General features: G+C 68.0%; 49 protein-coding genes (1 of these 49 running past the window's edge). 22 read left to right on the forward strand and 27 right to left on the reverse strand.

Features of this window, described 5'->3' with window-relative positions:
• From ftsZ to PGB34_RS16105, 3 genes are all read left to right on the forward strand, one after another.
• Positions 1-151 carry the 3' end of a cell division protein FtsZ gene (ftsZ, locus tag PGB34_RS16095; protein ID WP_271429120.1) on the forward strand. It extends 1,043 nt beyond the left edge of the window, so only the last 151 of its 1,194 coding nucleotides appear in the window; the start codon falls outside the window, past its left edge; the stop codon is at positions 149-151.
• A gap of 224 nt (positions 152-375) precedes the next feature.
• Positions 376-1,299: a UDP-3-O-acyl-N-acetylglucosamine deacetylase gene (gene lpxC / locus PGB34_RS16100; protein WP_271429121.1), complete on the forward strand. Its 924-nt coding sequence runs from the start codon at positions 376-378 to the stop codon at positions 1,297-1,299.
• 32 nt (positions 1,300-1,331) lie between these two features.
• Positions 1,332-1,508 (forward strand): hypothetical protein, encoded by a 177-nt coding sequence (locus tag PGB34_RS16105; RefSeq protein ID WP_271429122.1) that lies wholly within the window; start codon positions 1,332-1,334, stop codon positions 1,506-1,508.
• Here PGB34_RS16105 and PGB34_RS16110 read toward each other — a convergent pair.
• The 8 genes from PGB34_RS16110 to PGB34_RS16145 all read right to left on the reverse strand — a co-directional run bounded on the left by PGB34_RS16110 (position 1,505) and on the right by PGB34_RS16145 (position 9,101).
• Positions 1,505-1,981, reverse strand: a complete 477-nt coding sequence (locus PGB34_RS16110) for a GNAT family N-acetyltransferase (protein ID WP_271429123.1) — start codon at positions 1,979-1,981, stop codon at positions 1,505-1,507. The two genes, PGB34_RS16105 and PGB34_RS16110, sit on opposite strands and share 4 nt — an antisense overlap.
• 62 nt (positions 1,982-2,043) lie before the next feature.
• Positions 2,044-2,592 (reverse strand): crossover junction endodeoxyribonuclease RuvC, encoded by a 549-nt coding sequence (ruvC, locus tag PGB34_RS16115; protein ID WP_271429124.1) that lies wholly within the window; start codon positions 2,590-2,592, stop codon positions 2,044-2,046.
• 16 nt (positions 2,593-2,608) lie between these two features.
• Positions 2,609-3,340, reverse strand: coding sequence for a monofunctional biosynthetic peptidoglycan transglycosylase (gene mtgA / locus PGB34_RS16120; RefSeq protein WP_271429178.1), 732 nt, complete (start codon positions 3,338-3,340; stop codon positions 2,609-2,611).
• Positions 3,340-4,209, reverse strand: coding sequence for a shikimate dehydrogenase (gene aroE, locus PGB34_RS16125; protein WP_271429125.1), 870 nt, complete (start codon positions 4,207-4,209; stop codon positions 3,340-3,342). The genes mtgA and aroE overlap by 1 nt, the downstream gene beginning before the upstream one ends.
• Before the next feature lie 38 nt (positions 4,210-4,247).
• Complete coding sequence (locus PGB34_RS16130) at positions 4,248-5,129, reverse strand: energy transducer TonB (RefSeq protein WP_271429126.1); 882 nt, start codon at positions 5,127-5,129, stop codon at positions 4,248-4,250.
• A gap of 46 nt (positions 5,130-5,175) precedes the next feature.
• A complete protein-coding gene (locus tag PGB34_RS16135) occupies positions 5,176-7,245 on the reverse strand; it encodes a ribonuclease catalytic domain-containing protein (protein ID WP_271429127.1) in 2,070 nt (689 codons plus the stop codon).
• Between the two features lie 57 nt (positions 7,246-7,302).
• Complete coding sequence (locus PGB34_RS16140; RefSeq protein WP_271429128.1) at positions 7,303-7,890, reverse strand: YqiA/YcfP family alpha/beta fold hydrolase; 588 nt, start codon at positions 7,888-7,890, stop codon at positions 7,303-7,305.
• 86 nt (positions 7,891-7,976) lie between these two features.
• Positions 7,977-9,101, reverse strand: a complete 1,125-nt coding sequence (locus PGB34_RS16145) for a hypothetical protein (protein WP_271429129.1) — start codon at positions 9,099-9,101, stop codon at positions 7,977-7,979.
• A 277-nt stretch (positions 9,102-9,378) separates the two neighbouring features.
• Here PGB34_RS16145 and rodA point away from each other — a divergent pair, with 277 nt between their 5' ends.
• The 4 genes from rodA to PGB34_RS16165 all read left to right on the forward strand — a co-directional run bounded on the left by rodA (position 9,379) and on the right by PGB34_RS16165 (position 14,900).
• Positions 9,379-10,533 carry a rod shape-determining protein RodA gene (gene rodA, locus PGB34_RS16150; RefSeq protein WP_271429130.1) on the forward strand — a complete coding sequence of 385 codons (1,155 nt, stop codon included), beginning with the start codon at positions 9,379-9,381 and terminating at the stop codon, positions 10,531-10,533.
• 108 nt (positions 10,534-10,641) lie between these two features.
• The gene (locus PGB34_RS16155; RefSeq protein WP_271429131.1) at positions 10,642-11,982 is read left to right on the forward strand and encodes a serine hydrolase domain-containing protein; all 1,341 of its coding nucleotides are present in this window, start codon (positions 10,642-10,644) and stop codon (positions 11,980-11,982) included.
• Between the two features lie 82 nt (positions 11,983-12,064).
• On the forward strand, positions 12,065-13,525 hold the full coding sequence (gene tldD / locus PGB34_RS16160; RefSeq protein WP_271429132.1) for a metalloprotease TldD: 1,461 nt from the start codon (positions 12,065-12,067) through the stop codon (positions 13,523-13,525).
• Positions 13,526-13,778: 253 nt separating this feature from the next.
• Positions 13,779-14,900 (forward strand): 3-deoxy-7-phosphoheptulonate synthase, encoded by a 1,122-nt coding sequence (locus PGB34_RS16165; protein WP_271429133.1) that lies wholly within the window; start codon positions 13,779-13,781, stop codon positions 14,898-14,900.
• Between the two features lie 28 nt (positions 14,901-14,928).
• Here the strand turns inward: PGB34_RS16165 and mpl are convergent, their stop codons facing one another.
• A complete protein-coding gene (gene mpl, locus PGB34_RS16170; protein ID WP_271429134.1) occupies positions 14,929-16,365 on the reverse strand; it encodes a UDP-N-acetylmuramate:L-alanyl-gamma-D-glutamyl-meso-diaminopimelate ligase in 1,437 nt (478 codons plus the stop codon).
• A 106-nt stretch (positions 16,366-16,471) separates the two neighbouring features.
• Here mpl and PGB34_RS16175 point away from each other — a divergent pair, with 106 nt between their 5' ends.
• The 7 genes from PGB34_RS16175 to PGB34_RS16205 all read left to right on the forward strand — a co-directional run bounded on the left by PGB34_RS16175 (position 16,472) and on the right by PGB34_RS16205 (position 23,399).
• Positions 16,472-17,086 (forward strand): hypothetical protein, encoded by a 615-nt coding sequence (locus PGB34_RS16175; protein ID WP_271429135.1) that lies wholly within the window; start codon positions 16,472-16,474, stop codon positions 17,084-17,086.
• 8 nt (positions 17,087-17,094) lie between these two features.
• Positions 17,095-17,652, forward strand: coding sequence for a TlpA family protein disulfide reductase (locus PGB34_RS16180; protein WP_271429136.1), 558 nt, complete (start codon positions 17,095-17,097; stop codon positions 17,650-17,652).
• 101 nt (positions 17,653-17,753) lie between these two features.
• Positions 17,754-18,227: an acetyl-CoA carboxylase biotin carboxyl carrier protein gene (gene accB, locus PGB34_RS16185; protein ID WP_271429137.1), complete on the forward strand. Its 474-nt coding sequence runs from the start codon at positions 17,754-17,756 to the stop codon at positions 18,225-18,227.
• 309 nt (positions 18,228-18,536) lie between these two features.
• Entirely contained in the window at positions 18,537-19,886 is a 1,350-nt protein-coding gene (gene accC / locus PGB34_RS16190) for an acetyl-CoA carboxylase biotin carboxylase subunit (RefSeq protein WP_271429138.1), read from the forward strand.
• A 138-nt stretch (positions 19,887-20,024) separates the two neighbouring features.
• Positions 20,025-20,912, forward strand: coding sequence for a 50S ribosomal protein L11 methyltransferase (gene prmA, locus PGB34_RS16195; RefSeq protein ID WP_271429139.1), 888 nt, complete (start codon positions 20,025-20,027; stop codon positions 20,910-20,912).
• A gap of 44 nt (positions 20,913-20,956) precedes the next feature.
• On the forward strand, positions 20,957-22,429 hold the full coding sequence (locus tag PGB34_RS16200) for a DUF3426 domain-containing protein (protein ID WP_271429140.1): 1,473 nt from the start codon (positions 20,957-20,959) through the stop codon (positions 22,427-22,429).
• Positions 22,430-22,496: 67 nt separating this feature from the next.
• On the forward strand, positions 22,497-23,399 hold the full coding sequence (locus PGB34_RS16205; protein WP_271429141.1) for a carbohydrate kinase family protein: 903 nt from the start codon (positions 22,497-22,499) through the stop codon (positions 23,397-23,399).
• A 122-nt stretch (positions 23,400-23,521) separates the two neighbouring features.
• On the opposite strand, the gene PGB34_RS16210 is transcribed toward PGB34_RS16205, so the two are convergent.
• From PGB34_RS16210 to PGB34_RS16245, 8 genes are all read right to left on the reverse strand, one after another.
• Positions 23,522-24,070: a hypothetical protein gene (locus PGB34_RS16210; protein ID WP_271429142.1), complete on the reverse strand. Its 549-nt coding sequence runs from the start codon at positions 24,068-24,070 to the stop codon at positions 23,522-23,524.
• 183 nt (positions 24,071-24,253) lie between these two features.
• Positions 24,254-25,405 (reverse strand): ribonucleotide-diphosphate reductase subunit beta, encoded by a 1,152-nt coding sequence (locus tag PGB34_RS16215; protein WP_271429143.1) that lies wholly within the window; start codon positions 25,403-25,405, stop codon positions 24,254-24,256.
• A 213-nt stretch (positions 25,406-25,618) separates the two neighbouring features.
• Positions 25,619-28,570: a ribonucleoside-diphosphate reductase subunit alpha gene (locus PGB34_RS16220; RefSeq protein WP_271429144.1), complete on the reverse strand. Its 2,952-nt coding sequence runs from the start codon at positions 28,568-28,570 to the stop codon at positions 25,619-25,621.
• A 355-nt stretch (positions 28,571-28,925) separates the two neighbouring features.
• A complete protein-coding gene (ampD, locus tag PGB34_RS16225) occupies positions 28,926-29,540 on the reverse strand; it encodes a 1,6-anhydro-N-acetylmuramyl-L-alanine amidase AmpD (protein WP_271429145.1) in 615 nt (204 codons plus the stop codon).
• Positions 29,524-31,086 carry a sigma-54-dependent transcriptional regulator gene (locus tag PGB34_RS16230; protein ID WP_271429146.1) on the reverse strand — a complete coding sequence of 521 codons (1,563 nt, stop codon included), beginning with the start codon at positions 31,084-31,086 and terminating at the stop codon, positions 29,524-29,526. Before PGB34_RS16230 ends, ampD begins: the two co-directional genes overlap by 17 nt.
• A gap of 6 nt (positions 31,087-31,092) precedes the next feature.
• Complete coding sequence (locus PGB34_RS16235; protein WP_271429147.1) at positions 31,093-32,772, reverse strand: sensor histidine kinase; 1,680 nt, start codon at positions 32,770-32,772, stop codon at positions 31,093-31,095.
• Between the two features lie 12 nt (positions 32,773-32,784).
• Positions 32,785-33,021, reverse strand: coding sequence for a PP0621 family protein (locus PGB34_RS16240; RefSeq protein WP_271429148.1), 237 nt, complete (start codon positions 33,019-33,021; stop codon positions 32,785-32,787).
• The gene (locus PGB34_RS16245) at positions 33,018-33,836 is read right to left on the reverse strand and encodes a cytochrome C assembly family protein (RefSeq protein WP_271429149.1); all 819 of its coding nucleotides are present in this window, start codon (positions 33,834-33,836) and stop codon (positions 33,018-33,020) included. The genes PGB34_RS16240 and PGB34_RS16245 overlap by 4 nt, the downstream gene beginning before the upstream one ends.
• Before the next feature lie 120 nt (positions 33,837-33,956).
• On the opposite strand from PGB34_RS16245, the gene ffh reads away from it, so the two are divergent.
• Positions 33,957-35,345 carry a signal recognition particle protein gene (gene ffh / locus PGB34_RS16250; RefSeq protein ID WP_271429150.1) on the forward strand — a complete coding sequence of 463 codons (1,389 nt, stop codon included), beginning with the start codon at positions 33,957-33,959 and terminating at the stop codon, positions 35,343-35,345.
• 28 nt (positions 35,346-35,373) lie between these two features.
• Here the strand turns inward: ffh and lspA are convergent, their stop codons facing one another.
• From lspA to PGB34_RS16265, 3 genes are all read right to left on the reverse strand, one after another.
• Complete coding sequence (gene lspA / locus PGB34_RS16255; RefSeq protein ID WP_408647910.1) at positions 35,374-35,871, reverse strand: signal peptidase II; 498 nt, start codon at positions 35,869-35,871, stop codon at positions 35,374-35,376.
• Between the two features lie 26 nt (positions 35,872-35,897).
• Positions 35,898-38,747, reverse strand: coding sequence for an isoleucine--tRNA ligase (ileS, locus tag PGB34_RS16260; RefSeq protein ID WP_271429152.1), 2,850 nt, complete (start codon positions 38,745-38,747; stop codon positions 35,898-35,900).
• Positions 38,748-38,907: 160 nt separating this feature from the next.
• Complete coding sequence (locus PGB34_RS16265; RefSeq protein ID WP_271429153.1) at positions 38,908-39,957, reverse strand: bifunctional riboflavin kinase/FAD synthetase; 1,050 nt, start codon at positions 39,955-39,957, stop codon at positions 38,908-38,910.
• A gap of 196 nt (positions 39,958-40,153) precedes the next feature.
• Here PGB34_RS16265 and PGB34_RS16270 point away from each other — a divergent pair, with 196 nt between their 5' ends.
• On the forward strand, positions 40,154-40,714 hold the full coding sequence (locus PGB34_RS16270; protein WP_271429154.1) for an HNH endonuclease: 561 nt from the start codon (positions 40,154-40,156) through the stop codon (positions 40,712-40,714).
• A gap of 228 nt (positions 40,715-40,942) precedes the next feature.
• On the opposite strand, the gene PGB34_RS16275 is transcribed toward PGB34_RS16270, so the two are convergent.
• From PGB34_RS16275 to PGB34_RS16285, 3 genes are all read right to left on the reverse strand, one after another.
• The gene (locus PGB34_RS16275) at positions 40,943-42,328 is read right to left on the reverse strand and encodes an alpha/beta fold hydrolase (RefSeq protein ID WP_271429155.1); all 1,386 of its coding nucleotides are present in this window, start codon (positions 42,326-42,328) and stop codon (positions 40,943-40,945) included.
• An 87-nt stretch (positions 42,329-42,415) separates the two neighbouring features.
• The gene (locus tag PGB34_RS16280) at positions 42,416-43,531 is read right to left on the reverse strand and encodes an acyl-CoA dehydrogenase family protein (RefSeq protein WP_271429156.1); all 1,116 of its coding nucleotides are present in this window, start codon (positions 43,529-43,531) and stop codon (positions 42,416-42,418) included.
• 11 nt (positions 43,532-43,542) lie between these two features.
• The gene (locus PGB34_RS16285) at positions 43,543-44,724 is read right to left on the reverse strand and encodes an acyl-CoA dehydrogenase family protein (RefSeq protein ID WP_271429157.1); all 1,182 of its coding nucleotides are present in this window, start codon (positions 44,722-44,724) and stop codon (positions 43,543-43,545) included.
• A gap of 156 nt (positions 44,725-44,880) precedes the next feature.
• Between PGB34_RS16285 and purN the strand changes: the two genes are divergently transcribed.
• Positions 44,881-45,489 carry a phosphoribosylglycinamide formyltransferase gene (purN, locus tag PGB34_RS16290; RefSeq protein WP_271429158.1) on the forward strand — a complete coding sequence of 203 codons (609 nt, stop codon included), beginning with the start codon at positions 44,881-44,883 and terminating at the stop codon, positions 45,487-45,489.
• A gap of 66 nt (positions 45,490-45,555) precedes the next feature.
• Here purN and PGB34_RS16295 read toward each other — a convergent pair whose 3' ends face one another.
• Complete coding sequence (locus PGB34_RS16295) at positions 45,556-45,810, reverse strand: DUF1653 domain-containing protein (protein WP_271429159.1); 255 nt, start codon at positions 45,808-45,810, stop codon at positions 45,556-45,558.
• 62 nt (positions 45,811-45,872) lie between these two features.
• Between PGB34_RS16295 and PGB34_RS16300 the strand changes: the two genes are divergently transcribed.
• The 3 genes from PGB34_RS16300 to PGB34_RS16310 all read left to right on the forward strand — a co-directional run bounded on the left by PGB34_RS16300 (position 45,873) and on the right by PGB34_RS16310 (position 50,428).
• Complete coding sequence (locus tag PGB34_RS16300) at positions 45,873-47,735, forward strand: M48 family metallopeptidase (protein ID WP_271429160.1); 1,863 nt, start codon at positions 45,873-45,875, stop codon at positions 47,733-47,735.
• 40 nt (positions 47,736-47,775) lie between these two features.
• Complete coding sequence (locus PGB34_RS16305; RefSeq protein WP_271429161.1) at positions 47,776-49,047, forward strand: RsmB/NOP family class I SAM-dependent RNA methyltransferase; 1,272 nt, start codon at positions 47,776-47,778, stop codon at positions 49,045-49,047.
• 169 nt (positions 49,048-49,216) lie between these two features.
• Positions 49,217-50,428 (forward strand): DesA family fatty acid desaturase, encoded by a 1,212-nt coding sequence (locus PGB34_RS16310; RefSeq protein ID WP_408647907.1) that lies wholly within the window; start codon positions 49,217-49,219, stop codon positions 50,426-50,428.
• Between the two features lie 124 nt (positions 50,429-50,552).
• Here PGB34_RS16310 and rpmG read toward each other — a convergent pair whose 3' ends face one another.
• The 3 genes from rpmG to trxB form a co-directional block, all read right to left on the reverse strand.
• Positions 50,553-50,726: a 50S ribosomal protein L33 gene (gene rpmG, locus PGB34_RS16315; RefSeq protein ID WP_007830291.1), complete on the reverse strand. Its 174-nt coding sequence runs from the start codon at positions 50,724-50,726 to the stop codon at positions 50,553-50,555.
• A gap of 26 nt (positions 50,727-50,752) precedes the next feature.
• Complete coding sequence (gene rpmB / locus PGB34_RS16320; protein WP_225781026.1) at positions 50,753-50,986, reverse strand: 50S ribosomal protein L28; 234 nt, start codon at positions 50,984-50,986, stop codon at positions 50,753-50,755.
• A gap of 277 nt (positions 50,987-51,263) precedes the next feature.
• Positions 51,264-52,220 carry a thioredoxin-disulfide reductase gene (trxB, locus tag PGB34_RS16325; RefSeq protein WP_271429163.1) on the reverse strand — a complete coding sequence of 319 codons (957 nt, stop codon included), beginning with the start codon at positions 52,218-52,220 and terminating at the stop codon, positions 51,264-51,266.
• A gap of 166 nt (positions 52,221-52,386) precedes the next feature.
• On the opposite strand from trxB, the gene PGB34_RS16330 reads away from it, so the two are divergent.
• The gene (locus tag PGB34_RS16330; protein ID WP_271429164.1) at positions 52,387-53,061 is read left to right on the forward strand and encodes a Crp/Fnr family transcriptional regulator; all 675 of its coding nucleotides are present in this window, start codon (positions 52,387-52,389) and stop codon (positions 53,059-53,061) included.
• A gap of 135 nt (positions 53,062-53,196) precedes the next feature.
• On the forward strand, positions 53,197-55,626 hold the full coding sequence (locus tag PGB34_RS16335; protein WP_271429165.1) for a DNA translocase FtsK: 2,430 nt from the start codon (positions 53,197-53,199) through the stop codon (positions 55,624-55,626).
• The last annotated feature ends 209 nt before the right edge of the window (positions 55,627-55,835 follow it).

The following is a 55,835-nucleotide window of genomic DNA, read 5'->3' on the forward strand; positions in this document are numbered from 1 at the left end:
CACGGGCGCCCAGCCCAGCTACGACAGCGTGGCCGTGCCCAGTGTGTGGCGCACCAACCGCACCATGGCCGCGGCCAAGGTGGATGCGCTGTCGTCGGGGGGGATGGACGATTTCGAGATCCCCGCATTCCTCCGCCGCCAAGCCGATTGATGCCTCATACGGCTACTGCGCGCCCCGATCTTGCGCCTGCGGTCCTCGCCGTACGAGAGTACGGCTGCGGTCCTCGACGCAACCTCGGGGCGCTCGCTACGCCGTCTGAGGCATCAATCTCGAGGGTGGGATCCGTCGGGTTGCATCTGCCTCCCCTTCCGGCTATCGCGGTCATAGGCTGAATGGCGGTACGGAAGGGCGGGTTGCAAAATTACAATGCCGCGGTGCTGCAACAACGAACTCTCAAGTCCATCTCCCGCGCCGTGGGCGTGGGGCTGCACAGCGGGCAGCGGGTGGAGCTGACGCTGCGGCCCGCACCGGCCGACACGGGCATCGTGTTCCGGCGCGTGGACCTGCCCGAGCCCGTGGACATCCCCATGCGCGCCGATTCGGTGACGGACACGCGGCTGGCTTCCACGGTGTCCAGGGGCGGCGCCAAGGTGCAGACCGTCGAACACATCATGTCGGCCTGCGCCGGGCTGGGCATCGACAACCTCTACATCGACATCACGGCCGACGAGGTGCCCATCCTCGACGGCTCGGCATCCTCTTTCGTCTTCCTGCTGCAAAGCGCGGGCATCGAGTTCCAGAAGGCGCCGCGGCGCTTCCTGAAGGTGCTGCGCCCGGTGGAAGTGCGCGAAGGCGAGGGCGACGACCTCAAGTGGGCGCGGCTGGAGCCCTACCACGGCTACAAGCTCAGCTTCGAGATCGACTTCGACCACCGCGTGGTCAGCGCCACGGGCCAGCGCTTCGAGTTTGACCTGGGCAGCGGCCAGTACAACCGCGACATCGCGCGGGCCCGCACCTTTGGCTTCACCAAGGAAGTTGAGTACATGCGCAGCAAGGGCCTGGCCCTGGGCGGCGGGCTGGACAACGCCATCGTGATGGACGACACCAAGGTGCTCAATGCCGGCGGGCTGCGCTACGACGACGAGTTCGTCAAGCACAAGATCCTCGACGCGATGGGCGACCTCTACATCGTGGGCCATCCGCTGCTGGCGGCCTACAGCGCCTTTCGCTCGGGCCACGCACTGAACAACAAGCTGCTGCGCGAGCTGCAGAGCCAGCCCGGCGCCTGCGAACTCGTGACCTTCGAGAGCGAGCGCGCCGCCCCGCGCGGCTTCAACGACATCGCGCGCGCCTGGTAGGCGGCCGCTGCGCGCACATCCCGGTTCTTTTCATGCTGCTGTTCCGCTGGGCCATCCTGATGCTGCTGCTGGTGGCCGGCGTCTGCTTCATCTTCTATGCCGCCACGGGCCGCCCGCACTACCGCCGCATCGGCTGGATCGTGCTCAAGTGGACCCTGCTGGCCGCGCTGGGCTTCTTTGCAGTGCTGATTGCGGAGCGCGTGGCTTAGGGCGCGTTGCTGCTGCGGCCCAGTTGCAAAGACATGAACACGCTGTGCGCGTTCTCCTGGTAGCTGCCAAAGGGCCCGCAATAAGAAAAGCCAAAGCTTTGGTAGAGCCTTTGCGCCGGTAGAAAGTCCGGATGGGCGCCGGTCTCCAGGCTCAGCGTCTCATAACCGCGCTGCCGGGCCACCTCCACGATGTGCGCCAGCACCGCGCGCCCGGCCCCTCGGCCGCGCAAGGCCTTGGGCGTGCGCATGGACTTCACCTCGCCCTGCGTCGCGCTCAGTTCACGCAGCGCACCGCAGCCCAGCAAGGTTTCACCGTCCCACACCGTCCAGAAGCTGATCCCGGGCGCGCGCAGCTTCGTCACATCCAGCGCAAACACCTGCTCGGGCGGTGACAGCTCGAACATATTGGCCAGATGCTCGTTCAGCAGCGCGAGCACCTGGGGGTGGGTGAGGTCGTCGGGTTTGATTTGCATGAAGCAGGGCGGACCTTGGTGGGTGGAACGAGCAGCCGGCGCGCGAACCCAATAGGCGCGCTTCAGCGCGTGCGCCCACCCCGGTACTGCCCCGTGACCCTTCCGGCCAGCGTGGTGGCCTGGCCCAGCCGTGCGAGTGTGCGGCCCACCTGGGCATGGGTGATGGCCAGGCCCAGTGCGTCGGCGGCGTCGCTGCCGGGCGGGCCGGGCAGTTGCAGCAGGCGCTGCACCATGGCCTGCACCTGGGCCTTGGCGGCGCCGCCGTGGCCGGCCACGGCCTGCTTCATCTGCAGGGCCGTGTATTCGGCCACCGTCAGCTCGCGGCTGACCAGGGCCGCGATGCAGGCGCCGCGCGCCTGGCCCAGGCGCAGGGTGGACTGCGGGTTGACGTTGACGAACACGATCTCGACGGCCGCGCTGTCGGGCTGGTAGCGCGCCACCAGTTCGCAGATGCCGTCGAACAGCACCTTCAGCCGCGCGGGCAGCTCGTCGGTGCCCATGTGCCGCGTGCTGATCGTGCCACTGGCCACATAGTGCTGCTGCGAGCCATCGGTGTCGATCACGCCGAAGCCAGTGACCTGCAGGCCGGGGTCGATGCCGAGGATGCGCATGCGTCGCGCCTGTTCTTCAGGGCAGGGCCACGCCGCCCATGCGGGCCGCGATGGTGGCCGTGCGGCCGTTGAGGTAGGGCGAGCGCGGACGCTTTTCGTAGAACTTCGGGCTGGGCAGCATCACGGCCAGGCGCGCGGCTTCGTGCGCGCTGAGCCGGTCGGCGCTCTTGCGGAAGTAGTGCTGCGCGGCGGCTTCGGCGCCGAACACGCCTTCGCCCCATTCGACGTTGTTGAGGTAGATCTCGAGGATGCGCTGCTTGCTCAGCAGGGCCTCCAGCACCAGCGAAAGCATCAGTTCCTGGCCCTTGCGCAGCAGGGTGCGCTCGCCCGACAGCAGCAGGTTCTTGGCCAGTTGCTGCGTGATGGTGGAGCCGCCGCGCAGGCGCGGCTCGCGCGCGGTGCGGCCCTGGGCCTCGGCGCGCGCGGCGCGGGCTTCGGCCTTGGCGTTGCGCTCGCGCGCTCGCTCGATGGCCTCCCATTCCACGCCGCCATGCTCGCCGAAGCCGGCGTCCTCGCTGGCGATCACGGCGCGCTTGAGCTGGTCGCTGATCTGCGCATAGGGCACCCATTGCTGGCGCCAGCCGGCTTCGGCGCCATCGCGGCTGGCGATCTGCCACATCTCGGAGCGCTGGAAGGTGGTGGACTGCGGATCGATCAGCAGCATGGCCGCGATGCGCAGCACGAAGAAGAGCTGCAGTGCCACGCCGGCCAGCAGCAGGCAGCCGATCCAGCGCAGCAGCGGCCGGATCATGATGCGTTCTGGTTCTGCTGCTGCAGGTGGGCGCGCAGCTCCTGCAGCACCTGCGCGGCCGGCGGGCGCACGCCGCGCCACAGCGCGAAGGCCTCGGCCGCCTGCTCCACCAGCATGCCCAGCCCGTCGCGCGCCTGCGCGCCATGGGCCTGCGCCCAGGCCATGAAGCCGGCGGCGGCGGGGCCGTACATCATGTCGACGGCCAGTGCGCCGGGGCGCAGCACGCTGGCTGCCACCGGCACTTCGCCGCCGGCCAGGCTGGAAGCGGTGGCGTTGATGACCACGTCGTAGTCGCCCGGCACTTCGGCCAGTCCGCAGGCCTGCAGCGTCACGCCATGCGTGGCTGCCAGCGCGGCATGGCGCTGCACCAGCGCATGGGCCTTGTCGGCGCTGCGGTTGCACAGCACCAGCCGGCGCAGGCCCGCGCCCAGCAGCGGGCCCAGCACGCCGGCCGAGGCGCCGCCTGCGCCCACCAGCAGCAGATCGGCACCCGCGAGCGGCCGCCCGGCGTTGTGCAGGATGTCGTTGACCAGGCCCGCGCCGTCGGTGTTGTCGCCCAGGATGCGGCCGTCCGCCTCGAAGCGCAGCGTGTTGACGGCCTGCGCCAGCTCGGCGCGCGGCGTGCGTTCGGTGGCCAGCGCGGCGGCGTCGAACTTGAAGGGAACGGTGACGTTGCAGCCGCCTGCGCGGTCGCCAGCGGCATGCGCCTCGTCGCGAAAGGCCTGCACGCTGGCGGCAAAACCGTCCACCGGCGCCAGGCGGCGTGCGTAGTCCAGCGACTGGCCCGCGAGTGTGGCGAAGCGGGCGTGGATCCAGGGCGAGCGGCTGTGCTCGACGGGGTTGCCGATGACGCAGTAGCGATCCATGAATGCGAAAAGAAGAAGAAAAAAGCCGTGTGGGCGGTTCAGTTGGCGGGCGTGCCGCCCAGGCTGCTGTTGCTGACCTGCGTTTCGAGTGCACCTTCGCGCGTGAACTTGAAGCGCGAGGGCATGAGCAACTGGTCGGTCTGGCGGCGCATGGCGTCGGTGAAGCGGCCGAAGTTGCCGATGCTGGCCACGATGGCCTGGGCGCGCCGGTCCAGCTCGCGGTTGCCCGAGCTTTCGACGATCTCGGTGCCCAGCAGGCGGCCGTCGTGGTTGACGTGCACGATCATGGTCAGCTCGCCATAGAGCTTGCGGCCGCCCACTTCGGGAAAGCGCTCGGTGCCGCGCGCCTCGATGCGCCGGCGCAGCGTGTCCACGTACACGGCGTAGGCGGCCTCGCGCGTGGCCGGGCTCACGTAGCGGCGCTTGGGCCGGGCGTTCTCTTCGTTCACACGCCGCTCGATGGCGGCCAGCAGCTCCAGCAGCTGGCGCCGCTTTTCCTCCTGCGCCGCCTCGTCCGAAGGCTGGCTGGCCTGCCGCTGGTCGGGTCGCGGCAGCGCGGCCAGCTGATCGCGCACCTGCGCCAGCAGCATCATCTGCTGCTCCTGCAGCGCGTCGATGCGCCGCTGCGCCTCTTCGGCCGAGTCGCCCACGGTGGTGAAGACCGAAGGCGGCAGCGGGCTGGTGGCGATGCCCTTGGCCAGGTCACCGCCGCCGGCCAGCGAGGTCTGCGCCACGGCCTGCGCCTTCTCGGGCACTTCGCCGCGGCCCTTGGCATTGACCAGAATGACCTCCAGCGGCGATTCCTCGAACACGCGGTTGAAGGTCTCGGGGGCCGCGAAGCGCACGGCCAGCAAGGCCGCATGGGCCAGCACGGACAGCGCCAGGGCGATCTGCAGGGTGCTGAACTTGCGAGGCTTCATGGCGCTGGGCGCAAAGGGCGGGGTGGGTGGAGTGGGTGGGCCGTGATCAGGACGCGGTGCTGGCCACAGGGCTGTCGGCGTCGGCTTCGGACACGTCCACGGCGATGGCCAGCGGCCCGGCCGCGGCCATCTCGTCGTCGGCCTCGGTGTCGTCCAGGGTTTGCGGCGCGGAGTTCGGGTCGAGGTGATCGACCACCGTGGCGCTGACGGCCAGGCCGATCAGGTCGATGTCGCCCAGCCGCACGCGCACGCGGCTGCCGCGCGGCAGGCCCTGGGCGCCCAGCACGGGCAGCACCAGCGGCAGCGCGTCGGCACGCACCAGGGTGTCTCCGGCGCCGCCGTCCTTGATGAGGGCGGCGTCCAGCTCCTGGATGTTCTGCTGCTGCAGGTACTTGAGCGTCCAGAAGCGCTCCATGCCGCCCTGGTAGGCGTTGTAGCTGCTGTAGGCGGCGTCGAAGCCCGAGAGGATGGAGAACAGCTCCGAATCCTTGGGCTTGAAGGGCGCGGCCAGCGCGGCGGTGCGGCCATGGCGCGCGGCGGCAATGATCTGCCACTGGTTGACCAGGTCGGTGTAGCGGCGCAGCGGCGATGTGCTCCAGGCGTAGCTCTTCACGCCCAGGCCCGCATGCGGCAGCGACTTGGTGCCCATGCGCACCTTGATGCCGGGCGCCAGGCTGGCCTGGCTGCGGTACAGGCCGGGCACGCCCAGCTCGCCCAGCCAGGCGCCCCAGGTGCTGTTGGCCAGGATCATGGCCTCGGCCACGATCAGGTCCAGCGGCGCGCCGCGGCGGCGGGTGCTGATCTGCACCTGCTCGGCGCCGGTGGGCTCCTCGCCCGTCACGCCGAGCAGGCGGAAGTTGTAGTCGGGCCGGCTGAAGGTCTCGGGCTTGCCGCGCATGGCTTCGCGGCCGGCCTTGAGGTGGCGGGCCAGCCGGAACAGGAAGGACAGCGGCACGCGCAGCGCTTCCACCTCGGCGGGTGCGGGGCTGCCGTCGGGCCGGGTCAGCCAGGCTTCGTCGATCACGCTGTCGAGCTGGTCATGGCGCAGGTTCAGCGCGATGTTCACGCGCTCGAGCCGCGTTTCGGTGCCCAGCACGTCCAGCGTCTGCTCGTTGAAGCGCACGTACAGCGACAGCGCGGGCCGCTCGCCGCCATCGAGCAGCGTGTAGGTCTGCACCACGGCGTCGGGCAGCATCGTGATCTTGTGGCCCGGCATGTAGACCGTGGACATGCGCGCGCGCGCCACCTGGTCCAGGGGGCTGCCGGGCGCGATGGCCAGCGCTGGCGCCGCGATGTGGATGCCCACCGTCACGGTGCCGCTGCCGATGCCCTGCACCGACAGCGCGTCGTCGATCTCGGTGGTCTGCGAATCGTCGATGGAGAAGGCGTTGACGCCTTCGGCCAGCGGCAGGTCGTCGGCGATGGGGGGCGCCTCCAGCGCGCCGAAGCCCGTGCCCTTGGGGAAGTTCTCGAACAGGAAGCGCTTCCAGTGGAATTCGTAGGGCGAGTCGATGGCGCCCGCGCGTTCCAGCAGCTCCAGCGGTGCGCGCTGCGCGCTGCGCGAGGCCTCGACCACGGCCTTGTATTCGGGCGCGTTCTTGTCGGGCTTGAACAGGATCTTGTAGAGCTGCTCGCGAATGGCGGGCGGGCACTGGCCCTGCGCCAGCGCAGCCGCCCACTCGGTGATCTGCGCCTGCTGGGCCTTTTTCTTCTCGATGGCGGCCAGGGCCTGCTGCACGATCTCGGCCGGTGCCTTCTTGAACCGGCCCTTGCCGGCGCGACGGAAGTAATGCGGCGCCTCGAACAGCGCGAACAGCGATGCGGCCTGCTGCGCCAGCGTGGGCTTGTCGCTGAAGTAATCGGCGGCCAGGTCGGCGAAGCCGAATTCCTCGTCGGAGGCGAACTCCCAGGCCAGGTCCAGGTCCATGCCGGCGGCCAGCGCGCGGGCTTGCGCCATCAGCTCGGCCGGGGCGGGTTTCTCGAAACGCAGCAGGATATTGGCTGCCTTGACCTTGACGCGCTTGCCGCTGTCAAGCTCGACCTGGGCCGAGCTCTCGGCTTCGGACAACACGCGGCCCCCCAGGAATTTGCCGGCTTCATCGAACAGAACATACATCCGGCAATTGTCACATGCGTGCCTGGCGGCGCCCGGTGCCAGGCCGGGGACCAGGTCTCAGCGAAGGCCGATGAATTCCATCACCGCATCGAGGTGCGCGGCCTCGAAATCGGACAGCGCATGGTCGCTGCCCGGCACCACGCGCTGCGGGCTGCCGGGGTAGCGCGCGCTCATCTCGCGCCAGTCCAGCACCTCGTCGCCCTGCGCGATCACGGCCAGCACGCGCGCGGGGTCCGGCAAGGGCCCCACTTTCAACGCCCGCAGTTCGGCGATGAAGCCGGGCTGGAAGAAAAAGCGCTGCTGCGGGTCGTGCCAGGCCTGTTGCTCGCCGATGTGGCGCGCCAGGTCGCGGGCCGGATCGACCGCGGGGTTCAGCAGCACGGCGCGGCAGCCCAGCCGGGCCGCGAGGTGCGTGGCATAGAAGCCGCCCAGCGAGGAGCCGATCACGGCCATCCGCGCATGCGGCCAGCCGGCGATGCCGGCCAGCACGCCTGCCATGGCCTCGCGCGGGGAGGGCGGCAGCTGCGGGCACCACCAGTGCAGCTGTGGATGGTGCGCGGCCACCCACTGCGCCACCCGCTGCGCCTTGAAGGATTGCGGGGAGGAGCGGAAGCCGTGCAGGTAGAGAAGGTGGGTCGTGGGCATGGCGCGACTTTAGGCCTTCGCCGCAGGCTCGCCGAAAAAGAAGAACCCGCCGAAGCGGGTTCGCGAGGACGGCTGCCGCAGGCCGCTCAGTTGGCGGGCTTGTTCAGGCTCAGGTTGAGGAAGCCGTTGGCATTGGTGCCGCCCAGGCGGGCGACCGCCGTCAGGCCGCCGCCCAGCGGCAGCTGGATCACCGGCGAGATGTTCTCGGCGCCGTCGCGCTTGCGATAGCCCGGCAGCGGGGCGTTGTAGCGCAGCGTCTGCACGACGCTGGTGTTCGAGCCCGGCTGGCGCGTCACCACGCCGGTGCTGCTGTCGACCGAGAGGATGGTGTTGTAGTCCGCCGAAATATCGGTCTCGGCCTCGAAGAGGGTGTCGATGGTGAACTGCCAGTACGGGTTGACCTGGCCGACGACCGGCAGGCTGGAGCTGCGCTGGTTGGTGAAGAACTGGACGCTGCCGTTGTCCTTGTTGTAGGCGATCAGCGTGATCACCTCGCCGAACCTGAAGCCGTAGGCATGGGTGTTCGCCAACCCTCCCGTGCCTGAGAAGCCGCCGGCCGCGCTGTCGGCCACCAGGCCGGTGTTGGCCGGGATGTCGCCCGGCACGGTCAGCGGCGTGCAACCTTCGGCGATGCTGGCCGTGGTGGGGCATTCCAGCGCGCTTGCGATCACGCCGTTGTTGAAGCCGACGGCCCCGTAGTTCAGCGAGAAGTAGTCCTCGGTGCTCTCGCGCTCCCAGCCCAGGCGGTTGAACATGCCGTTCAGGGAGGCCGCCGTCACGCCGTCACTGCCGGTCTGCTCGGGGAACAGCAGCGTGACGACATAACCGAAGGAAGCCGGATCGCTCACCAGCCCCAGCCCGTTGGGGCCGATCACCACCTTGCTGCCTTCCAGCGTGAACTCGCAGGCGCTGCCATCCACCGGCACCAGCGTGACGCCTTCGCCACCGCTGCCGTCAGTGATTCGCGTGGTGCGCGTCGAACCGTCCGAGCCCAGCAGGCCGGCCTGGATCTGCACCAGCCCCGTCGTATCGTTCGCATCGTTCGACGAGAGGTAGCGGTAGGTGCCGCTGGTCAGGCTCGCGCAGGTCGCGGCCACGCCGGAGTCGACGGGTGCTGGCGCGGGTGCCGGTGCGGGCGCCGGGGCAGGGGCCGGCGCGGGCGCGGGTGCGGGTGCGGGCGCAGGAGCCGGCGGGGCGATCGGAAGGATCATGCCGCCGCCACCCCCGCCGCCGCCGCATGCGAACAGTGAGAGAACAAGTGCGGTCGTGGCCGACCACCGGAAGGAAGGATGGAGGTGAGGCATGTTCATTTGTGAAAAGTTGTGACTTGCGGCGCGAGTATTGAGGGCCGTCCGGAGCGCGGATATCCCCCGAAGAAGGGACAGCCTCCTCTTGCGAGGCGCCCTTTCCTTCCCTATGTGCTTGTCCCCTCGCGCCGGGCCCCGATACCGGCATCCGGCGTCCGGCCGCGCCGATAATCTGCGCCCCATGTCTGCCGTCTTCCAGCAACCCTCCCTGGCGCGCCGTGTGGCGCCCATCTTCCAGGGCTTCGACGGCCTGCTGCTGGCCGCCATCGCGCTGCTGGCGGCCACCGGCCTGTTCGCCATGTACTCGGCCGGTTTCGACAACGGCGAGCGCTTCGGCCACCACGCACGCAACATGCTGCTGGCCGGCGGCATCCTCTTCGTGGTGGCGCAGGTGCCGCCGCAGCGCATCATGAGCCTGGCCGTGCCGCTCTATGTGCTGGGGGTGGTGCTGCTGATCCTGGTGGAGCTGTTCGGCATCACCCGCAAGGGCGCCACACGCTGGATCAATCTGGGCATCGTGATCCAGCCGAGCGAACTCATGAAGATCGCCATGCCGCTGATGCTGGCCTGGTGGTTCCAGCACCGCGAGGGCCAGCTGCGCACGCTGGACTTCGTGGCGGCCACGCTGTTGCTGGCGCTGCCCGTGGGGTTGATCATGAAGCAGCCCGACCTGGGGACTTCGCTGCTGGTGCTGGCGGCGGGGCTGTCGGTGATCTTCTTTGCCGGCCTGTCGTGGAAGCTGGTGATCCCGCCGGTGGTGATCGGCGTCATCGCCATCGTGCTGATCGTGAGCTTCGAGCCCACCTTGTGCGCCGACGGGATGGATTGGCGCGTGCTGCACGAATACCAGCGCCAGCGCGTGTGCACCCTGTTGGACCCGACCAAGGACCCGCTGGGCAAGGGCTTCCACATCATCCAGGGCATGATCGCCATCGGCTCGGGCGGCCTGTCGGGCAAGGGCTTCATGCAGGGCACGCAGACCCACCTGGAGTTCATCCCCGAGCGCACCACCGACTTCATCTTCGCCGCCTATTCGGAAGAGTTCGGCCTCTTCGGCAATCTGTTCCTGATCGCGGGCTTCCTGTTCCTGATCTTCCGCGGCCTGGCCATCGCGATGGACGCGCCCACGCTCTTCTCGCGCCTGATGGCCGGGGCCGTGGCCATGATCTTCTTCACCTATGCCTTCGTGAACATGGGCATGGTCAGCGGCATCCTGCCCGTGGTGGGCGTGCCGCTGCCCTTCATCAGCTACGGCGGCACGGCCATGGTCACGCTGGGGCTGGCGCTGGGCGTGCTGATGTCCATCGCGCGGGCGCGCAAGCTGGCTGAAAAATAGGGCCGGCACGGGTGCTGACGACGGGTTGCCGCAAGGGGGACACCGGGTGCGGGGCCGGCGCGAGCCCCATGCGAACATGGCTGTCTCACAACAAGATGGAGACATGCGATGGCAACCCGCCCCTTTCTTTCGGGCCGCGCGCTGGCCTGCGCGCTGGGCAGCGCCGGCCTGCTGCTGAGTGCCTTGCCCGCCGCCATGGCACAGACCGCCGCCGCCCGGGCGCCGCTGTCGGCCATGGACAGTGATCCCGTCAAGCTGGGGCTGATGGTGGGCTCGCCGCCGCCGGCCGACAAGCAGATCACCTTCCAGAACGCGGGCCAGTTCCCCAACCTTCGCTGGTCCTTGCAGCACATGCGCGAACTGGTGCCCAGCCGCAACGTGTGGCGTGGCACGGGCGCTGCCACGGAGCTGCCGCGCAGCGAACGCGACTGGTCGGCTTTCGCCTTCGACGACGGCGCGGGCGCACGGCTGGGCATCGACGCCTACGCGCAGCGCAGCTACACCGACGCCATCGTGGTGCTGCACAAGGGCCGCGTGGTGCTGGAGCGCTACTGGAGCGGCATGACGCCCAACACCCTGCACAGCGTCTTTTCGGTCACCAAGTCGCTCACGGGCGTGCTGGCCTCGCAGCTGATCGCCGAAGGCAGGCTGGACCCGAATGCGCGGGTTTCGCAGTACCTGCCGGAGCTGGCCGGCACCGCCTGGGAAGACGCCACCGTGCAGCAGACGCTGGACATGACGGCGGGCGTGCGTTTTCGCGAGGACTATGCCGATCCCACTTCGGAGGTGATCCAGTACGCCATCGCCTCCGGCCTGGTGCCCATGCCGCCGACCTGGGCCGGCCCGCGCGACACGCTGAGCTTTCTGAAGACGCTCAAGAAAGAAGGCCAGCACGGCGCCGGCTTCGTCTACAAGACTGTCCATTCCGAAGTGGTGGGCTGGCTGGTGCACCGCGTGACGGGCAAGCCCTTCTCGCAGAACCTCAGCGAGCGCATCTGGTCGCGGATGGGGGCCGAGAACGATGCCTCGATCAACATCGACCGCCTGGGTTTCGAGTCCATGGGCTCGGGCTTCAACGCCACGGCGCGCGACTTGGCGCGCCTGGGCGAGCTGCTGCGCAACGACGGCGCCGTGGGCGGCCTGTTCAGCCGCCAGGCGCTGCTGGACAAGGCGGCGGTGGACGCCATCCGCACGGGCGGCGACCGAGAGAAGTTCAAGGCCGGCGGCCAGGCAGCGCGGCCGGGCTATTCCTATCGCAACCAGTGGTGGATCACGCACAACGCCGACGGCGCGTGGGAGGCCTCGGGCATCCATGGCCAGTACATCCACATCAACCCCGCGGCGCAGATGGTGATCGTGCGGCTGGGCTCCTCGCCCGTGGCCGCCAACGGCCCTGCGCACCCGCTGCACATGCGGGCCTTCCAGGCCCTGGCAGACACGCTGCGCTGAGGTTCGCGCGCACCCCTGGGGCGCGGGCGGGAAACACGCGGCCTTCGCGCGGGTGGATTGGGTGCGCGCAATAATCTGCCTCATGATTTCCCGCGAACCCACCCTCGAGCGCCTGGCCACGGCGCAGCAGCTTCTTCTGACGCCCTTCGGGCTCGACGAGACGCACCTGTCCAAGGCGCTGGCGGAGATCAAGGCCCACAAGGTCGATGACGCCGACCTGTACTTCCAGTACACGCGCAGCGAAGGCTGGAGCCTGGAAGAAGGCATCGTCAAGACCGGCAGCTTCAGCATCGACCAGGGCGTGGGCGTGCGCGCCGTCAGCGGCGAGAAAACCGCTTTCGCCTATTCCGACGACATCTCCGAAGCCTCGCTGCTCGACGCCGCGCGCACCGTGCGCACCATCGCATCGGCCGGCCGCAACGCGCGCACCCAGGTGCCGGCGCGCAAGGTGGCGGGCAGCCGCTCGCTCTATGGCGGTGTGGACCCGATCGCCTCGCTGGACAGCACGGCCAAGGTGCAACTGCTCGAGAAGGTGGAGCAGCTTGCGCGTGCGCGCGACCCCCGCGTGTCGCAGGTGATGGCCGGCCTGGCCAGCGAGTACGACGTGGTGCTGGTGGCGCGCGCCGACGGCACCCTGGCGGCCGACGTGCGGCCCCTGGTGCGCCTGTCGGTCACCGTGATCGCCGAGCAGAACGGCCGGCGCGAAGTGGGCTCGGGCGGCGGTGGCGGCCGCTTCGGCCTGGCCTATTTCACCGACGCGCAGATCAGCGAATACGTGGAGCAGGCCGTGAGCTCGGCCCTCACCAATCTCGACTCGCGTCCGGCCCCGGCCGGCGAGATGACCGTGGTGCTGGGCCCGGGCTGGCCCGGCATCCTGCTGCACGAAGCCATCGGCCACGGGCTCGAAGGCGACTTCAACCGCAAGGGCTCGAGCGCCTTCAGCGGCCGCATCGGCCAGCGCGTCGCAGCCAAGGGCGTCACGGTGCTGGACGACGGCACGCTGGCGGATCGCCGCGGCTCGCTCAATGTGGACGACGAGGGCAACGCCAGCCAGCGCAACGTGCTGATCGAGGACGGCATCCTCAAGGGCTACATCCAGGACGCGATGAACGCGCGCCTCATGAAGGTCAAGCCCACGGGCAACGGCCGCCGCGAAAGCTACGCCCATGTGCCCATGCCGCGCATGACCAACACCTACATGCTGGGTGGCGACAGGGATCCGCAGGAGATCGTGGCCAGCATCAAGAAGGGCCTGTACGCCACCAACTTCGGCGGCGGCCAGGTCGACATCACGAGCGGCAAGTTCGTGTTCTCGGCCAGCGAGGCCTACTGGGTGGAAAACGGCAAGATCCAGTACCCCGTCAAGGGCGCCACCATCGTGGGCAACGGCCCCGATGCGCTCACCCGCGTGAAGATGATCGGCAACGACATGGCGCTGGATTCGGGCGTGGGCACCTGCGGCAAGGAAGGCCAGAGCGTGCCCGTGGGCGTGGGCCAGCCCACCCTGCGCATCGATGGCCTGACCGTCGGCGGCACGGCATAAGTCCACATCGGCGCCCAAAAACAACAGTCGCCAAAACAACACAGCCTGCATGTGCCTGTGCTAGAGTCGCTCCCCATGTCCGCAGCTCGCGCTTTTTACTTTGCCTACTTTTGGTTCCCGGAATCCGGCGGACGAGTGGCGCGCGCATAAACAGCAGACAAGCCGAACCCCTCGAGAACCGCCGGTGCGAAAGCCCCGGCGGTTTTTTCTTGGCCGCACCTTTTTTCAGTACCCACCCTAGCGAGGAAGCATCATGAGCCCCAAGAGCAGCAGCACCGCCAGCGAGTCCTGGTATCCGTCGGTCGAAAAAACCAGCCAGACCGACGACAAACGCATCCAGGACATCACCGTGCTGCCTCCTCCAGAGCATCTGATCCGCTTCTTCCCCATCCGCGGGACGGCCATCGAAACACTGATCGCCGACACACGCCGCCGCATCCAGCAGATCATGGCCGGCAAGGACGACCGGCTGCTGGTGGTGATCGGCCCCTGCTCCATCCATGACCCGGCCGCGGCGCTCGAATACGCCAAGCGCCTGAAGGTGGTGCGCGACAAGTACGCCGATTCGCTGGAGATCGTGATGCGCGTGTACTTCGAGAAGCCGCGCACGACGGTGGGCTGGAAGGGCCTGATCAACGACCCCTACCTCGACGAGAGCTACCGCATCGACGAGGGCCTGCGCATCGCGCGGCAACTGCTCATCGACATCAACCGCCTGGGCCTGCCGGCCGGCAGCGAGTTCCTGGACGTGATCTCGCCGCAATACATCGGCGACCTGATCTCCTGGGGCGCGATCGGTGCGCGCACCACCGAGAGCCAGGTCCACCGCGAGCTGGCCTCGGGCATCAGCGCGCCCATTGGCTTCAAGAACGGCACCGACGGCAACATCCGCATCGCGACCGACGCCATTCAGGCGGCGGCGCGCGGCCACCACTTCCTTTCCGTGCACAAGAACGGCCAGGTCGCCATCGTCCACACCAAGGGCAACAAGGACTGCCACGTCATCCTGCGCGGCGGCAAGGCACCCAACTACGACGCGGCCAGCGTGCAGGCAGCCTGCCAGGAGCTGGAAGCGTGCAAGCTGCCCGCCACGCTGATGGTGGATTGCAGCCATGCCAACAGCAGCAAGCAGCACCAAAAGCAGATCGACGTGGCGCAGGACATCGCGAAGCAGATCGCGGGCGGCTCGCGCTGCGTGTTCGGCGTGATGGTGGAAAGCCACCTGCAGGCCGGCGCCCAGAAGTTCACGCCTGGCAAGGATGTCGTCGGCGCGCTCGAATACGGCAAGAGCATCACCGATGCCTGCCTGGGCTGGGACGACTCGGTGGCCGTGCTGGACACCCTGTCGCAGGCCGTGAAGGCACGACGGGGCTGAGCGGCCCCGCTGTGGCGACGGCGGCGCTTCAGGCTGCCGTCGCCAGCGCCTGCAGCAGCTTGCCGTGCACGCCGCCGAAGCCGCCGTTGCTCATGCACACCAGGTGGTCGCCGGGCATGGCGGCGGCGCGCACCTGGGCCACCAGCGTATCGATGTCACCGGCCGTCTGCGCGCGAGCGCCCAGCGGGGCCAGTGCGGCTGCGGCATCCCATTCCAGTCCGGCCGTGTGGCAGAAGGCCAGATCGGCATCTTCCAGGCTGTCGGGCAACAGGGCCGCCATGGTGCCCAGCTTCATGGTGTTGCTGCGCGGCTCGAAGATGGCCAGGATGCGCTCGCTCGTGCGGCCCTGGCGGTCGAGCTGGCGCCGCAGGCCCTGCAGGGTGGTGTGGATGGCCGTGGGGTGGTGGGCGAAGTCGTCGTAGACCGTGATGGGTTGGCCGGCCGTCTTCACCTGGCCACGCGTTTCCATGCGTCGGCGCACATTGCGGAAAGCGCTCAGCGCCTGCGCGGCTTGCGCAGGAGGGACGCCCACATGGTCGGCGGCGGCAATGGCCGCCAGCGCATTGCATTGGTTGTGGGCACCGCTGAGGGCCCAGTCCACACGACCGACGGCCTCGCCATTGCGCATCACCTCGAAATTGCCGTGATCGCCGTGTGCCTGCCAATGGCTGCCTTCGGCGCCGAAAAAGGCGACATCGGACCAGCATCCGCGTTCAAGAACACGTTGCAGGCTGGGTTCTGCGCCTTGCACCACCAGCCGGCCCTGGGCAGGCACGGTGCGCACCAGGTGATGGAATTGCTGTTCGATGGCTGCGAGATCATCAAAGATGTCTGCATGATCGAATTCCAGGTTGTTCAGGATGGCCGTGCGCGGGCGGTAGTGAACGAACTTGCTGCGCTTGTCGAAGAAAGCCGTGTCGTATTCGTCAGCCTCGATCACGAAAGGCGCGCGCCCGGCCAGCGCAGGTGCCGCGGCGCTGGCCGTAGCAGCGCCCAGGCGCGCCGACACGCCAAAGTCCAGCGGCACCCCGCCCACCAGGAAGCCCGGTTGCAGCCCGGCCTGCTCCAGGATCCAGGCCAGCATGGAGGTCGTGGTCGTTTTGCCGTGCGTGCCGGCCACCGCCAGCACATGCCGCCCCTGCAGCACATGCTCGGCCAGCCATTGGGGGCCGCTGGTATAGGCGGCGCCCGCATCAAGAATGGCTTCCATCAGGGGGAACTTGGGCGCGCCGTCGGGAAGGCGTGCGCGTGAGACCACGTTGCCTACCACGAACATGTCGGGCTTGAGGGCCAGCTGGTCGGCGCCATAGCCTTCGATCAATTCAATGCCCAGTGCGCGCAGCTGGTCGCTCATGGGCGGATAAACGCCGGCGTCGCAGCCGGTCACGCGGTGCCCGGCCTCGCGTGCCAGGGCGGCCAGCCCGCCCATGAAAGTGCCGCAAATGCCCAGGATGTGAATATGCATGGGGGCGAATTCTAGAGAGCGCAACACCCGGCCTGCCCGGCCGGGTGTCCGGGTGCATCGAAGGCTTTGACACGTGCGGGCTGCCTTGCGGGCGCACAATGCCGCCATGGAAAGCAGCAAGCGTGAGATTGCCGCCGCCGCCGCCCGCCTGGTGGTGGAGGAGGGGCTGGAGTACGGGCCGGCCAAGCGTCGGGCCGTGCGCGACCTGCGACTGCCCGCGCGCACGGCGCTGCCCGGCAACGACGAGATCGAAGCCGAGGTGCGCGACTACATTCAGATCTTCTGCGCCGATACGCAGCCAGCCGAATTGCGGGCGCTGCGTGAACTGGCTGTCGAATGGATGCAGCACATGGCCCAGTTCCGTCCGCACCTGGGGGGTGCCGTGTGGCATGGCACGGCCACCCGCCTGTCCGACATCTACATCCAACTGTTCTGTGATGACTCCAAATCCGCCGAGATTGCGCTCATCGACCATCACGTCGATTACGAGCCGCGCACCGTCAGCGGCTTTCATGGGGAATCGGTCGAGGCGCTCAGCGTGCATGCGCCGAGCCGGGCCCTGGGCACAGAGGTCGGGGTGCATCTGATGGTGTATGACCTCGATGACATGCGCGGCGCCCTGCGGCTCGATGCGCAGGGACGTGTGCCGCGCGGCGATCTCGCCGCCGTTCGCCGCCTGCTCGACGAAGTGGATGGCACGCCGGACGGAGCCGGCGCGTGAGTGCGGTGATGGCGCAGGGCTCGCAAAGGCGGCGATGGCTGTTTGCAGGGGTGGCCACTGCAGCCGCGGCGGCTGGCCTGGGGGGCGCATGGTGGCAGCAAGGTCGCCAGGGCGAGCCGGGTGCCTCCGGCGGCGAGAGGCTCGGGCCGGAGTTCTGGGCCCAGCGTTTCGACCGGCCCGAGGGCGGGGAACTGGCGCTGGCTTCGCTGCAGGGTCGGCCGCTGCTCATCAACTTCTGGGCCACCTGGTGTCCGCCCTGTGTGGAAGAGCTGCCCATGCTGGATCGCTTCTTTGTGGCGCAGGGTGAGCGCGGGGTGCAGGTGATCGGCCTCGCGGTGGATCAGCCCAGCGCCGTGCGCAAGTTCCTGGCGCGCGCGCCCGTGGCATTTGCCAACGGCATGGCCGGCATGCAGGGCACCGATCTGGCCAGGCAACTTGGCAATGCGGCTGGGGGACTGCCCTTCACACTGATGATTCATCGCTCCGGCCAGGTGCTGGCTCGTAAAATGGGCAAGCTCGAGGCGGCCGATCTGCAGGCTTGGGGGCGTGCGGAATTTCACGGCTAGAATCCGCGGCCCGTTGGCGATTGGTCCGAAGATGGATGTAATACGCCGACGTTTGGGCTAGTTAGGCCTAGTTGTTCGGCGAATGCCGGCGTTGGAGGACCATGGATCTGCGCAAACTGAAGACACTGATCGATTTGGTGTCTGAATCGAATATTTCCGAACTCGAGATCACCGAGGCCGAAGGCAAGGTGCGCATCGTCAAAGGCGGCGAAGCAGCGCCGGTGCAATACGTGCAGGCCATGCCCGCTGCGACGGTGGCGGCGCCCGCTGTTGCTGTGGCCGCCCCTGCGGCTGCTGCGCCCGCGGCGGCAGCCGCGCCCGCGCCCGCTGCCGAACCCACGGGCCATACGGTGAAGTCGCCCATGGTCGGCACCTTCTACCGTTCGGCCAGCCCCGGCGCGCCGGCCTTCGTGGAAGTGGGCAAGCAGGTCAAGGAAGGCGACACGCTTTGCATCATCGAGGCCATGAAGATCCTCAACGAGATCGAGGCCGACAAGTCCGGCACGGTCACCAAGATCCTGGGCGAGAACGGCCAGGCGGTTGAATACGGCCAGCCGCTGTTCATCATCGAGTAAGCCTTTGACGGGCTGCTTCACGCTGGCGTCCCTGGCAGTGCCCGCATCGTTGCGCGCACGTCCGGGCAAGGCCATGTTCAAGAAGATCCTGGACGCGAATTGCGGCGCTGCGCCACGGCGCCGGCGGCCGACGGCGGGCGCGTCGCACGGGCCCACGCGGCGGGCGGGCGATACAAGCCGCGGAGAAAACCATGTTTAAAAAGATCCTGGTCGCCAATCGCGGCGCGTGCGCCTTGGCGCAGACGGCCGGAGGCCGGCAAATTGCGCGTGGCCGCGCAGCGGGCGGGCGATTGAGCCGCGGAGGGCGTAATGTTTAAAAAGATTCTGGTCGCCAATCGCGGCGAAATCGCGCTGCGCATTCAGCGGGCCTGCGCCGAAATGGGCGTGAAGGCGGTGATGGTCTATTCCGAGGCCGACCGCGATGCCAAGTATGTGAAGCTGGCCGAAGAGGCCGTGTGCATCGGCCCCGCGCCTTCGGGCCAGAGCTACCTCAACATGCCGGCCATCATTTCGGCGGCCGAGGTGACCGACGCCGAAGCCATCCACCCGGGTTACGGCTTCCTGTCGGAAAACGCGAACTTCGCCGAGCGCGTGGAGCAAAGCGGCTTCCAGTTCATCGGCCCCACGCCAGAGTCGATCCGCATCATGGGCGACAAGGTTTCCGCCAAGCAGGCCATGATCAAGGCCGGCGTGCCTTGCGTGCCGGGCTCCGACGGCGAACTCTCCGATGATGCGGCGGCCAACAAGCGCATCGCGCGCGCCATCGGCTATCCCGTGATCATCAAGGCGGCCGGCGGTGGCGGCGGCCGCGGCATGCGGGTGGTGCACACCGAGGCTGCGCTGATCAACGCGATCCAGATGACCAAGGCCGAGGCGGCCGCGGCCTTCAACAATCCGGCCGTGTACATGGAGAAGTTCCTCCAGAACCCGCGCCACATCGAGATCCAGGTCCTGGCCGACAAGCACAAGAACGCCGTCTACCTGGGCGAGCGCGACTGCTCCATGCAGCGGCGCCACCAGAAGGTGATCGAGGAGTCGCCTGCACCGGGCATCCCGCGCAAGCTGATCGAGAAGATCGGCGACCGCTGTGCAGCGGCCTGCAAGAAGATCGGCTACCGCGGCGCGGGCACCTTCGAGTTCCTGTACGAGAACGGCGAGTTCTACTTCATCGAGATGAACACCCGCGTGCAGGTCGAGCATCCGGTGACCGAGCTGGTCACGGGCATCGACATCGTCAAGACGCAGATCATGGTGGCGGCCGGCGAAAGGCTGCCCTTCACCCAGCGCCAGATCCAGCTGCGTGGCCACGCCATCGAGTGCCGCATCAACGCCGAGGACCCGTACAAGTTCACGCCTTCGCCGGGGCGGATCAGCATGTGGCACCCGCCGGGCGGCCCGGGCGTGCGCGTGGATTCGCACATCTACACGAACTACTTCGTGCCGCCGAACTACGACTCGATGATCGGCAAGCTGATCGTCTACGGCGACACGCGCGAGCAGGCCATGGCCCGCATGCGCACCGCGCTCAACGAGACCGTGGTCGAAGGCATCCAGACCAACATCCCGCTGCATCGCGAATTGATGGTGGATGCCAAGTTCATGGATGGCGGCACCAACATCCACTACCTGGAAGAGTGGCTGGCCGCGCACAAGCGCTGAGTTGCTTTTCTTCTCGAAGCGCATCACGCGGGCCGCGGCGGCCCGTGCGCTTCACGCACCACCAACACACAATGGGGCTTCGGCCCCTTGGTCGCTTGTGCGGCCTTGCCAAAGCTCAAAGGATCAAAAGGCTGCCCTATGTTCGAGTTGCGTCTGATGGTTCCCGAGGACCGTGTCGAGCTGATGGGCGAGGCCCTTGAGGAGCTCGATGCGCTGAGCGTGTCGGTGGAAGATGCCGACGCCCACACCGATGCCGAGCAGGCGCTGTTCGGCGAGCCGGGCATGCCGCCGCCGCGCGAAGGCTGGCAGCGTTCGCGGCTGGTCGCGCTGTTCCAGGATGAAGCTGCTGCGCGCCATGCGGGGCAGGTGCTGGCGGCGCAGGACTTCTTCGAGGGCTGCGAGCTGCTGGGCGTGAACGTGCTGCCCGAGCAGGACTGGGTGCGCCTGACGCAGTCGCAGTTCTCGCCCGTGGAGATCACCTCCGATTTCTGGATCGTGCCGAGCTGGCATGAGCCCCCCGAGGCGGCGCGCCATGTGATCCGCCTGGACCCGGGCCTGGCCTTTGGCACCGGCACGCACCCCACCACGCGCATGTGCCTGCGCTGGATTGCCACGCGCGCTGAAGGTGAACTGGGGGCGCGCGTGCTCGACTATGGCTGCGGCTCGGGCATCCTGGCCATCGGCGCTGCCAAGTTTGGCGCTTCGGACATCGACGCCGTCGACATCGACCCGGCCGCCGTGCAGTCCACGCAGTTCAACGCCCAGGCCAACCATGTGCAGCTGAACGCGGCCCTGCCCGAAGGTGCGAAGGGCGCCTACGACACCGTGCTGGCCAACATCCTGGCCACGCCGCTGAAGGTGCTCGCCCCCTTGCTCTGCGCGCATGTGCGCGAAGGCGGGGCCCTGGTGCTGGCGGGCATTCTGGAGCGCCAGGCCGACGAGCTGAAGCAGGCCTATGCGCCCTGGCTGCAGCTGACAGTCAGCGACAGCGAGGACGGCTGGATTCTCATGACCGCACGCCGTTGAGGCCGGCGCGACCCGTGCAGGGCCGACCCTACAATTAGAGACACATGAGTCTCGTCACGCGATGCCCGGCCTGTGCCACCACTTTCAAGGTGGTGCGCGACCAGCTCCGTATTTCGGACGGTTGGGTGCGCTGCGGTCGTTGCAGCGAGGTGTTCGACGCCACCCAGGCGCTGCACGACACCGACTCGGGCCAGGCTGTGGATGCACAGGCCTTCGCGACGCCCAAGGCGCCTCCGCTCGAAGCTTCGCCGCCGCTGGCCGCCGAAGCGCCTGAGCAGAGGCAGCCGGATCCGGACAGCCTTCCGCAGCAGGACAAGGCACTTGCTGCGCCGGCCGATGCGGCTCCACGCCCAGCGCCGGCATCGGGCACGCCCTTTGTGCCTCAGGCCATGGCCTGGCCGGCGTCGGGCGTTCTGGACCTGCCGGTCTCTGCCGCGCCCGAAGTGCCTGATGCGTCTGATGTGCCCGGCGGGTCCCGTGCGCCCGGCGCACTCTTCTCGCTCAAGCAGCCTGCGCGCGAGTCCGCGCCAGCAGCCGAGCCGGCATGGCGTCGCATCCAGATCGCGCAGCCGCAGCAGTCCCAGCCGCCTGCGGCACCTGCGCCTGGAGGACTGCTGGCCGATGAGCCCTGGCCCATGCGCCATGCCTCGGCCTCGGCCTCGGCCGAGCCTGCGTCTGATGATGCGCAGGTGGCGGCATCGGCGATCGATGCGGCGGTGGATGCGCAGTTGCAGAAGGCCCTGCGCCAGGCGCGCATCCAGGCCCGGCGCAAAGAACGCAAACAGCAGGCGCTGAGCCGCCTGGATGCTGCTGCGGCCACGCCGGCTTTCGCAGCGGAGCGCCCGGCGCCGGCAGGCGTGCGCCAGACGGTTGCCCAAGCAACGGCAAAGGCTCCGGCGCCCGTCAGCAAGCCTCCGATGCGCAGCGTCGCGGCGGGGGCCGGAGGCCCGTCCGCCGACACCCTGCTCGATTCCACGCTCTATGGCGCGGAGTTCATGGAGTCCAGGCCCAGCGCGCTGGACGCGGTCGGCCGCGCGCGCGGCAAGCCCTGGGTCTGGGGCCTGCTGGCGCTGCTTGCGGTCGCCCTGCTGGTGCTGCAGTGGATGCGCCACGAACGCGATGGCCTCGCCGCCTCACAGCCCGCACTGCGCCCGGCCATCGAAGCCTTGTGCCGGTTCAGCGGCTGCACGCTCGCTGCGCCGCGCCGCATCGCCGCGGTGCGCATCGACGGCTCCTCCTTCACGCCCGCGCGCGAGGCCGGGCAGTTCGAGCTGCTGTTCACGCTGCGCAATGCCGACTCCGCCGTGGTGGCCATGCCGTCCATCGAGCTGTCGCTGCTCGACGGCAACGAGCGGGCCGTCATGCGCCGGGTCTTTCATCCCGCTGATTTCGGCGCGCCGGCGCAGCTGGCGCCGCGGGCCGAGCAGCGCGCCGAACTGCGTCTGCTGTTGCAGCCGCCGCCGGAGCAGCGCGTGTCTGCGGTGGTGGGCTACAGCATGCTGGCTTTCTATCCCTGACGGCCGGCACGCCCTCTGCCGACGAGGGCGTCTCCTTCATCTTCCCCTTCTTGCGAGTGCACTTTCCATGGCAGCAGTGATTTGTGGTTCCCTGGCCTTCGACACGATCATGACCTTTGACGGTCGGTTCGCGGACCAGATCCTTCCCGACCAGTTGCACATCCTCAATGTGTCCTTCCTGGTGCCCGGCCTGCGGCGCGACTTCGGCGGCTGCGCTGGCAACATCGCCTATGCCCTCAATGCCCTGGGCGGGCAGGCACTGCCCATGGCAACGGTGGGCACCGACGGCGCCGACTACGTCGCGCGGCTGCAGGCGCTGGGCATCGGCACCGACTTCGTGCGCGTGCTGGAAGACAGCTACACGGCCCAGTGCTACATCACGACGGACATGGCCAACAACCAGATCACGGCCTTCCATCCGGGTGCGATGCAGCAGGCGCACCTGACGCCCGTGGTGGCGCGCGAGGACATCCGGCTGGGCATCGTCGCGCCGGACGGCCGCGAAGCCATGGTTCAGCACGCGGCGCAGTTCAAGGCTGCCGGCATCCCTTTCGTCTTCGACCCCGGCCAGGGCCTGCCGATGTTCGACGGCGAGGAACTGCGCCGTTTCGTCGAACAGGCCGACTGGGTGGTGGTGAACGACTACGAGGCGCGCATGCTCAGCGATCGCACAGGCTGGAGCTTCGATGCGATCTCAGGCCATGTGCAGGGCCTGGTCGTGACCCTGGGTGAACAGGGCTGCGAACTGTGGATCGATGGCCGCAGGAGCGTGGTGCCTGCGTTCACGCCCGAGGCCGTGGTGGACCCCACGGGCTGCGGCGATGCCTGGCGCGGCGCGCTGCTCTATGGCCTGGAGCGTGGCTGGCCGCTGCAGCGCTGTGCCGAGCTTGGCAACCGGCTGGGCGCCCTCAAGGTGGCGCAGCGCGGGCCGCAGAACTACACGGTGGATCGCACGCAGTTCGACCTTTGATGCCCCCGGCGCTTGCGGCTTTGCATGTGCGGGCCGCGGCACACCGGATGTGAGCGGAAGCTGAAAGGGCGCAAAAAAAGCCCGGCACCGCAAGGCGCCGGGCTTGGACGGCCGGATGACCGTCAGGGCTTGGTGCTGGGGAAGGGCCAGGCCACCGGATTGATGGTGGTCTGAGGCGCAGGTGCAGCGGCGGCAGGCGCAGCGGCTTCCTTCTTGGCAGCAGCCTTCTTGGCAGGTGCAGCCTTCTTGGCGGCAGCCTTCTTCGCAGGCGCCTTCTTGGCAGCAGCCTTCTTCGCAGGCGCGGCCTTCTTGGCAGCAGCCTTCTTCGCAGGCGCAGCCTTCTTGGCAGCGGCCTTCTTCGCAGGCGCAGCCTTCTTGGCAGCGGCCTTCTTCGCCGGTGCGGCCTTCTTGGCAGCAGCCTTCTTCGCCGGTGCGGCCTTCTTGGCAGCGACCTTCTTCGCCGGCGCGGCCTTCTTGGCAGCGACCTTCTTCGCCGGTGCGGCCTTCTTGGCAGCGACCTTCTTCGCCGGTGCGGCCTTCTTGGCAGCAGCCTTCTTCGCCGGTGCAGCCTTCTTCGCCGGTGCGGCCTTCTTCGCCGGTGCAGCCTTCTTTGCAGCGACCTTCTTAGCGGCCGGCGCCTTCTTGGCCGGAGCCTTCTTTGCAGTTGCCATTTCTTTCTCCTTGATCAAGTTGACAAACAACTTATGAAAGCGCCTGGTGCTCAGCGTGCCGCACCAGACGATTCATGGCGCCGGAGCTAAGCCCCGGCGCCATGAACACGGAAACCCCAGCCGCTGCACTCTGAGGTGCATGTTGCGGCCGGGGCGATTCTTGAAAGCATTCGACTGCGGAATTCAATCCCAGGACAACGCCCCACCCGACTGGTACTCGATCACCCGGGTCTCGAAGAAATTGCGTTCCTTCTTCAGGTCGATCATCTCGCTCATCCAGGGGAAGGGGTTCTCTTCGTTGGGGAACAAGGCTTCCAGGCCGATCTGCGTGGCGCGGCGATTCGCGATGTAGCGCAGGTAGCCCTTGAACATGGAGGCATTCATGCCGAGCACGCCGCGCGGCATCGTGTCTTCGGCGTAGCGGTATTCGAGCTCGACGGCCTTGAGGAACAGCGCCTTGATCTCGGCCTTGAACTCGGCCGTCCACAGGTGCGGGTTCTCGAGCTTGAGCTGGTTGATCAGGTCGATGCCGAAGTTGCAGTGCATCGACTCGTCGCGCAGGATGTACTGGTACTGCTCCGCCGCGCCGGTCATCTTGTTCTGGCGGCCCAGCGCCAGGATCTGCGTGAAGCCGACGTAGAAGAACAGGCCTTCCATCAGGCAGGCGAAGACGATCAGGCTCTTGAGCAGCTTCTGGTCGTTCTCGGGCGTGCCGGTCTTGAAGTCCGGGTTCATGATCGCCTCGATGAAGGGGATCAGGAACTCGTCCTTGTCGCGGATCGACTGCACCTCGTTGTAGGCGTTGAAGATCTCGGATTCGTCCAGGCCCAGCGACTCGACGATGTACTGGTAGGCGTGCGTGTGGATCGCTTCTTCGAAAGCCTGGCGCAGCAGGAACTGGCGGCATTCGGGCGCCGTGATGTGGCGGTAGGTGCCCAGCACGATGTTGTTGGCGGCCAGCGAATCGGCCGTCACGAAGAAGCCGAGGTTGCGCTTGACGATGCGGCGCTCGTCCTCGGTCAGACCGTTCGGGTCTTTCCAGAGCGCGATGTCGCGGTTCATGTTCACTTCCTGCGGCATCCAGTGGTTGGCGCAGGTGGCGAGGTACTTTTCCCAGGCCCACTTGTACTTGAAGGGCACCAGCTGGTTGACGTCGGTCTGGCCGTTGATGATGCGCTTGTCGGCCGCGTTCACGCGGCGGGCGCTGGCGCCGGAGGCGTCAGACGATGCAGCAGAAGTCGGTGCAGCCATCGAGCCACCAGCAGGGGTCGATGCCACGGGGTTGGGCTGGCTCCGCGGTGCGGAGTGCTTGACTTCGTCGTCCCAGGTCAACATAGAAATTTCCAATGCTCAATTATCAGAGCAACGTTGCGTGTTTGAGAAGTTGCGCGCGCGCGCTGGCACGCAAATTTGTTGTGCGCAGGCATCGAGCGATCACGTCGACGCGGCACCGGGGCGATTGGGTGAGGGGCTGCGGACCGCAGCAAGCAGCTTCGTCGTGTTGTCGAAGCCCGGATGCGTTGCGGTCCGCGCCGATGCCTCATCGCATCACTGGCAGGCTTCGCAGCCCGGATCGTCGATGGCGCAGAACTTGATGTCGGTGGCCGGCGTGGCGTTCATCTGTGCCTGTGCGGCAGCCGCTGCAGCTTCGAGTGCGCTCGGGGCTGCGGCCTTCGCGGCAGGTGCCGGTGCGGCGGCCATCGGCGTGCTGCTGCCGGAGGAGACTGCGTTCAGGCGACCCGACTGCACCGTGGACTTCTCCGCGTGCGTGGCGCTGGTGGTGCGCAGGTAGTAGGTGGTCTTGAGGCCGCGCGTCCAGGCCAGCGTGTAGGTGTCGTGCAGCTTCTTGCCCGAGGCGCCGGCCATGTAGATGTTCAGCGACTGGGCCTGGTCGATCCACTTCTGGCGGCGGGCGGCAGCCTCGACCAGCCATTGCGGCTCGACTTCGAAGGCCGTGGCGTACAGGGCCTTGATGTCCTGCGGCACGCGGTCGATGGGTCGCAGCGAGCCGTCGAAGTGCTTGAGGTCCATGACCATCACGTCGTCCCACAGGCCCAGGCGCTTGAGGTCGCGCACCAGGTAGTGGTTGATGACGGTGAACTCGCCCGACAGGTTCGACTTGACCGACAGGTTGCCGAAGCAGGGTTCGATCGAGGCGTCGACGCCGATGATGTTGGAGATGGTCGCCGTGGGGGCGATGGCCACGCAGTTGGAGTTGCGCATGCCGTCGGCCTTGATCTTGGCGCGCAGGCTGTCCCAGTCCAGCGAGCTGGAGCGGTCCACTTCCACATAGCCGCCGCGGGCCTTTTCCAGCAGGTCCAGCGAATCGATGGGCAGGATGCCGCGGTCCCACAGCGAACCCTTGTAGGTCGCGTAGCGGCCGCGCTCGCGGGCCAGCTCGGTCGAGGCCCAGTAGGCGTGGTAGCAGATGGCTTCCATCGAGCGGTCGGCGAATTCGACGGCCTGTTCGCTGCCGTAGGGAATGCGCAGTTCGTACAGCGCGTCCTGGAAGCCCATCAGGCCCAGGCCCACGGGGCGGTGGCGCAGGTTGGAGTCACGCGCCTTCTTCACGGCGTAGTAGTTGATGTCGATCACGTTGTCGAGCATCCGCATCGCGGTGGAGATGGTCTTCTTGAGCTTCTCCTGGTCGACGGCGCCGTCCTTCAGGTGCTGCAGCAGGTTCACCGAGCCCAGGTTGCAGACGGCAGTTTCGGTGTCGCTGGTGTTCAGCGTGATCTCGGTGCACAGGTTGGACGAGTGCACCACGCCCACATGCTGCTGCGGCGAGCGCACGTTGCAGGCGTCCTTGAAGGTGATCCAGGGATGGCCGGTCTCGAACAGCATCGAGAGCATCTTGCGCCACAGGTCGGTGGCCGGCAGCGTCTTGCTGGGCTTGATCTCGCCGCGGGCGGCCTTCTCTTCATAGGCCACGTAGGCACGCTCGAAGTCGGCGCCGAACAGGTCGTGCAGGTCGGGCACGGAGGAGGGCGAGAACAGCGTCCAGTTGCCCTTTTCCATCACGCGGCGCATGAACAGGTCGGGGATCCAGTTCGCCGTGTTCATGTCGTGCGTGCGGCGGCGGTCGTCGCCGGTGTTCTTGCGCAGTTCCAGGAATTCCTCGATGTCCAGGTGCCAGGTCTCGAGGTAGGTGCAGACCGCGCCCTTGCGCTTGCCGCCCTGGTTCACGGCCACGGCCGTGTCGTTGACCACCTTCAGGAAGGGCACGACGCCCTGCGATTCGCCGTTGGTGCCCTTGATGTGCGAGCCCAGGGCGCGCACGCGGGTCCAGTCGTTGCCCAGGCCACCCGCAAACTTCGACAGCAACGCGTTCTCCTTGATCGACTCGTAGATGCCGTCCAGGTCGTCGGGCACGGTGGTCAGGTAGCAGCTGGACAGCTGCGAGCGCAGCGTGCCGCTGTTGAACAGCGTGGGCGTGCTGGACATGAAATCGAAGCTCGACAGCACCTCGTAGAACTCGATGGCGCGGGCTTCGCGGTCGATCTCGTTCAGGGCCAGGCCCATGGCCACGCGCATGAAGAAGGCCTGCGGCAGCTCGATGCGGGTCTTGCGCACGTGCAGGAAGTAGCGGTCGTACAGGGTCTGCAGGCCCAGGTAGTCGAACTTCAGGTCGCGGTCGGCCTTCAGCGCCGCGCCCAGGCGGGCCAGGTCGTACTGCAGCAGCTTTTCGTCGAGCAGTTCGTTCTCCACGCCCTTCTTGATGAATTGCGGGAAGTAGTCGGCATAGGCGCTGCCCATCTCGGCCTGCGTCACTTCGCGACCAAGCACTTCCTTCAGGATCGTGTGCAGCAGCAGGCGGGCGGTGGCGTAGGTGTAGTCAGGGTCCTTCTCGATCAGCGTGCGGGCGGCCAGGATGGAGGCCTTGTAGACCTCGTCCAGCGGCACGCCGTCGTACAGGTTGCGCATGGTTTCGGCCACGATGGGCTCGGCCCGCACATGCTCGCCCAGGTTCGCACAGGCCGATTGCAGCAGCGCGTGCAGCGCGGCCGAATCCAGCGGCACGCGCTCGCCGCGGTCCAGCACATGCAGCGCAGGCTGCGCGGCGGGCGCGACTTCCTGCTCGCCCTGGCGCAGGCGCTCCTGCGTGCGGCGCTCGCGGTACAGCACATAGGCGCGCGCCACTTCATGGTGGCCGCCGCGCATCAGGCCCAGTTCCACATGGTCCTGCACGTCTTCGATGTGGAAGGTGCCGCCGCCCGGACGCGAGCGCACCAGCGCGCGCACCACCGCGTCGGTCAGGCCTTCCACGGTCTCGCGCACGCTGGCCGAGGCCGCGCCCTGGGTGCCATGCACGGCCAGGAAGGCCTTCATCAGCGCCACGGCGATCTTGTTCGGCTCGAAGGGCACCACGGCGCCGTTGCGCCGGATGATCTGGTAGTGGGCAAGGGCGGCCAGACCCGCGCCTCCGGCCACATCGCGGCTGGCGGGGGTCTGCGCAGGCTTGAGGCGGGGGGTGGAGGGCGTGTTCAGAGCTTCTTGCATTCGTATTCCTCTTGGTGGCGGTAATTCTGGTCCGGCAGCAGCGGCAAAAGCGGGTGCGTGTCGTGACGGCTGCACACTATATCTAGTGGTGGAGCCCCTCACAACCCACTGGATGTAGCGTTAACCAGCGCCTGCAGGGTCGGGGAAGCGCCGAAGTGTGATGAACGCCCGCCGCCAGGCCGCTTCAGCGTTGGGAGTGCCGCCTTCAAGCCAGCAGACATGCGGCCTGGCGCAGCATTTGCGCTGCCAGCCCGCATGGTTGCTGCGCCTGCGAGGCGCCTTTGCGTGCATGGGCCGGATGCACCAGGGCCAAAGAAAAAAATCAGGGCGGGGTTGGTACCGCCGTTTCGCCAGCCTAGCGCTGCAAGCTGGCGGGCGGAAAGCGGCTCTCGGGCCATCGCAGCTGTAGGCGCAGGCGCCGCCAGTCGAAGCCGGGACCCGGGTCCTGCTTGCGGCCCGGCGCGATGTGCTCGTGGCCCGCCACATGGGCGATGGGATGGTTGCGCGCCAGCGCAGGCATCAGCCGCGCCAGAGCCTCGTATTGGGCATCGTCGAAAAGCTCGCCTTCCAGGCCTTCCAGCTCGATGCCGATGGAGTCGTCGTTGCAGTTGCTGCGCCCGCGCCAGGCCGAGGCGCCGGCATGCCAGGCCCGCGCCTCGGTGCTCACGAACTGCCACACGCTGCCGTCGCGCCGCACATAGAAATGGGCCGAGACCTCGATGCCGCGGATCTGCTGGAAGTAGGGGTGGGCGTCCCAGTCCAGACTGTTGGTGAACAGCGCCTGCACCTCCTGGCCGCCGTACTGGCCGGGTGGCAGGCTGATGGAATGCAGAACGATCAGGTCGATCTGCGCACCGGCCGGCCGCGGGCCGAAGTTGGGCGAGCGCAGCTGCCGGGCGGGCTGCCACCAGCCCTGGTCCCACTCGGGCCGGGCGGGTGGGGGGCTGCCCGGCTCAGCCGTCTTCGTCATTCGGGCTCGCAATGCCCAGGCGTGCGATGCGGTAGCGCATCTGCCTCAGGCTCAGGCCCAGGCGGGCGGCGGCGGCCGTGCGGTTGAAGCCCGTGGCGCGCAGCGTCTGGACCAGGATCTCGCGCTCCTTCTGATCCAGGTAGTGCTGCAGGTCGGGCGGAATCGCGGGCTCGGCGTCGCCACCTTCGGTCGGGGTGCGGTCGCCGGCAGGCGCTGGTGCGGGTACGGTGGCGGCGTCCCATTCGATGGCGGGCACCGGGGCTTCCTCGGCTTCGCTGGCCAGGGGTTCCAGATCGTCCAGCGGGTCCAGGTTCAGCTCGTCGCCTTCGCTCAAAGCCATCGCGCGATGCAGCAGGTTCTCGAGTTCGCGCACGTTGCCGTGCAGCGGATGCGAAGCCAGCACCTGCAGCGAGCGCGCCGAGAGCACGGGCACCGGCTGGCCGCTGTCTTGTGCGATGCGCGCCAGCAGCGCCTGGCACAGCGCGAACAGGTCTTCGCGCCGCTCGCGCAGCGGCGGCAGCACCAGCTCGATCACGTTGAGCCGGTAGAACAGGTCCTGTCGGAAGCGCCCGGCCTGCACTTCGGCCTGCAGGTCCTTGTGGGTGGCGCTGACGATGCGCACGTCCACCGCGTCTTCCTGCGTGGAGCCGATGGGTCGCACATGGCGTTCCTGGATGGCGCGCAGCAGCTTGGACTGCATGGCCAGCGGCAGGTCGCCGATCTCGTCCAGAAAGAGCGTGCCGCCGCGCGCGGCCTGGAAGTAGCCGTCGCGGTCCTGCGAGGAGCCGGTGTAGGAGCCCTTGAGCGCGCCGAAGAATTCGGCTTCCAGCAGGCTTTCGGGGATGGCGCTGCAGTTCACGGCCACGAAGGGCCCTTCGCTGCGCTGGCTGCAGGCGTGCACGGCCCGCGCCACCAGCTCCTTGCCGGTGCCCGATTCGCCATGCACCAGCACCGGCGCCATGCTGCGCGCCACCTTGACGATGCGCGCCTTGACCTGGCGCATGGGCGCCGAATCGCCCACCAGCCGCACCAGCGCGGCGGGCCAGGGGTCTTCCGGGGCTGCGGCGGGCGCAGTTGCACTGACAGCGGCTGAAGGCGCGGCGGACCGGGGCTCGGCGACTGCCGTCGGCAGCGCGATGGGCGCGCGGGCGCGCAGTTGAACGGCGGAGGCCACCACCGCCCTGAACTGCTTCAGATCGACGGGCTTGGCCAGGTAATCAAAAGCGCCCGCCTTGAGCGCATCCACCGCGTTCTCGGCCGAGCCATAGGCCGTGATGACCACGCAGCGTTCCGCGCGCTGGCTCTTGTGCAGGCGTTGCAGCAGCGACAGGCCCAGGCCGTCGGGCAGGCGCATGTCGGTGATGACGGCGTCGAACTCGGTGGCTTCGAGCTGTTCCCAGGCCTCGGCCAGGGTGCCGGCCGCATCGACGCGATAGCCTTCGCGCAGCAGCGTGAGCTCGTAGAGCGTGCGCAGATCGGGTTCGTCGTCGACCACCAGGATGCGGGCCGGCTGGGTGCTGGAGGGGGACGGGGTGCTGCTGCTCACGGGGCGCTATTGTGGCAAAGGGGCCGCCAGGGGCGCGAAGTGGATCGAGAACAGGTTGCCCTCGGCGCCGTCCTGGCTCAGCGGACGGCGCGCGTAGCCGATCTGGGCACCATGGCGCTCGCACAGTTCGCGGCAGATGAACAGGCCCAGGCCGCTGGAGCGGCTTTCGGACGAGAAGAAGGGCTCGAACAGATGGCGCTGCACGGCCGGGTCCAGCGGCGCGCCGTCGCTCCACACGTGCAGACGCGCGCGCTGGTCGCTGCCCACCCGCGTGACCACCTGGATCGAACGCTCCTGCGCACTGGCGTAGCGGGCCGCGTTGTCCAGCAGGTTCACCAGGATGCGGCGCAGGTGCTCAGGGTCGAAGTCCACCGTCTGGTGCGCGCCCAGCGACAGGGCCACGCTGGTGCGCGCGTTGTGGCCGACCCATTCCTCGGTCATGTGGCGCACCGCGGCGTCCAGGTCGAGGCTGGGGCCCGCATGCGGCCGCTGCTCGCCCTGCTGGCGCGCGCGCGCCATGTCCAGCACGTCGTCGACGATGCGGGCCAGCCGCTGGGCATTGCTGCGCACCATGTCGTTCAGGCGCCGGTTGCCTTCTTCATGCAGGTCTTCGCCCAGCAGGGCGCTGGCCTGGGTGATGGCGGCCAGCGGGTTGCGGATCTCGTGCGCCACCGCGGCCGACATGCGGCCCATCGCCGCCAGCTTCTCGGTGCGGATGCGGGCCTCCAGCTCGCGCAGGTCGTGCAGGAACATCACGCACAGGCCCATGCCGCCGGCAGCCTGCGCCGGCGTGAGCCGGGTGAGCACGCGCACCTCGCGCGCAGCGCCCTGGCTCTGGGCCACGGGCACTTCCTCGGACTGGCTGCGTTCCTGCGCGAAGGTCTGCGCGGCCAGCGTGGCCAGCGGCCGCCAGGCCGGAAAGCTGTCCAGTGCCATCGGCAATGCGGCATGGGCCAGGCCATGCCCGAGGATGGCGGCCGCGGCCGGGTTGGCCGCATGGATGCGCCCGTCCACGTCGATCACCAGCACGCCTTCGCTCAGCGTCTCGATCACCAGCTCGTTGACCTGGGCCTGCATCTGCGCCGTGCCCCGGCTGCGCTCGGCCAGGCTTTCCTCGCGCGCGAGGCGGCGCGCCAGTTGGTGTGCGAGCAGCGCGACGATGAACAGGCCGGTGCCCGAGAGCGCGGCCTGCAGCAGGCGGTTGCTGGGGTCCGCGCCCGTGTCCCACTGCACGCGCAGCGCATCGCCCAGCAGCAGCACAGCCACCGATGCCGCCGTGGCCAGCCCCACGGGCAAGGTGCCCACGACGGCGCCCATGAGCACCGGCAGTGCGAACAGCGGCGTGTAGTTGATGCTGCCGGACTGCAGCACGTGCAGCAGGGCCACCGTGCCCAGGTCCACGCCCATGCTCAGCAGCCAGTTCAGCCCCAGCCGCCGGATCGGCGGATCGGGCCGCAGGAACTGGCGCCCGGCCAGCGCCACCACCAGGTAGCCGCTGGACAGGGTCAGCGCCCAGACATTGAGCGGCTGCCCCAGGCTGAAGGCGACCACCTGCAGCGTCAGCAGCACCAGGCCCACCATCAGCCTGGCCGTCATGAAGGCGCGCCACAGGCGCGTCAGCGCCGTGCTGTGTGCCAGCGGCGGCGGCTCCAGCACGCCCCAATCGGTGGCGGCGGCACCAGACATCGGCACGGCGATTCAGCCTTCGGCCTGGCCCAGATGCTGCCGGCTGCAGTAGCTGCCGCGCTGGCCGGGCACGGCCTCGTTGGCCGGCAGGTGCATGCCGCAATGGGCGCAACGCGTCATGGCCTCGGGCTTGGCCAGGCTTTGCGGCCGGGCCTTGGGTGGCGGCGGCGTGCGCATGCGTTCGCGGCGGTTGCTGCGCCAGACATGGAAGGCGACCAGCAGCACGGCCAGCACCAGCAGATATTTCATGCGCCGCCCCGGTTCAGGATGACTTCGATCACAAAGCGCGAGCCCACATAGGCCAGCAGCAGCAGGCCGGCGCCCACATAAAGAACCCGCTTGGCCGTGCGCCCGCGCCAGCCGAAGCGGGCCCGGCCGATCAGCAGCACCGCGAAGCTGACCCAGGCCAGCACCGAGAACACCGTCTTGTGGTCCCACTTCCAGCCGCGCACGGAAGGCCCGTAGAGCTGCTCGCTGAAGAGCAGGCCGGCCAGCAGCGTGGCCGACAGCAGCACGAAGCCGGCCGTGACGAAGCGGAAGGTCAGCCGCTCCAGCGTCAGCAGCGGCACGCCCGCCGCTTCGGTGGACGGCTCCACGGCCAGGCGAATCTGGCGTTCGGCGCGCGTGAGCAGCCAGGCATGCACCACGGCCGCCGCGAAAAGACCATAGGACGCGATGCCCAGCGCCAGGTGCATGGGCAGCCAGGGCGAGGCCGTGTGGGGCAGCGGCGCGCCCGGAAAGATCAGGGCCAGCAGCACGGCCGCCGCACCCAGCACCGCCAGCGCGCGGCGCACCGTCAGGCGCGGATAAAGCCGGCTTTCGACCGCATAGACGGTCAGCACCAGCCAGGCGGTGACCGACAGGGCCGGCGCGAAGCCGAACTTCACGGGAGCCGCCGCGAGTGCCCAGCACAGCGTGGCGCCGTGCAGCAGCCAGGCCAGGGCCAGCAGCAGCTGTGTGTTCTGGCGGCCCATGCGGTCGGCGCCAGCCGCCGTTGCACCATAAAGCGCGGCGGTGGCGAGCCCCAGGGCCAGGCCGATCGGGGAGGGGCTCGCTAAAATCATCGGGCGAGTTTAGGACAAGCCCGGATGCGATCCGGCCTGTCCCATCATCCCGGCAGCACCCGCCTGCCGACCGCTGCGGCCGCTGCCGCGGCCCCCTCTCCAGTCCCACGGAATCCCCGAATGGCCACCGCCCTCACCGACAAGTTCTCCCGCATCGTCAAGACGATGAGCGGCCAGGCCCGCATCACCGACGCCAATGTGCAGGACATGATGCGCGAGGTGCGCATGGCGCTGCTCGAAGCCGACGTGGCGCTGCCCGTGGTGCGCGACTTCGTCAACCGCGTCAAGGACAAGGCGATGGGCGAAGAGGTGCTGGGCTCGCTCAAGCCGGGCCAGGCGCTGGTGGGCATCGTCAACCGCGAACTGGCCGCCACCATGGGCGAGGGCGTGGCCGACATCAACCTCGCGGCCCAGCCGCCGGCCGTGATCCTGATGGCCGGCCTGCAGGGCGCGGGCAAGACCACCACCACGGCCAAGCTGGCCAAGCACCTGATCGAAAAGCGCAAGAAGAAGGTGCTCACGGTCTCGGGCGACGTCTACCGCCCCGCGGCCATCGAGCAGCTCAAGACGGTGACCAAGCAGGCCGGTGCCGAGTGGTTCCCGAGCACGCCCGATCAGAAGCCGCTGGACATCGCCGCCGCTGCGCTGGACTACGCCAAGAAGCACCACTTCGACGTGCTGCTGGTCGATACGGCCGGCCGCCTGGCCATCGACGAGCTGCTGATGAACGAGATCAAGGGCCTGCATGCGGCCCTCAAGCCGGTCGAAACGCTGTTCGTGGTCGATGCCATGCAGGGCCAGGACGCGGTGAACACCGCCAAGGCCTTCAGGGAAGCGCTGCCGCTGACCGGCATCGTGCTGACCAAGATGGACGGCGACTCGCGCGGTGGCGCGGCGCTGTCGGTGCGCCAGATCACCGGCGTGCCCATCAAGTTCGCGGGCGTGTCCGAGAAGATCGACGGCCTGGAGCGCTTCGACGCCGAGCGCCATGCGGGCCGCATCCTGGGCATGGGCGACATCGTGGCGCTGGTCGAGCAGGTCTCGGCCGGTGTGGACGTGGAGGCGGCCAAGAAGCTGGCCGGCAAGGTCAAGAGCGGCCACTTCGACCTCGAGGACTTCCTGGCCCAGCTGCAGCAGATGAAGCAGATGGGCGGGCTGTCGAGCCTGATGGACAAGCTGCCCGCGCAACTGGCGGGCAAGGCCACCGACGCCGACCTGACGCGCGCCGAGCGCGACGTGCGCCGCAAGGAAGGCATCATCCACAGCATGACGCCGCTGGAGCGCCGCAAGCCCGAGCTGATCAAGGCCAACCGCAAGAAGCGCATCGCCGCCGGCGCGGGCGTGCAGGTTCAGGAAGTGAACCGCCTGCTCAACGAGTTCGAGCAGATGCAGGGCATGATGAAGAAGATGAAGGGCGGCGGCCTCATGAAGATGATGAAGCGCCTGGGCGGCATGAAGGGCATGCCACCGGGCATGGGCGGCATGGGCGGCGGAAAGCTCCCGTTCTGAGCCGCCGCGGGCCGCGGCAGGCGGGCCTTCAGGCCCGCTTGCGCATGCGCCGCAGCTCGTCCACGATCAGGCAGATCGCGCCCAGCGTGATGGCGCTGTCGGCCAGGTTGAAGGCCGGGAAGTGGTTGCCGGCCCAGTGGAAGTCCAGGAAGTCCACCACGTAGCCGTGCATCATGCGGTCGATCACGTTGCCCACCGCGCCACCCAGGATGCAGGCCAGCGCGAAGGAGAACAGCCGCTGGCCCGGGTGCGAGCGCAGCATCCAGATGATCAGCACGGCCGCGCCCACGCCGATCACGGTGAAGAACCAGCGCTGCCAGCCCGAGGCGCCGGCCAGGAACGAGAAGGCAGCGCCCGGGTTGTGGGCCCGCACGATGTTGAAGAAGCCCGTGATCGGCGTGTAGTCGCCCAGCCGGTAGTGGCCCAGGATCAGGGTCTTGGTCCACTGGTCGGCAATGAAGATCACGAGCGCCAGGGCCAGCCAGGGCCAGATGCCGAAGCGGCCGTGCGCGGGGGCGCCGGGCATGGTGGCGGGCGTGGGGCCGGCGCTCATCAGGCGTGGCTCCGTGCCTCGCCGGCACCATAGAGGTTGCTGACACAGCGGCCGCACAGCGTGGGATGGGCGGCGTCCTGGCCCACGTCGGCGCGCCAGTGCCAGCAGCGCTCGCACTTGGTGTCCTGGCTGGCCAGCACCTCGACGGCCAGCGCGTCGCCGGCCGCCAGTTCCACGATCGAGGCGATGAAGACGAACTTCAGGTCATCGCCCAGCGAGGCCAGCAGGGCGTGGTCCTCCGGCGCCGCCGTGATGCGCAGGTTGGCCTGCAGCGAAGAGCCCAGGATGCCCTCGGCCCGCACGGCCTCGATCTGCTTGTTGGCCAGGTCGCGGATCGCGCAGATGCGCGCCCACTTGGCCAGCAGCGCGTCGTTGCCGGCTTCCAGCGTGCTGTAGGTTTCCATGAAGATGGAGTCCGAGGTGCCCACCAGCTTCCAGGCCTCTTCGGCCGTGAAGCTCAGGAAGGGCGCCATCCAGCGCAGCATGGCCTGGGTGATGTGCCACAGGGCGGTCTGCGCGCTGCGGCGCGCGCGCGAGCCCGGCGCCGTGGTGTAGAGCCGGTCCTTGAGCACGTCCAGGTAGAAGGCGCCCAGGTCCTCGGAGCAATACACCTGCAGTTTGGCCACCACGGGGTGGAACTCGTAGACCTTGTAGTGCGCCAGGATCTCGGCCTGGAACTGCGCCGCGCGTGCCAGCGCATAGCGGTCGATCTCGAACAGCTCCTCGAGGGGCAGCGCATCGGTGTCCACGTCGAAGTCGCTGGTGTTGGCCAGCAGGAAGCGCAGCGTGTTGCGGATGCGGCGGTAGGCATCGACCACGCGCGCGAGGATCTTGTCGTCGCCCGCGATGTCGCCCGAGTAGTCGCTGGCCGCCACCCACAGGCGCAGGATCTCGGCGCCCAGCTTCTTGCTGACTTCGTCGGGCTCGATGCCGTTGCCCAGCGACTTGCTCATCTTGCGGCCCTGGCTGTCCACGGTGAAGCCGTGGGTCAGCAGGCCACGATAGGGCGCGCGGCCTTCCAGCGCGCTGGCCAGCAGCAGGGACGAATGGAACCAGCCGCGGTGCTGGTCATGGCCTTCGAGGTACAGGTCGGCCTCGGGGCCGCTGTCGTGGTGCACGTCGGGGTGGGTGCCGCGCAGCACATGGAAGAAGGTGGAGCCGGAGTCGAACCACACCTCGAGGATGTCGGTGCTCTTGGTGTAGTGCGGCGCGTCGGCGGCGCCCAGGATTTCTTCGGGCGTCACGCGGCTCCAGGCCTCGACGCCGCCCTGCTCGACGATGGCTGCCGCCTGGTCCAGGATCTCCATCGTGCGCGGATGCAGCTCGCCCGAATCCTTGTGCAGGAAAAACGGGATCGGCACGCCCCAGCTGCGCTGGCGCGAGATGCACCAGTCGGGCCGGTTGGCGATCATGTCGTGCAGGCGCGCCTTGCCGTTCTCGGGGTAGAAGTTGGTGTGCTCGATGGCGGCCAGCGCGATCTGGCGCAGCGTCTGCGCGGGCTTTTCGCCGGGCTTGGTGAACACGCCTTCGCCTTCGTCCATGCGAACGAACCACTGCGCGGCGGCGCGGTAGATCACTGGCGTCTTGTGGCGCCAGCAATGCGGGTAGCTGTGCGTGATGCCTTCGGTGCCCAGCAGGCGGCCGGCCTCGCGCAGCGCCTCGATGATGTGCGGCACGGCCTTCCAGATGTGCTGGCCGCCGAACAGGGGGAAGTCGGCCGCGTAGGTGCCGTTGCCCTGAACCGGGTTCAGGATGTCGTCGTAGCGCACGCCGTTGGCCACGCAGGAGTTGAAGTCGTCCACGCCGTAGGCGGGCGAGGAGTGCACGATGCCGGTGCCGTCGCTGGCCGTGGCGTAGTCGGCCACGTACACGGGCGACAGGCGCGCAAAGCCGGCGTCCACGTCGTACAGCGGATGCTCGAACTCCAGCCCGGCCAGCGCCTTGCCTTCGGCCAGCGCGAGGATCTTGCCGTCCAGCGCCCAGCGGTTCATGCACGACTCCACCAGCGCGTCGGCCACGATCAGCAGGCCGCGCTCGGTGTCCACCAGCGCGTAATTCAGATCGGGGTTGAGGTTCAGGGCCTGGTTGGCCGGGATGGTCCAGGCGGTGGTGGTCCAGATCACGGCGAAGGCGTCCTTGGCCAGCGACTCCAGGCCAAAGGCCGCGGCCAGCTTGGCCGGGTCATGGGTCTTGAAGGCCACGTCCAGGGTCTGGCTCTTCTTGTCGGCGTACTCGATCTCGAACTCGGCCAGCGACGAGCCGCAGTCGAAGCACCAGTACACGGGCTTGAGGCCGCGGTAGACGAAGCCGCGCTCGATGACCTTCTTGAAGGCGCGGATCTCGCCGGCCTCGTTGGCGAAGTTCATCGTCTTGTAGGGGTTGTCCCATTCGCCCAGCACGCCCAGGCGCTTGAAGCCGGCCATCTGCAGCGCGATCTGCTCGGTGGCGAAGGCGCGGCTCTTGGCCTGCATGTCGTCGCGGCTGAGGTTGCGGCCGTGCTTCTTCTCGATCGCGTTCTCGATCGGCAGGCCATGGCAGTCCCAGCCGGGCACGTACATGGCGTCGAAGCCCTCGAGCTGGCGCGCCTTGGTGATCATGTCCTTGAGCACCTTGTTGACCGCATGGCCCATGTGCAGGGCGCCGTTGGCATAGGGCGGGCCGTCGTGCAGGATGAACTTGGGCGCGCCGGCGCGCGCGACGCGCAGGCGCTTGTACAGGCCTTCGTCCTCCCACTGCCTGACCCAGCCCGGCTCGCGCTTGGGCAGGTCGCCGCGCATGGGGAAGGGCGTGTCGGGCAGGTTCAGCGTGGCACGGTAGTCGGGGGCGGAGGTGGAGGCAGCGTCAGACATGGCGAAGGCGAAAAAGCGCTTGGACGGGCTCGGCCCCTGGGGCAGATGGGGCGGGTGGGGACGTCAGGCAGGCGGGCGGGCCGGCCTGCTCGGCGAAATTCGGGGCGTCTGCCCCGAGCCTGTCGAAAAAGGGGGCGGCCGCACGCAGGAAGGGCGCGGGCTAAATTCGGTCGCGCGTGGTCTGGCGACGCGTCTGGGCGTGGCTGTCGGCCGCCCCCGACGCGAAGAAGGCGCGCGCATCGTCACGGTCCCGGGCGATGCCGGCCGTGAGCGCTTCCAGGCTGGTGTAGCGCAGTTCCTCGTGCAGTTTGTGCAGCAGTTCCACGCGCACGAGTTTACCGTAGGCCCCCTCGGCCCCGAGTTCGGCGGGCCAATCCAGGCAGTGGGTTTCCAGCAGCACGCGGCCGCCGTTGACGTCGTTGGCGTCCAGCGAAGGCCGCACGCCCAGGTTGGCCACCCCCGGCAGCCAATGCCCGGCCAGACCGTGCACGCGCACCGCAAAGATGCCGCTGGCCGCGGGTTTCCAGTGCGAAAAGCGCAGGTTCAGCGTGCGAAAGCCGTCGTCGCGGCCCGGCTCTGAGGCACCCAGCGCGCGGCCCAGCTTGCGGCCATGCACCACATGCCCGGAGATCGCATAGGGCCTCCCGAGCAGGGCCTGGGCATCGTCCATGCGGCCCTCGGCCAGCGCTTCGCGCACGGCGGTGCTGGACACGCGCAGCCCTCTGACTTCATATGCGTTCATGCGTGCCACATCGAAGCCTTGCGCCTGGCCCGCGGCGTCGAGCATCGCGTAGTCGCCTGCGCGCTTGGCGCCGAAGCGGAAGTCGTCGCCCACCAGCACATAGCGCGCGCCCAGCCCCTGCACCAGCACCTGGTCGATGAACTGCTGGGGCGATTGGCCCGCCAGCCGGGCGTCAAAAGGCAGCACCACGACCTGGTCCACGCCGCAGGCTTGCAGTTCGCTGAGCTTGTCGCGCAAGGTGGCGATGCGCGCGGGTGCGAGTTCGGGCCGGCGCAGCACACCTGCGAAGTAGTCGCGCGGATGGGGCTCGAAGGTCATCACGCAGCTGGGCAGGCCGCGGTGCTTGGCCTCGGTCTGCAGCAGGGCCAGCATGGCCTGGTGTCCGCGGTGCACGCCGTCGAAATTGCCGATGGTGAGCGCACAGGCCGGCGCCACACCCGGGTGCCTAAAACCGCGGAAGATCTGCATGGAAGGATTCTGCTTTCGATAGCGGCCCAGGGCGTGGCTGCAGGCCATGGGCGCCAAGTTGTCATCGAGCCGGGTTATATTGTGGCGCGTTCGTGGCATTCATTCGCGTCCATCTTCCGGTCGGGCGCCTCGGTGGCCCGCACAGGGTTTGCAGCACGAGGCCGTCTGGCGTTCTCTTCGAGAGGAGGCTTGTGTGGTGAAGGTATTGAAGCTGTCGGCCCAGGGCCTGCCGCAGTCGTGGATCTCGCTGGAACAGGCGGTGACCCACTATGCGGCGGACGAGGTGCGCTGGGAAGCCGGCGGCCAGGTCGCGCTTTTTCGCGGCGGCCACAACGCGCTCACGGGCGAGCAGTCGCAGATCGCCGTGGCCAGCATCATCGGCACCAAGGGCGTGCCGCGCATCAGCCCGTTTTCGATGCGGCCGGGCCTCACCAACAGCAAGCTCTTCGCGCGCGACCGCAACATCTGCGCCTATTGCGGCGGCCATTTCCATGAGGACGAGCTCACGCGCGAGCACATCGTGCCCTTCGCGCAAAGGGGCGTGGACCATTGGATGAACGTGGTCACGGCCTGCCGGCCCTGCAACCACCGCAAGAGCAGCCGCACGCCCGAGCAGGCCGGCATGCCCCTGCTGTACACGCCCTACGTGCCCAGCCTGTGGGAAGACTTCATCCTGCGCAACCGCCGCATCCTGGCCGATCAGATGGAGTTCCTGATGGCGCACCTGCCGCGCAATTCGCGCCTGCACGACAGCTGAGAAGGTGTGAACGAACCCCACATGTCCGCTCATCCCGCCCAGAGGCGCGCCCTCATCGTTGCAAATGCTCGCCATAGCCCGAGCTATGGCTGCGCTTTGCGCCTCGATGGCGCACCTCTGGACGGTCTGCTCGGCCACGCGGGATTCATTCACACCTTCTGAGCGCTCGGCGCGCAATGGAAATGACAAAGGGCGCCGCGGCGCCCTTTGTGTTGATGGGTCCAATGCTCAATAGCTCAGCTCAAGCACGGCCACATGGCCCTGCGCCGCCGGCCAGCTCTGGCCCGCGATGCGTTCGCCGTTGAACTCGCCCACCACGCTGCGCGCAGCATCGCCTGGCAGCCTGAGCCTGGCACTGGCCACTCCCGCGCCGCGCGGCGGCACGCCGGGCAGCTGGGCCTGCCCGTCCAGGCGCATGGTGTCGCGCTGGGCGTCGAAGTAGCCGCGCGGGCGCGTGAAGATCACGATGGCTTTTGCGTCGCGGTCGGCGGCGGCGATGCGCTCGGGCCGCAGATTGACGATGCGGCTCGAACGCGGGAAGGGGCTGCGGTAGATGTGCGTGGTCGCATAGCCCGGCGCCGTGATCTCGAATTCGTAGGTTTGCCGCGGGTCGGCGGCAAAAGGCCCCCAGCGTCCGTCGGTGCCCACCGTCTTGCGCCACACGGCGGCACCGGTGCGGGCGCCCGTGGCCGGGTCCGTCGCGTAGACCGCGAGCTGCGCGCCGGTCAGGGCCAGGTTGTTGCTGAAGGCGCCGCTGGCCGGGTCGGTGCTGACCAGGCCCAGGCCCGTGAGGCGGCCGTCGAGCACGATGCTGGCTTCGGCCGTGATTGCGGTGCTGCGCGGTGCGGAGCCGGTGAGGAACTCCCAGGTCGCGGCGAAGGCCGCTGGCGAGAAGGAGGTTTCGCGGTGGTCCACGCGCGGCAGCACCCCATTGCGCGCGCCGCGCAGCGCCGGGCCGTCGAAGCCGATGCCGGTGGGCGTGCCCGGCCGGCCGATCCACACGCCGTCGGGCTGCGCGTACTTGTCGTTGTTGTCCGAGCGCAGGGTGAGCCACTGCACGCCCGGCGTGACCTCGTCGCCATTGGGGCCCTTGGGCGCATTGAGCTGCGTGAGGAAGGCGGAGCGGGCCGAGAACTCGTTCTGCTCCTGGTGGCCGGCCACGTTCCAGATGCCGTGCGCCGGGTTGCCGCCCAGCACCGCATGGCTGACCTTGGCCGCGCCGCCGCCGTTCTGGATGTAGTTGCGGATGGCATTGCCGCCACGCGAGTTGCCGATCAGCACCAGCTTCGCGGCGCCGGTTTCGCGCAGCACGGCGTCCACCCGCTCGGCCAGGAAGGCCATCGAGTCGGCCGTCGAACTGCGGCCCGGCTGGGCCTGGGTGTCGTCGTCACGCGCCAGCGGCAGCGGCTGGTCGAAGGCGAACAGGCGCTCGCGCGGCCAGCCGTTGGATTCGAAGCGCCAGATCGTGGTCTGCCACAGCGCGGCCGAATCGCCGTTGCCGTGCACGAAGACGATGGGCGGGAGATCGGCGCCAGGGGTGGCGGGCATGGTCGAGCAGGCGGCAAGGGTGAGCAGGGCAGGCGCGCCAAGCAGCAGGGTGCGGCGTTGGGTCATTGGTCGGCGGTCTCCTTGCCCCGCTTTATAAAGAAAAAACCCGCCAGTGCGGCACTGGCGGGTGGCTGGCTGGGCGCGGGCTGCCGGTCAGGCGAAGACGCCCGCCGTTTCTTCCATGCGCGCCGACACCTCGCCCAACTGGTGCAGCGTGTCGCCGTAGGCCATTTCCATCTGCGTGAGCTTGCGGAAGTAGTGGCTGCCCACGTACTCGTCGGTCACGCCGATGCCGCCGTGCATCTGCACCGATTGCTGGCCCACGAAGCGCAGCGACACGCCCAGCTGGTACTTGGCGCGCGCCATGGCCTGGCGGCGCTCGGCCGCGGGCGCGTTGAGCTTGAGGCTGGCGTAATAGCTCATCGAGCGCGCCAGCTCCAGCTGCATCTTCATGTCGGCCACGCGATGGCGCAGTGCCTGGAAGCTGCCGATCAGCACGCCGAACTGCTTGCGCGTGTTGAGGTATTCCACCGTCAGCGCCAACGTCTTTTCCATCACGCCCACGCCTTCGGCGCAGGTGGCGGCGATGCCGATGTCCACCGCATGCTCGAGCACGGCCAGGCCGTCGGCGGCCAGCAGGGTGGCGGCTGCCTTGTCGAACACCACTTCGGCGGCGCGGCTGCCGTCCTGCGTGCCGTAGCCACGTGCGGCCACGCCGTCCTCGGCGCGCGCGACGAGGAAGAGGGCGATCCTGCCGTCGAGCTGCGCGGGCACGATGAAGGCATCGGCCTGGTCGCCGGCGGGCGCCAGGCTCTTGGTGCCGCTGACGGTGTAGGCATCGCCGGCCTTGGCGGCGGTGGCGGCGCACACATCCAGGCGATAGCGCGCCTTCTTCTCTTGATGGGCCAGCACCACCAGCGCCTCGCCGCTGGCGATGCCGGGCAGCCAGCGTTCCTTGGTGGCAGCGTCGGCATGGCCGGCCAGCACCGCGCCGGCAATCAGCGACTGCGCCAGCGGCTCCAGCACGATGCCGCGGCCCAGCTCTTCCATCACCACCATGCCTTCGATGGGGCTCATGCCCAGGCCGCCATCGGCCTCGGGGATGTACAGGCCGCCCAGGCCCAGTTCGGCCAGGCCGCTCCAGGCCTCGCGCGAGAAGCCGCCTTCGGCTTCGATCTTCTGGCGGCGCTCGAAGTCGTAGCTTTTTTCGACCCACTTGGCGACGGCGTCGCGCAGTTGCTGCTGGTCGTCGGAGAAATTGAAGTCCATTTCTGTTCCTTTCAGCCCAGCACGGTTTGAGCCACGATGTTTCTCTGCACTTCGTTCGAACCGCCGTAGATCGTGGTCTTGCGGTAGTTGAAGAAGGTGGAGGCCAGCGGCGCCAGCGCCGGGTTGCCGCCGGGGAAGTCGCCCTGCCAGCCCGCATGCATGGCCTCGCGGATCAGCGGCAGCGAGTAGGCGCCGCCGGCCAGCATCATCAGTTCGGTGTAGCGCTGCTGGATCTCGCTGCCCTTGATCTTGAGCAGGCCGGCGATGTCCAGCGGGTTCTTGCCCGACTTCTCGGCCGACAGCACGCGCAGCACCAGCATCTCGAGCGCCACCACGTCCACTTCCAGCTTGGCGATCTCGTCGCGAAAGCGCACGTCGTCGTACACGCCTTCGGCCTTGGCGATGCGCTTGAGCCGCTCCAGCTCGCGCTTGCTGCGGTTCACGTCGGCGATGTTGGTGCGCTCGTGCGAGAGCAGGTGCTTGGCGTAGGTCCAGCCCTTGTTCTCTTCGCCGATCAGGTTCTCGGCCGGCACCTCGACGTTGTCGAAGAACACGTCGTTGACTTCAAAGGAACCGTCCAGCAGCTTGATCGGGCGCACGGTCACGCCGGGCGTCTTCATGTCCAGCACGATGAAGCTGATGCCGGTCTGGGGTTTGCCTTCGCTGCTGGTGCGCACGAGGTTGAACATCCAGTCGCCGTACTGACCCAGCGTGGTCCAGGTCTTCTGGCCGTTGAGGATGTACTTGTCGCCCTTGCGCTCGGCCCGCGTGCGCAGCGAGGCCAGGTCGGAGCCCGAGCCCGGTTCGCTGTAGCCCTGGCTCCACCAGACTTCGCCGCTGGCGATGCCCGGCAGCAGGCGCTGCTGCTGCTCCTTGTTGCCGTAGGCCATGATCACCGGTGCCACCATCACGGGGCCGAAGGGGATGATGCGCGGCGCGCCGGCCAGGGCGCATTCCTCTTCGAACAGGTGCTTTTGCACGGCCGTCCAGCCCGGGCCGCCGAATTCCTTGGGCCAGCCGTAGCCCAGCCAACCCTTCTTGCCCAGGATCTTGGCCCAGCCCTGCATGTCTTCGCGGCTGAGCTCCAGGGCGTTGAGCACCTTGTGCGAAATGTCCTTGGGCAGGTTCTGCGCCACCCAGGCGCGGATCTCTTCGCGGAACTGCTGTTCCTCGGGGGTAAATGCCAAATCCATGGGAAGTGTCTCCAGAGAAGCAGGATTTTTAGCACGGTCGTTCGCATGTCTCAGTCCGCCCGGCGACACGACGATAATTCCGCCCCCGGTGCCGGGCCCGTCGCGCGTGGATTGCATGCGACGCGCGGTCGGCCGCCAGACGCCATCCAGACTCACATGCGCAACATCGTCATCCTCATCTCCGGCAGCGGCTCCAACATGGCAGCGCTGGTGAACGCCGCCAAGGCCGAGCGCTGGGCCGAGCGGCTCGATGCCCGCGTGGCGGCCGTCATCAGCAACCGCGCGGATGCAGCGGGCCTGGAATGGGCGCGGGCGCAGGGCCTGGCCACGGCCTTGGTCCCGCATGGCGAGCATCCCAGCCGCGAAGCCTTCGATGCCGCGCTGATGCAGGCCATCGACATGCATGCGCCTTCGCTGGTGCTGCTGGCCGGCTTCATGCGCATCCTGACGCCTGGCTTTGTGGGGCACTACGCGGGCCGGCTGCTCAACATCCATCCCTCGCTGCTGCCGGCCTTCGCGGGCCTGCACACGCACCGGCGCGCCCTCGAGGCCGGCTGCCGCGTGGCCGGCGCCACCGTGCACGAGGTGACGCCGGAGCTGGACCACGGCCCCATCCTCGCGCAGGCCGCGGTGCCGGTGCTGGCCGGCGACACGCCCGAGGCCCTGGCCGCCCGGGTGCTGTCGCAGGAACACCGCATCTATCCCCAGGCGGTGGCCCAGTGGCTGAAAGTCACGCACCCGTCATCGAAGACCGCGTGCGTTTGATTGACAATTGGTTACGTCTGCTGCGTTCGCAGCGGGCGTAGCCGATCCCGTCAGCCGCCTCTTTGTTCAATCGCCCACGCGCTCGAAGCGCGGCCGCCACTGGCCATCCACGCACACCTGTTCATTGAACATGGCAGCGGGCCGGACCCACAGGCCGGCCGCGCCGTACAGCGCGCGGTACAGCGTCAGGGCCTCCAGCGTTTCGCTGTGCCGCACGGTGTCCAGCACCTGGTATTCGCCGCCCTTGTAGTGGCGGTAGCGGCCGGGCGCGGTGCGAACCAGGGGCGGCAGGTCAGTGTCGGTGGGCGGGCTTTGGCTCATGGTGCTTTTCGAGTTGAAGGCGTGCGTGTTCTTTCGATGCGCGCGTGTTGCGGGTTCCAAGGATGGACAGAGCGGATTTTGTGCACCTGGTGCATCTGAGTGAGCAGGCCAGTGCCGAAAACAGCCAAGCCTACCGGCGTGGCGTGGCCGCCTTTGCGGCGCTCGGCTATGCCTGGGTGCTGGGCTGCCTTTTGCTGGCGCTGGCGGGGCTTGGCTGGGTCTTCGGCCTGTGGAGCGACGAGCCCGTGCGCTGGCATGCGGTGCGGGTGATGGTGCTGCTGTCTTCGCTGGGCCTGGCGTGGGCGACGCTGCGCAGCCTGTGGCTGCAGCAGGAGCCGCCCGAGGGCGTTGCCCTCACGCCCGAGCAGGCGCCGGCGCTGTTCGAGGCGCTGGCGCGCATCCGCGAAAAAATCCAGGGCCCGCCCATCCATCAGGTCTACCTGGACGACGCCTTCAATGCCAGCATCCGCCAGTGGCCGCGCTTTGGCCTGCTGGGCGGGGCGGTCAACACGCTGACCATCGGCCTGCCGCTGCTGATGGCGCTGGAGCGGCGGCGCCTGCTGTCGGTGCTGGCGCACGAGTACGGCCACCTGCGCGGCGACCATGGCCGGCTCAACGCCTGGGTCTATCGCACGCGGCTGGCCTGGCTGCGCATGGACGCCCACATGCAGCGCCAGGACGGCGCGATGGCGCAGCTCTCGCAGGCCTTCCTGCACTGGTACTTCCCGCGCTTCGCGGCGCGCACCTTCGCGCTCGCCCGGCAGGACGAATACGAGGCCGACCGCGTGTCGGCAAAACTGCTGGGGCCGCGCGTGGCGGCCTCGGCGCTCAGCGAGATCGCCATCAAGGCCCAGTGGCTGGACGCGCAACTCATGCCCGCGCACTGGGCCCGGGCAGCCGACCGGGCCCAGCCGCTGGGCCCCTTTGCCGCGCTGCAGACGCAGCTGTGCAGCGCGCCGCCGGAAGATGTGGCGCGCGCCGCCCTGCGTGCCGCGCTGCGGGGCACCAGCGACGTGAGCGACACCCATCCGGGCCTGCGCGACCGGCTCGAGGCCTGGGAAGTCAGCCCGCGCCTGCCGCGCTGGCCCGAGAAGGGTTCGCTGCACATGCTGGCCGATGCCGCGCACTGGGTGCGGCATTTCGATGCGCAGTGGTGCCGCGCGCAAGGGGCCGACTGGCGCCAGCACCATGCCTGGCTGGAGCGTGTGCGCGAGCGGGCGGCCCTGCTGGCCGCGCGTGCCGACAGGCTCACGGCCGACGAATGCGTGGAATGGGCCGATCTTGAACTGCGCCGCAACCCGCAGGCCGTGGTGCGCAGCCGCTACGAGCGCGCTCTGGAACTGGCGCCCGAACACGCCGGTGCATTGCGCGGGCTGCTGCGTGGCGAGTGCGGGCGCGCGGACCGTCTGGCCCTGCTGGATCGCCTGCATGCCACGGGCGCAGCGCAGCACTACCGGGCCGCGAGCGAAGCCGTCGCGTTGCTGGAAGACCCGGCTCAGGGCGAGCATGACGCGCAGGCCCTGCAACGCTGGCGCGAGCGGCTGCGCGCGGCGCGAGAAGGCGAACAGCGGGCCTGGGAAGAGTTGGCCGAGCCGCCGTACTTCGAGCGCACCGGCTCGCCCACGCTCGACGAATTCGTGCTCAGCGAGCTGCGCATCGCCCTGGCGCGCTGCCGGCCCGTCACGCGCGCCTGGCTGCTCAAGCGCGAGCTGCGGGCCATGCCCTGGCGCGCGGCGCACATCCTTTTCGTGCAGGTGCATGGCCTGGACGACGAACAACGCCACGGCCTGTGCCGCGCGCTGGAGCAGCAGCTTGACGTGCCGGGTGCGCTGCTGGTGCTGGCCGCGGGCCAGGACGTGCCGCGCGACGAAGTGGAGCAGCACGTGCGCGCGCCGGTCTGGACCCGCACGCGGCTGCAGGGCTGAACCGCGGCAGGGGCGGGCGCAATGGGACAATCGCGCCCCTATGCATCCCAAAGCCCTGCTCGACGCCTGCGCCACCCTGGTGGCCCGGGTGCTCAAGTTCGATCATCCTGCCGACGCCATCGTTTCGCGCTTCTTCCGTGAAAACCGCCAGTTGGGCCCGCGTGAGCGCGCCACCCTGGCCGAAACTGCCTACGGCGTGCTCCGAAAGAAGCTGCTGTACGAACACCTGGCCCGCTCCGGCAGCGGCCCGCGCGAGCGGCGCCTGGCCATCCTGGGCTTTCATGGCCCGCGCGACTTCCTCAAAAGCGCGCTCAACGAACAGGAGCGCCGCTGGCTCGACGCCTGCGATGGCGTGAAGCCCGAAGAACTGATGGCGCCCCATCGCCACAACCTGCCCGAGTGGCTGGCCGGGCCGCTGCAGCAGCAACTGGGCGCAGACTTCCTGCCGCTGGCTGAGTCGCTCATGCAGCCCGCGCCGCTGGACTTGCGCGTGAATGCGCTGTCGGCCAAGCGCGACGAGGTGCGCGCGGCGCTCAAGAAAGAGGGCGTCCAGGCGCAGCCCACGCCCCATTCGCCCTGGGGCCTGCGGGCCGAGGGCAAGCCTTCCGTCAATCGCCTGGCGCTGTTCACCAACGGCGCCATCGAGGTGCAGGACGAGGGCTCGCAATTGCTGGCGTTGCTGCTGGACGCCAAACGCGGCGAGATGGTGGTGGATTTTTGCGCCGGCGCTGGCGGCAAGACGCTGGCGGTGGGCGCGGCCATGCGCAACACCGGCCGGCTCTACGCCTTCGACACCTCCGCCCATCGGCTCGACGCCCTCAAGCCGCGGCTGGCGCGCAGCGGGCTTTCCAACGTGCATCCGGCCGCCATCGCGCACGAGCGCGACGAGCGCGTCAAGCGCCTGGCGGGCAAGATCGACCGCGTGCTGGTCGATGCGCCCTGTTCCGGCCTGGGCACGCTGCGCCGCAACCCCGACCTCAAGTGGCGCCAGACGCCCGAGGCCGTGCAGGAGCTGGTGCAAAAGCAGGGCGCGATCCTGCAAAGCGCCGCCCGCCTGGTCAAGCCCGGCGGGCGCCTGATCTACGCCACCTGCAGCGTGCTGCCCGAAGAAAACGAGGCCATCGCCGAGGCTTTCGGCGCCGCCCATGCCGACTTCAGGCCGCAGCGCGCGGCCGACCTGCTGGACGGCCTCAAGGTGGCGGACGCGCAGGCGCTTTGCGCGGGGGGCGAGGACGGGCGTCTTTACCTGCGCCTGTGGCCTCATCGCCACGGCACCGACGGCTTCTTCGCGGCCGTCTGGACGCGGGCCTGAGCGCTGCCGGCGCGCCGCGCGCCAAAGCGTGTGAAAGCGCAAAAAAAAGGCGCTGGCAATGCCCCTTCACAGGGTGATCCCGGCTGCTTGAAAAACGGGCAGCGCCTCTAAAATTGTGGGATTCGTCTGACATGCCGCCGCTTGCCCGGCGCTGGAGTAATTCACCTTGATGCTTGCTGATTCTGTCGTTCTGAGCGCGGCCCTCGACTGGCTCGGCCACGGCCTGTGGAATCTGTCGTGGTGGCAGGTTGTGCTGTATGTGCTCGCAACCACGCACATCACCATCCTGGCCGTCACCATCTTCCTGCATCGCACCCAGGCGCACCGCTCCATGGAGCTGGGGGCAGTGCCCTCTCACTTCTTCCGCTTCTGGCTGTGGATCGGCACCGGCATGGTCACCAAGGAGTGGGTGGCCATCCACCGCAAGCACCACGCCAAGTGCGAGACCGAGGACGACCCGCACAGCCCCCAGACGCGCGGCATCGACACCGTGATGTGGCGCGGCGCCGAGCTGTATCGCGCCGAGGCCAAGAACGCCGAGACGATGAAGAAGTTCGGCCACGGCACGCCCGACGACTGGATGGAGCGCAACGTCTACAGCCGCTTTGGCTGGCAGGGCGTGGGCCTGATGCTGATCCTGAACCTGGCGCTGTTCGGCGGCCTGGGCCTGACGGTGTGGGCCGTGCAGATGCTGTGGATTCCCTTCTGGGCCGCGGGCGTGGTCAACGGCCTGGGTCATTTCTGGGGCTATCGCAACTTCGAGGCGCAGGATGCCAGCACCAACCTTTCGCCCTGGGGCGTGATCATCGGCGGCGAAGAACTGCACAACAACCACCACACCTACCCCACCTCGGCCAAGTTCTCGGTCAAGAAGTACGAGTTCGACATCGGCTGGGGCTGGATCCGCGCCATGGAGGCGATCGGCTGGGCCAAGGTCAAGAAAGTGCCGCCCCGGCTGCAGATGGGTGCCGTGCGCCCCGTGGCCGACGAAAAGACGCTGGAAGCCGTGATCGCCAACCGCTACGAGGTGATGGCCGGCTATGCGCGCGAGATGCGCCGCGCCTGCAAGGGCGAGATCGCGCTGATCAAGGCCAGGGGTGGCGACCTGTCGGTGCTGCGCGCGGCCAAGCGCTGGCTGCATCGGGACGACGACAAGGTGCCGGCTTCGGCACGCACGCACCTGGTGCAGGCGCGCCAGGCGCATCCGGTGCTGGACAAAATGGTCGTGATGCGCGAGGAGTTGCGCCAGATGTGGCTCAACACCTCCCAGTCGCGCGAGCAACTGGTGGCCGAGCTGGCCGCCTGGTGCCACCGGGCCGAAGCCAGCGGCATTGCCGCGCTGCGCGATTTCTCGATCCGCCTGCGCGCGGCCCAGGCATAGCAACCCCAGGCGGTTTCGCCGCTCCCCCTTCTGAGGGCCTCGCTGCGCTCGCCCGCTGAGCAATAGCCGGCCAAGAAAAAACCCGCTGGATCGCAGCGGGTTTTTTCTTTGGGAAAGGGCTGAATTACTTCAGCTTGATTTCCTTGTATTCGACGTGCTTGCGCGCCTTCGGGTCGAACTTCATGATCGACATCTTCTCGGGCATCGTCTTCTTGTTCTTGCTGGTCGTGTAGAAATGGCCGGTACCCGCGGTGGATTCCAGCTTGATCTTCTCGCGTCCGCCTTTGCTCGTAGCCATGGTGCTGCGCTCCTTTACTTAGCCGTTCAGGCCTGGCCGCGTGCGCGCATGTCTGCGAGCACGGCGTCGATGCCGTTCTTGTCGATCAGGCGCAGAGCAGCGCTGGACACGCGCAGGCGCACCCAGCGGTTTTCGCTTTCGACCCAGAAACGGCGGTGTTGCAGGTTCGGCAGGAACCGGCGCTTGGTTTTGTTGTTGGCGTGGGAGACGTTGTTCCCGACCATCGGGCCCTTGCCCGTGACTTCACATACGCGTGCCATGTGGACACTCTTTCATGAACAGCCGGCACCGCGCGAAAAAGACCGCTTCCGCACAGGAAGCAGGCCCGGATCCGGGGTGTGTTTCGGCTTGACCTCGCCAGATGCGGGTGGCGGTAACCCGTTTGCCGGCCCTGCAGCCACTTGGCCTCCAACTTGAGGCGCGCAGCAACGCGAATTCGGCAAAGCCGGCGATTCTAGCCCGGCAAACGCCGGGCTGGCAAGCCAGGGGCTTCGGCGGGAAGGCCAGAAGCGCAGGCCGCAGGGGCCTGCGCCCCGCTCAGTGGCCTTCCTGCTCCAGGAAGCGCTGGGCGTCCAGCGCAGCCATGCAGCCCGTGCCGGCGCTGGTGATGGCCTGGCGGTAGACATGGTCCTGCACATCACCGGCCGCAAACACGCCCGGCACACTCGTCATGGTCGCAAAGCCCTGCAGGCCCGAGCGCGTGACGATGTAGTTGTCCTTCATCTCCAACTGGCCCTGGAAGATGTCGGTGTTGGGGTGGTGGCCGATCGCGATGAAGCAGCCCTTGAGTTCCACGTCCTGCTTCTCGCCGGTCTGGGTGTTGCGCAGGCGGATGCCGGTCACGCCGGTGTTGTCGCCCAGCACCTCGTCCAGCTCGTTGTGCAGCTTGAGTTCGATCTTGCCCTCGGCGACCTTCTCGTTGACCTTGTCGATCAGGATGGGTTCGGCGCGGAACTTGTCGCGCCGATGCACCAGCGTCACCTTGTGCGCGATGTTCGACAGGTACAGCGCCTCCTCGACCGCGGTGTTGCCGCCGCCGATCACGCAGACGTCCTGCTCGCGGTAGAAAAAGCCGTCGCAGGTGGCGCAGGCGGACACGCCGCGGCCCATGAAAGCCTCCTCGGACGGCAGGCCCAGGTATTTGGCCGAGGCGCCGGTGGCGATGATCAGCGCATCGCAGGTGTAGGTGCCGCTGTCGCCAGTCAGGGTAAAAGGCCGTTGGCTGAAATCGACGTTATTGATATGGTCGAACACGATCTGGGTCTTGAAACGCTCGGCGTGTTCCAGAAAACGCTGCATGAGTTCGGGGCCCTGCACGCCATGAACATCGGCCGGCCAATTGTCAACTTCCGTGGTGGTCATCAATTGGCCGCCCTGGGCCATGCCGGTAATGAGCAGCGGTTGCAGATTGGCGCGAGCGGCATAGACGGCGGCTGTGTAACCGGCGGGGCCTGAACCCAGAATAAGAACTTTGGCGTGTTGGATGTTTGTCATGGTGATTACAGGGAGCCTGGATGTTTGGCCAATCGCGTGTACATTGTCACGATCAGATACGCCCACAATTGGGTTGCTTCAAGAGGTGTTTCTTCCAATGCCTCAATGGGCGAGATTGCTTTAATTCATTGTTATTCACAATTTGATCGGCCGTGAGGATCTGTGCATGTCCATGTTGTCCAATCTTGAACTGTTGAGGCGCGTGCCGCTGTTTGCTGCGCTCACGCCGTCACAGTCCGCCAGCATCGCCGATGCCATCGTCAAGAAGCGCTTCAAGCGCGCCGAAGTCGTGGTGGAGCAAGGCAAGAAGTCCGATGCGCTGTACATCATTCTCACGGGCCGGGCCCGCGTGATGAGTGCGGACAATCGCGGCAGGGAAGTGATTCTCGCGTCCCTGCAGCCCGGCGACTACATCGGCGAAATGAGCCTCATCGACGATGAGCCTCATTCGGCCACCGTGCGCACCGAAGTCCAGACTGATGTATTGATGCTGGGCCGCGAAGGCTTCATGCGCTGCCTGCCCGAGAACTCCTCCATGGCCTACAACATCATGCTGGGCCTGGTGCAGCGCCTGCGCCATGCCGACCGCAAGATCGAGTCGCTGGCGCTGATGGACGTGTACGGCCGCGTCGCGCGCTCGCTGCTGGAATTTGCCGTGAACGACGGGGCGGGCAACCTCAAGGTGCGCGAGAAGATCTCGCGCCAGGATCTGGCCAAGATGGTCGGCGCCTCGCGCGAGATGGTTAGCCGTGTGATGAAGGACCTGGAAGAGCGCGGCTTCGTCCAGACGCAGGATGACGGCTCCATGCTCATCAAGGACCGCTTGATGAGCATGGCCTGACGCCCTCAAGGGCCGCGGGCAGCGCTGCCCCGTGCGTGGGCCGGCTGCCCTTCACACAGGCGCAGGCGTGCAGCGTGGCGTTCTCGTTGTAGGCTCGGGGGTGGCGCTCGGCTTGCCGTGCCGCCCTGGATGCCCATGACCTACTCCTTGAACACCCTTCATTCCGCAGATGCCGTTGCGCCGGCACGCCAGCGCGCATTGCGCTTCGCGCATGAAATCTCCCTGATCGTCGGCTTCGTGGCCCTGCTGTTCTGGCTGCTGGCCATGCTGAGCTACACGCCTTCGGACGCGGCCTGGTCCACTTCCGGCACAGGCGGCGCCGTGAAGAACTGGGGCGGGCGCCTGGGCGCCTGGATGGCCGATGCCAGCTATTACCTGGCAGGCTACTCCGTGTGGTGGTGCCTGGCCGCCAGTGTGCGTGCCTGGCTGTCGTCGCTGGCGCGCTGGCTGCGCGGTGGCGAATCGGTGAACCCGGCCACGGCCGAGGCGCCTGCGCGCGGGCGCTTCAACCGCAGCCGCCTGGCCTTCTGGGCCGGCCTGTTGCTGCTGCTGGCTGCCAGCGCGGTGCTGGAGTGGTCGCGCCTGTATCGCCTCGAATTCCGTCTGCCCGGCCATGGCGGTGGCGTGCTGGGCTACCTGGTGGGGCCGCTGTGCGTGAAGTGGCTGGGCTTCACGGGCTCTGCGCTGGTCGCGATCGCGGGCGGCGTCGTGGGCTCGGCGCTGGTCTTCCGCTTCTCGTGGAGCCAGGTGGCCGAGCGTGTGGGCGAGCGTCTGTACGGGCTGTTCGAAATGCGCCGTGAGAAGCGCGAGCGCGCGCAGGACATCGCCTTGGGCAAGAAGGCGCGCCGCGAACGTGACGAGGAATCTTCCGTCGAGCGCGACTTCTCCGACATTGACGACCTGCCCGCCGGCGCCACGCCGACGTTGGACCCGCGCCAGCCCCAACTGGAGCCCGAGCTTCTGCCGCAGCCCGTGCCCAAGCGCCGCGACAAGGCGCCGCCCGTGCAGATCGAGCCCGCGTTGGCCGAGGTACCGCGCAGCGACCGCGTGGTCAAGGAGCGGCAAAAGCCGCTGTTCAAGGAGCTGCCCGACAGCAAGCTGCCGCAGGTCGACCTGCTCGATGCCGCACCGGGCCGTCAGGAAACGGTCTCGTCGGACACGCTGGAGATGACCAGCCGCCTGATCGAGAAGAAGCTCAAGGACTTCGGCGTGGAAGTGCGCGTGGTCGTGGCTTCGCCGGGCCCCGTGATCACGCGCTACGAGATCGAGCCTGCCACGGGCGTGAAGGGCTCGCAGATCGTGAACCTGGCCAAGGACCTCGCGCGCTCGCTGTCGCTGGTCTCCATCCGCGTGATCGAAACCATCCCCGGCAAGAACTACATGGCACTGGAGCTGCCCAATGCCAAGCGCCAGTCGATCCGCCTGTCGGAGATCCTGGGCTCGCAGGTCTACCACGAGGCCAAGTCCATGCTGACCATGGGCCTGGGCAAGGACATCGTGGGCAATCCTGTCGTGGCCGATCTGGCCAAGATGCCGCACGTGCTGGTGGCCGGCACCACGGGCTCGGGCAAATCGGTCGGCATCAACGCCATGATCCTGTCGCTGCTCTACAAGGCAGAGGCCAGCGACGTGCGCCTGCTGATGATCGACCCCAAGATGCTGGAAATGTCGGTCTACGAAGGCATCCCGCACCTGCTGGCGCCCGTGGTCACCGACATGCGGCAGGCCGCCCACGGCCTGAACTGGTGCGTGGCCGAGATGGAGCGCCGCTACAAGCTCATGAGCAAGCTGGGCGTGCGCAACCTTGCGGGCTACAACACCAAGATCGACGAGGCCCGCGCGCGCGAGGAGTTCATCTACAACCCCTTCAGCCTCACGCCCGACGACCCCGAGCCGCTCAAGCGCGAGCCCCACATCGTGGTCGTCATCGACGAGCTGGCCGACCTGATGATGGTGGTGGGCAAGAAGATCGAGGAGCTGATCGCACGCCTGGCGCAGAAGGCGCGCGCGGCCGGCATCCACCTGATCCTGGCCACGCAGCGGCCCAGCGTGGACGTGATCACGGGCCTGATCAAGGCCAACATCCCCACGCGCATCGCCTTCCAGGTCAGCAGCAAGATCGACAGCCGAACCATCCTCGACCAGATGGGCGCGGAGGCACTGCTGGGCATGGGCGACATGCTCTACATGGCCAGCGGCACCGGCCTGCCGGTGCGCGTGCACGGCGCCTTCGTCAGCGACGACGAGGTGCATCGCGTGGTGGCCTACCTCAAGAGCCAGGGCGAGCCCGACTACATCGAAGGCGTGCTCGAAGGCGGTACCGTGGACGGCGAAGACCTGTCGCTGCCCGGCGGCGAGGGCGGCGAAAAGGACCCGATGTACGACATGGCCGTCGAAGTGGTGCTCAAGAACCGCAAGGCCAGCATCTCGCTCGTGCAGCGGCACCTGAAGATCGGCTACAACCGCGCCGCGCGGCTGGTGGAGGACATGGAAAACGCCGGCCTGGTCAGTGCCATGACCGCCGACGGCAAGCGCGACATCCTCGTGCCCGCGCGCAGCGAATAAGAGGAAGGACACCGGCGCCGCGTGGGCCGCAACGGCTGTCGGACGCAAGCGCATGTTGCAAAGCGCCCCGCCTGATGGCCATCGTGCGTCACCGCTGTGACGATTGCTTGCCAGCGTTTGCCGCCGCGATACGCCGGCTGCGCAAACTTGACGCGGGAAGCAGGTCTGATCCATTCATCGCCTTGCTCACGCAAGAAAGACAGGAAGAA

The organism is Xenophilus arseniciresistens (genome assembly GCF_028023875.1).
GTDB classification, from domain to species: domain Bacteria; phylum Pseudomonadota; class Gammaproteobacteria; order Burkholderiales; family Burkholderiaceae_C; genus Xenophilus; species Xenophilus arseniciresistens.

What these genes read in the sequence shown, in the direction of transcription:
- PGB34_RS16275 (WP_271429155.1), bottom strand. Translation starts at nt 42,328, where the DNA reads ATGACCCAACGCCGCACCCTGCTGCTTGGCGCGCCTGCCCTGCTCACC.
- PGB34_RS16155 (WP_271429131.1), top strand. Translation starts at nt 10,642, where the DNA reads ATGGCAACCCGCCCCTTTCTTTCGGGCCGCGCGCTGGCCTGCGCGCTG.
- PGB34_RS16285 (WP_271429157.1), bottom strand. Translation starts at nt 44,724, where the DNA reads ATGGATTTGGCATTTACCCCCGAGGAACAGCAGTTCCGCGAAGAGATC.
- ampD (WP_271429145.1), bottom strand. Translation starts at nt 29,540, where the DNA reads ATGACGAAGACGGCTGAGCCGGGCAGCCCCCCACCCGCCCGGCCCGAG.
- PGB34_RS16130 (WP_271429126.1), bottom strand. Translation starts at nt 5,129, where the DNA reads ATGAAGCCTCGCAAGTTCAGCACCCTGCAGATCGCCCTGGCGCTGTCC.
- PGB34_RS16205 (WP_271429141.1), top strand. Translation starts at nt 22,497, where the DNA reads ATGGCAGCAGTGATTTGTGGTTCCCTGGCCTTCGACACGATCATGACC.
- PGB34_RS16335 (WP_271429165.1), top strand. Translation starts at nt 53,197, where the DNA reads ATGACCTACTCCTTGAACACCCTTCATTCCGCAGATGCCGTTGCGCCG.
- rpmG (WP_007830291.1), bottom strand. Translation starts at nt 50,726, where the DNA reads ATGGCTACGAGCAAAGGCGGACGCGAGAAGATCAAGCTGGAATCCACC.
- PGB34_RS16220 (WP_271429144.1), bottom strand. Translation starts at nt 28,570, where the DNA reads ATGCAAGAAGCTCTGAACACGCCCTCCACCCCCCGCCTCAAGCCTGCG.
- PGB34_RS16210 (WP_271429142.1), bottom strand. Translation starts at nt 24,070, where the DNA reads ATGGCAACTGCAAAGAAGGCTCCGGCCAAGAAGGCGCCGGCCGCTAAG.
- PGB34_RS16180 (WP_271429136.1), top strand. Translation starts at nt 17,095, where the DNA reads ATGGCGCAGGGCTCGCAAAGGCGGCGATGGCTGTTTGCAGGGGTGGCC.
- PGB34_RS16300 (WP_271429160.1), top strand. Translation starts at nt 45,873, where the DNA reads ATGGACAGAGCGGATTTTGTGCACCTGGTGCATCTGAGTGAGCAGGCC.
- PGB34_RS16280 (WP_271429156.1), bottom strand. Translation starts at nt 43,531, where the DNA reads ATGGACTTCAATTTCTCCGACGACCAGCAGCAACTGCGCGACGCCGTC.
- PGB34_RS16295 (WP_271429159.1), bottom strand. Translation starts at nt 45,810, where the DNA reads ATGAGCCAAAGCCCGCCCACCGACACTGACCTGCCGCCCCTGGTTCGC.
- PGB34_RS16200 (WP_271429140.1), top strand. Translation starts at nt 20,957, where the DNA reads ATGAGTCTCGTCACGCGATGCCCGGCCTGTGCCACCACTTTCAAGGTG.
- rpmB (WP_225781026.1), bottom strand. Translation starts at nt 50,986, where the DNA reads ATGGCACGCGTATGTGAAGTCACGGGCAAGGGCCCGATGGTCGGGAAC.
- PGB34_RS16145 (WP_271429129.1), bottom strand. Translation starts at nt 9,101, where the DNA reads ATGATCCTTCCGATCGCCCCGCCGGCTCCTGCGCCCGCACCCGCACCC.
- PGB34_RS16175 (WP_271429135.1), top strand. Translation starts at nt 16,472, where the DNA reads ATGGAAAGCAGCAAGCGTGAGATTGCCGCCGCCGCCGCCCGCCTGGTG.
- PGB34_RS16105 (WP_271429122.1), top strand. Translation starts at nt 1,332, where the DNA reads ATGCTGCTGTTCCGCTGGGCCATCCTGATGCTGCTGCTGGTGGCCGGC.
- PGB34_RS16240 (WP_271429148.1), bottom strand. Translation starts at nt 33,021, where the DNA reads ATGAAATATCTGCTGGTGCTGGCCGTGCTGCTGGTCGCCTTCCATGTC.
- PGB34_RS16135 (WP_271429127.1), bottom strand. Translation starts at nt 7,245, where the DNA reads ATGTATGTTCTGTTCGATGAAGCCGGCAAATTCCTGGGGGGCCGCGTG.
- aroE (WP_271429125.1), bottom strand. Translation starts at nt 4,209, where the DNA reads ATGGATCGCTACTGCGTCATCGGCAACCCCGTCGAGCACAGCCGCTCG.
- lspA (WP_408647910.1), bottom strand. Translation starts at nt 35,871, where the DNA reads ATGCCCGGCGCCCCCGCGCACGGCCGCTTCGGCATCTGGCCCTGGCTG.
- PGB34_RS16215 (WP_271429143.1), bottom strand. Translation starts at nt 25,405, where the DNA reads ATGTTGACCTGGGACGACGAAGTCAAGCACTCCGCACCGCGGAGCCAG.
- accC (WP_271429138.1), top strand. Translation starts at nt 18,537, where the DNA reads ATGTTTAAAAAGATTCTGGTCGCCAATCGCGGCGAAATCGCGCTGCGC.
- trxB (WP_271429163.1), bottom strand. Translation starts at nt 52,220, where the DNA reads ATGACAAACATCCAACACGCCAAAGTTCTTATTCTGGGTTCAGGCCCC.
- PGB34_RS16330 (WP_271429164.1), top strand. Translation starts at nt 52,387, where the DNA reads ATGTCCATGTTGTCCAATCTTGAACTGTTGAGGCGCGTGCCGCTGTTT.
- purN (WP_271429158.1), top strand. Translation starts at nt 44,881, where the DNA reads ATGCGCAACATCGTCATCCTCATCTCCGGCAGCGGCTCCAACATGGCA.
- PGB34_RS16110 (WP_271429123.1), bottom strand. Translation starts at nt 1,981, where the DNA reads ATGCAAATCAAACCCGACGACCTCACCCACCCCCAGGTGCTCGCGCTG.
- PGB34_RS16310 (WP_408647907.1), top strand. Translation starts at nt 49,217, where the DNA reads ATGCTTGCTGATTCTGTCGTTCTGAGCGCGGCCCTCGACTGGCTCGGC.
- mpl (WP_271429134.1), bottom strand. Translation starts at nt 16,365, where the DNA reads ATGCATATTCACATCCTGGGCATTTGCGGCACTTTCATGGGCGGGCTG.
- tldD (WP_271429132.1), top strand. Translation starts at nt 12,065, where the DNA reads ATGATTTCCCGCGAACCCACCCTCGAGCGCCTGGCCACGGCGCAGCAG.
- PGB34_RS16245 (WP_271429149.1), bottom strand. Translation starts at nt 33,836, where the DNA reads ATGATTTTAGCGAGCCCCTCCCCGATCGGCCTGGCCCTGGGGCTCGCC.
- prmA (WP_271429139.1), top strand. Translation starts at nt 20,025, where the DNA reads ATGTTCGAGTTGCGTCTGATGGTTCCCGAGGACCGTGTCGAGCTGATG.
- ffh (WP_271429150.1), top strand. Translation starts at nt 33,957, where the DNA reads ATGGCCACCGCCCTCACCGACAAGTTCTCCCGCATCGTCAAGACGATG.
- ruvC (WP_271429124.1), bottom strand. Translation starts at nt 2,592, where the DNA reads ATGCGCATCCTCGGCATCGACCCCGGCCTGCAGGTCACTGGCTTCGGC.
- accB (WP_271429137.1), top strand. Translation starts at nt 17,754, where the DNA reads ATGGATCTGCGCAAACTGAAGACACTGATCGATTTGGTGTCTGAATCG.
- PGB34_RS16265 (WP_271429153.1), bottom strand. Translation starts at nt 39,957, where the DNA reads ATGCAGATCTTCCGCGGTTTTAGGCACCCGGGTGTGGCGCCGGCCTGT.
- rodA (WP_271429130.1), top strand. Translation starts at nt 9,379, where the DNA reads ATGTCTGCCGTCTTCCAGCAACCCTCCCTGGCGCGCCGTGTGGCGCCC.
- ileS (WP_271429152.1), bottom strand. Translation starts at nt 38,747, where the DNA reads ATGTCTGACGCTGCCTCCACCTCCGCCCCCGACTACCGTGCCACGCTG.
- PGB34_RS16140 (WP_271429128.1), bottom strand. Translation starts at nt 7,890, where the DNA reads ATGCCCACGACCCACCTTCTCTACCTGCACGGCTTCCGCTCCTCCCCG.
- PGB34_RS16165 (WP_271429133.1), top strand. Translation starts at nt 13,779, where the DNA reads ATGAGCCCCAAGAGCAGCAGCACCGCCAGCGAGTCCTGGTATCCGTCG.
- PGB34_RS16235 (WP_271429147.1), bottom strand. Translation starts at nt 32,772, where the DNA reads ATGTCTGGTGCCGCCGCCACCGATTGGGGCGTGCTGGAGCCGCCGCCG.
- PGB34_RS16305 (WP_271429161.1), top strand. Translation starts at nt 47,776, where the DNA reads ATGCATCCCAAAGCCCTGCTCGACGCCTGCGCCACCCTGGTGGCCCGG.